The sequence below is a fragment of the Mesorhizobium sp. M00.F.Ca.ET.216.01.1.1 genome, assembly GCF_004010325.2.
Taxonomy (GTDB): domain Bacteria; phylum Pseudomonadota; class Alphaproteobacteria; order Rhizobiales; family Rhizobiaceae; genus Mesorhizobium.
Genome location: NZ_SADR02000033.1, coordinates 1 through 57,107 on the forward strand (window position 1 = coordinate 1; position 57,107 = coordinate 57,107).

Consider the following 57,107-nt stretch of genomic DNA (forward strand, 5'->3'; position numbering starts at 1 on the left):
ATGCCGAACAAGACGATCGCGTATGATCTGGGGATCAGTCCGCGCACGGTCGAGATCCACCGCGCCAATGTCATGAGTAAGATGGGCGCGAGCAGCCTGTCGCACCTCGTGCGTATGGCGTTGATCGTGGAATCCAACCCCAGCGCATGACCCGGAATCGGTTTTCGGAAGGGATCATGCGCAGATTCGGCCGCGCGGCGGCTCTAACCAGAGTCACGGAGGGGCGTACCGTTGTTTGCCGGCATCCTCTCCGACTTCCAGTCGCGCCAGTGGGTCGGGCGGATGTCGACGCGCGCGCCGGTCGCGGCATTCTTCCAGCCTTCCTTGCCCCTGGTGCAGGGAAATACAAGCGCATGTTCGCCGTCCTCGTCAAAGACGGCCAGTTCGAGGTCGCGACCAAACGGGGCGCTTGAGATTGGCTTCCACATCGTCTCATGATCGGCGGGATGGCCGGATCGCGCCTTGATTTGAATCATTTCCTAGATCGTTCTGCGCCATCGACCTGACCGGCGCGCACGTTGCCGCCTGCGACTGCCGAACCAAAACCCGCAGCTTTTAGTCGGTTTGGTTGCCGGTCGTACGACCGGCTCCTTGATCGTGATCAATGACCTTCCGGGCGGGAGGACTATGATCGCGGTCCGTGGACGAAGCTGTGAAGAGCGATCCTCTCCTACCCCCGCGCGGTCTCTCTCGCGAGGAAGCGGCCCGGTACGTTGGCGTGGGGATCACCAAGTTCGACCAAATCGTTGCGGACCGTTGCATGCCGAAGCCAAAGAAGGTCGACGGTCGAGTGATTTGGGATCGTATCAAACTTGAGGCTGCGTTTGCCGATCTGCCAGGCGACGATGAAGAGAATATCATCGACTTCCTGTTGCAGGGGAATCATAGAAAGGAATAGATTCGTTTCGCGATGACGGACAAATATCCCGGCCTCTCCTCCTATACCGATCGCCATGGCAAAGTTCGCTGGCGCTATCGAAACAAGGAGCGCGTGGTCAGCCTGCCTGCACCTGATCAGCCTGGATTCAAGGAGGCTTATCAAGCTGCTGTCGAAGGCCGAAAAGTCCCTAAGGCGCCCGTCGTCAGGATGCCGGGCGCTGCCTTGCCTGGCACGTTCGGCGCGGCAACCCAGAGGCTACAGGTATCGGTCAAATGGCTTGCCCACGCCGAAGCGACAAGGCGAAAGAACACTCGTCTGATCGATGAGTTCCTGGACCTGCGGGTTGTTCCTGACCATCCGCTTACCTGGCGCGACGTGCCGGTAAGAATCTTAGGCGTGCCCACATCGAAGAACTTCTGGGTCGATTCATCGCCACGCCTCACAAGGCCAAGCACCTGTTGGTCGCAATTCGCAAATTGGTCTATGTAGGGCTGCGCCAGGACTGGATCGAGATAGACCCTACAGCCTCGGTCGAATGGCGGCCTGCCTACACCGGCTGGAAGGCGTGGCCTAGCGAGGCAATGGAACAATTCGAACGGCACTGGCCCGTCGGCACTTCCGCGCGTACCTGTTATGGGCTTGCCCTTTGGCTAGGCAATCGTCGAGGTGACGTCGCAGGCCTGCGATGGGACCAGCGGGTAACCCATCGCGTCCTTATCGACGGTGTCGAGCGCCAATTCGACGGATTTGATATTGTCCAGGCCAAGAACAAGGAAAGGACCGGCGGAAAGCGGCTTTTCGTTCCGATAACTCCCATGCTCGCTGAGATCCTCGATGCCGCAGACCGGCGCGGCGAAACCGTCCTTGTAACCGGATATGGTCAGCCTTTCTCGGCGAAATCCCTGACCGGTGCCATGGCGCACTGGTGCAAGCTCGCCGGATTGCCGAAGGGCCTCACGCTTCACGGGCTGAGGAAGTCGCTTGGCGTCTATCCCGCCGAAGCGGAGGCATCCACCAGGCAGCTGATGGATGTCCTTGGCCACCACGCCGAGCTCAACTCCCGTGAAGCATCGCAGCTACGTTTGGCCGTGCAGGGCATGGACCGAGTGGTGCGGTTGGTAACGCGGAAGCCGCTGCTTGCGAACCGGTCAATAAATCATTGATAAATAACGACAATGGTGGCCCGGAGGATATCCCATAGATATTGATTTTATTGACTTTTTCGTGGCCAAAATCGTCAGTATTCCCGAATCGTTCCGTATGGTCCCGTGCCCACAACAACCGCGAAGCTGTTAGCGCAGTGGTCGCAGGTCCATGAGGCCCGCCTGACCAACTCAGGCCGGCTAACCTAGCGAAATGAACCAGCGTCGATTCCACTATCGCAGGCTGTTGGGCGTGTGATCTGATCCGGGTCATGACGCTGACGATGGGCCGACTCCCCCACGACGGACGATCCCGTCGTCTTTTCAACAAAAGATCACCCAAAGGCCTGGCTGGCCAATGCGTAGGTGACTGGCAGCTTGCCGGCATCCTGTTCGCCTGTGACAGCCCACGGCTGGCCAAGCCACATGCTGGTCACCGTATCATAGACCGGAAGGCCTGACCGCGCCACGAACGCCGGGAATGGGCCCGTCTCCTGCCGCGTGTCGAGGCGCAGAAACTGCCCGGCGTGCTCCGCGACATGCGGCGACGTGACGGCAATCGCATCGTCGTCCTTCCCAGCCACTACTGGCCCGACAACATGCCCGCGTCCGAAAGGACGGCAGAGGGCGAAAGCCTGGATACGGTCTTCGCGCAAGAGCGCTACCCCCTTCGAAACGTCCAGCAGCCGCGCCAGCAGCGCGGAACGGTCGACGCCGTAGGCGTTGCGGTCCAACTCCACAAGCCGGGCCAGATCGGCAGGCCCGATGTCGCGCAGGCTCGCTCCGGCCGGGAGCAATGTGGATGCGGGCATCGCCGCTTCGCCCTGGCATTGGTAAACGACCCGCGCGGGAGAAAAACCAAGGGACAGGTAGAGCCGGTGCGCGGCTCGGGTGGCGCTCAGCCCCAGGTTGCGCGAACCGACCCTCGCCAAGACATTGTTCATGATCCAGCGGCCAGCACCATGCGCCTGCAAGCGGGGCGAGGTGATGACCATGCCAACCGTGGCGAAGCTCGCTCCGAAGGGAAACCACATGGCGGTGACCAAGACCCGCCCGATTTCGTCCTGGGCCACAATTCCCTCGCCCATTTCCAACAGCAGCTGCCAGTCCTCGGCCCGATGCGGCCAGCCGACGCTGATCGAAAGCGCATGCAGCTTTTCAAGCTCAACGCCGGCGATGTCGCCGACCTTCAACTCGAAAGAACTGAGCCGAATGGATTTCGCTGCCTTCAACGACGCCTCTCGGGGCAAATTTGATGGACCTGACTTCATCTAGTCAAGCATAGCCATCTAAATCACAGAATCCGCTTCAGATGAGGCTGTAGTCGAAACTTTCCACTGTAGATCAACGGCTTTCCGCATCCCGAGTTTGGAATGCGCCCTATGCTGTTGCAGAAGGCTCCGAGAGATGTCGATGTCGCGTCGACCGGATTGCCGGCAGAGGATCCGCAATGTCCCCTCCAGTCCGAACTGCCGGCCGCCCCCTTTGCCGCCGCCGTGAGCAAGCAACATGACGGCCGAGCAAATCCTGGCCCAGCTTGTTGCCTTTGCCTCGGTCGTCGGCCAGCCGAACAAGGCGATCGTCGATTGGATCGCGAGGCATGCCGAAGGTTGCGGCGCCAAAATCACGATCCTCCCCGGACCGGAGGGCGACCGGGCGAACCTGTTCGCCACTTTAGGACCGTCAGACGTGCCGGGATTCATCCTGTCCGGCCACATGGATGTGGTCCCTGCTAGCGAGCCGGGCTGGACAACCGATCCGTTCACGCTGCGCGCCCGCGGCGAGCGGCTCTTTGGACGCGGCACCAGCGACATGAAAAGCTTTCTTGCCTGCGTCCTGGCCGCCCTGCCCGCGCTGGCTGCCCGACCTCTTGCCCGCCCCGTCCACCTCGCTTTTTCCTATGATGAGGAAGCAGGCTGTCGCGGCGTGCGCCATCTGATCGACCATCTGCCCCAGCTCTGCGCGAAGCCGCAAGGCTGCATCGTCGGCGAGCCGAGTGGGATGCGCGCAGTCCGCGCCCACAAAGGCAAAGCTGCCGCCCGGATCGAAATCCGCGGCCGCTCAGGCCACTCCTCGCGGCCCGACCAGGGGCTGAACGCGATCCATGCCATGGCCACGGTGCTGACCGAGGCGGTGCGGAGCGCGGAGGCGCTCAAGGCCGGACCTCTGGACGCGAGTTTCGCGCCGCCCTATTCCTCGCTCCAGATCGGTTTGATTGGCGGCGGTCAGGCGCTCAACATCATTCCGGATTTCTGCGGCGCCGAAATCGAGGCGCGTGCCATTGCCGGTGTTTCGCCCGCCGCATTGCTGGCTCCGGTGCAAGCCACAGCTGCAAGGCTGGGTGCACAGGGGTTCGACGTCGGCTGGGACCTTTTGAGCGAATATCCAGCGCTCTCGCTCGCCGCTGAGGCACCGCTCGCCAGCCTGCTACGCGACCTGACCGGGCAAGAGCCGCTTGCCGCGGTGAGTTACGGCACCGAGGCAGGGCTCTACCAGGCAGCCGGGATCGAGGCGATCATCTGCGGGCCGGGCGACATCGCGCGCGCACACCGGCCGGACGAATACATAGAGATCAGCGAGGTGGCCGCTTGCCAGCGGATGATCGAGGATTTGGGCGAGCGGCTCCGCTCCTGACACCTGCTGCTCGGCCGGCTTTGAATTTCGGCGTGATCTGCCGTCGGGCTCGGCCGCTTCAACGCATCCTGCGGCGGACCACCGGCCAAGCTCGACCATTCCTCGCCGAGGAGACCCCGATGGCCTTCCTGATCAATTCCGATCCCGAGCGGGTTCGGGTTTTTGCCGACGAATTCGCCCGCGAATTGCCGGACCTGCGCTTTGCCTCCGACCCCGCCGTAATCGACAGGGCTGAGGTGCGCTATCTCCTGACCTGGTCGGCACCCGAAGATCTCAGCAGTTTTTCCAATCTGGAAGTGCTGTTTTCGATCGGTGCCGGCGTCGACCAGTTCCGCACAGACCTGCTGCCCGAGAAGGTCAAGCTGGTGCGCATGGTCGAGGAGGGCATCATCCGCATGATGCAGGAGTACGCCACGCTCGCCGTGCTGGCGCTGCACCGCGACCTGCCGGGCTATCTTGCCCAGCAGGCACGCGGCGACTGGCGGGCCCGTCCGGTGCTGCAAGCGCCGGAGCGGCGTGTGGGCGTCCTCGGCCTTGGCATGCTGGGATCGGCGGTGCTCGATCGGCTGCGGCCGTTCGGTTTCGCCCTCTCGGGCTGGAGCCGGTCGGCACGTGACATCCCCGACGTCCGCTGCCACAGCGGCGAGGCGGGGCTGAAGGCCTTCCTCTCGCAGACAGACATACTGATCTGCCTCCTGCCGCTGACCGCAGAAACGCGCGGATTCCTCAATGCCGATGTGTTCGCAAGCCTGCCTGCCGGGGCGAGCCTGGTGCATGTCGGGCGCGCGCCTCAGCTCGACCACGCAGCGTTGCTTGCCGCGCTGGACAGTGATCACCTAGCCGGGGCGGTGATCGACGTGACCGATCCGGAGCCGCTGTCGGCGGACCATCCATTTTGGCGTCACCCCAAGATCCTGCTGACACCGCACGTAGCCAGCGTCACGCAGCCGGAGACGGGGGCTAAAGCCGTTGTCGCCAACATTCGCCGGCATGAAGCCGGACTCGATCCCGTCGGTCTCGTCGACCGCAACCGGGGTTATTGACCCTCGCTCCAGAAAGGAAATCCATGTCCCTGCTCAAGACAATCGATCCGAAGCCTCTCGACGCCCCCCGGGAATCGAAAGCACTGCCGGATCGCCTGGTCGCTGGCGATCCCAACTTCAAGACCTGGGCGCAGGATATGGCGCGCGGCGGCACGGTCCATACCGGCGTATGGGAGGCGACTCCGGGCGAGACCCGATCAATCAAGGGAACAACCTTCGAATTTTGCCATATCCTCGAAGGCGTAATCGAGCTGACGGAAGACGGCGGCAAGACCGCCACCTACCGTGGCGGCGACAGCTTCGTCATGAAACCGGGCTTCACCGGGACATGGCGAACGATCGAGACCGTGCGCAAGATCTACGTCACCGTCACGGACTGAATCTTTCGGATCGTCCTACGCCCTATCTGAAGAGCGGACCAAACCTCCGAAGATTGCGCTGAAAATCTGCATCAAACGGGATATTCCATTGCCGGCTTTGTTGCAGTCGATGCAAACTGCGGGTCGATGATGGCTAGAGTTGCCCCTGTCCTCAAGACAAGGCGCTACCATGTCCCTCAGCTTCGATCCCGACAGGCTTGCCCTCCCTCAGGGCCACTTCATCGGCGGACGGCTCATCCCCGCCGCCGGCGTGCTGCCGATGCATCGGCCGTCGGACGGCGCGCCCTATGCGGATTGTCCGGTGGCAGATGCCGGGTTGGTGGACCAGGCCGTCAGCGCGGCGAAGCAGGCCCTCAAGGACAGCGGCTGGGCAGGCCTGCGCCCGCGCGAACGCACACGTGTCCTGCAGTGCTGGGCCGACCTCATCGAGGCCGAGGCCGAGACGATGGCCCGGCTCGAGGCCGTCGCCTCCACCCGGCCCGTCGGCCAGCTGGTCGAAGGCGATATCGCGATCACGGCCGAGCAGATCCGTTTCTTTGCCGAGTTCGCCGACAAGGAAGGCGGCGATCTGGTGCCAACCGCCGACGCCAGCCTGGGAATGATCCTCAGCGAGCCCTACGGCATCGTCGGCGCGATCACACCGTGGAACTTCCCGCTCTCCATGGCTGGGTGGAAGCTGGGGCCGGCGCTGGCCGCGGGCAATGCCGTGGTGCTCAAGCCCTCGGAAATGACCCCCTTCTCGGCGCTCTACATAGCCGAGCTCTCGGTCCGGGCCGGCCTGCCCGCCGGGCTGATCAACATCGTTCTGGGTGACGGCCCGACCACCGGCAATGCGATCACCGGCCATCCGGAGATCGGCAAGATCAGCTTTACCGGATCGACCGCCGCCGGTGCTGCGATCATGCAGAACATCGCCCGCACCGGGATCAAGCCGATGACCCTGGAGCTGGGCGGCAAGAGCCCGCAGCTCGTCTTCGCCGATGCCGATCTTGATCTCGCGGCCAGGGCCATCGCGCAAGGCATTCTGTCGAATGCGGGCCAAGCCTGTGTCGCCGGCTCGCGGCTGATCGTGGCCGAAGCGATCGCGGAGCCGCTGGCCAAGGCCATTGCCGCTCATATGGCGGCAATCCGCCCCGGCCCAACCTGGGACGAGGCGACGCGCTATTCGGCCATCATCTCGGAACGCCAGCTCGGCCGGATCGACGCCATCGTCCGGTCGGCCGTCGATGCCGGCGCAGAATGCCTCGTCGGCGGCAAACGGCTCGACCGGGAGGGCTATTTCTACGCGCCGACGCTGATCAAGGGCGTCAGCCAGTCCTCGCCCGCGGTAACCGAAGAGATCTTCGGACCCGTCTTGACCCTGCAGACATTTGTTGAGGAGGAAGAGGCGCTGATGCTTGCCGATCATCCGACCTATGGGCTCGCCGCCGGTGTCTTTACCCGCGATCTTTCCCGCGCCATCCGGGTGACCAAGCGCCTCCAGGCAGGCACGGTCTGGGTCAACCGCTACAACCGCTCGCGTGACCACATCCTGCCGACAGGCGGCTACAAGCGCTCCGGCATCGGCAAGGATCTTGGCCGCGAGGCCTATCTGGCCAACCGCAAGAGCAAAAGTGTGCTGATCGATCTCTAGGCCGAGGACCGAACATGAAGAGCTATTCGATTGCATTGATCCCCGGCGACGGCATCGGCGAGAGCGTCACCGAAGCGGCCTGGCAGGTGCTGGAAGCCGTCGCGAAAGGCTCCGGCTTCGCGCTGCAGGGCCAGCGCTTTCCGTGGTCCTGCACTTACTACAAGCAGACCGGCAGGATGATGCCCGAAGACGCGATCGACACCTTGCGCGGCTTCGACGCGATCCTGCTCGGCGCCGTCGGCTGGCCGGCGGAAGTTCCGGACTCGGTGTCTCTGCATGGACTGCTTCTGCCGATCCGCAAGGCGTTCGTGCAATATGCCAACATCCGGCCGCACCGGCTGCTGGCCGGGGTCGAGGGCCCGCTGAAGGCCGCCAATTTCGACATCCTCTGCATCCGCGAAAATACCGAGGGCGAATATTCCGGCGCCGGTGGCCGCGTGCACCAGGGCACCGGTGACGAGGTGGCCGTGGAGGCCTCGATCTTCACCCGCAGGGGCGTCGAGCGGATCCTGCGCTTTGGCTTCGAACGGGCGCGGTCGAGGAAGCTAAAACTCGCTTCGGTCACCAAGTCGAATGCGCAGAAATATTCGATGGTGTTCTGGGACGAGGTCACGGCGCGCCTCGCCCCCGAATATCCGGATGTCCAGGTCACCAGCTACCACATCGACGCCATGGCGGCGCGGATGGTGATGGCGCCGGAAAGCCTCGATGTCGTCGTTGCCTCCAACCTGTTCGGCGACATCCTCACCGATCTGGGCGCGGCGATCCAGGGTGGCCTCGGCTTCGCCGCCTCCGCCAACATCAACCCGGATCGCAGCGCGCCTTCGATGTTCGAACCGGTGCACGGCTCTGCCCCCGACATCGCTCATCTCGGCATCGCCAACCCGATCGCCGCCATCTGGTCCGGGGCGATGATGCTCAGCCATTTGGGTGAGGAGGCCGCGGCGGCAAAGGTAATCGCGGCAATCGAAGCCGCGACCGCGCGCGGCATCGGCACGCAGCCCAGAAAGGACCGGACGGAGACGATTACCGCGGCCGTGCTGGAAACGCTTGCCTGAACCTTGGGGGATGAGATGAAGGATTTGAAGGATAGAGACCTGTTCCGGCAGCAATGCCTTATCGGCGGCCGATGGCAGGACGCGGTTTCCGGCGCCACTGTCGAGGTGATCGATCCCGCCACACAGGCGGCGATCGGCACCGTTCCGGACGCCGGCGGCGCCGAGACCCGTTTTGCGATCGAGGCGGCCGAAGCGGCCTTCCGGCCGTGGCGGGCGAAAACGCATGCCGAGCGCGCTGCGCTGCTCGCAGCATGGCACGGTCTGATGATCGAGCATCAGCAGGATCTGGCCCGCATCCTGACACTGGAGCAAGGCAAGCCGCTGGCCGAGGCGCTTGGCGAAATCCGCTACGGCGCCTCCTTCGTTAAATGGTTCGCGGAGGAGGCGCGGCGGATCGGCGGCACCACCATCCCCTCGCCGACGCCGGACCGGCGCATCGTGGTGCTGAAGGAGCCTGTCGGCGTCTGCGCCATTATCACGCCGTGGAACTTTCCCAATGCGATGATCACTAGGAAGGTGGCGCCGGCACTCGCGGCTGGCTGCACCGTGGTGGTGAAACCCTCGGAGCTCACCCCGTTCTCGGCGCTGGCGCTCGGCGTCCTGGCGGAGCGCGCCGGCATTCCCGCCGGGGTCATCAATATCCTCACCGGCATGCCCAGAGACATCGGCACCGAACTGATGGTCAACGAGACGGTGCGCAAGATCTCCTTCACCGGCTCGACGCGGGTGGGTGCGCTGCTGATGCGCGGCGCCGCCGACAGCATCAAGCGGCTCAGCCTAGAACTCGGCGGCAACGCGCCGTTCATCGTCTTCGACGACGCCGACCTCGACCTTGCCGTGGACGGCGCCATTGCCTCGAAGTTCCGCAATGGCGGGCAGACCTGCGTCTGCTCGAACCGTATCCTGGTGCAGGCGGGCGTCTACGACGCCTTCGCCGAAAAACTTTCGGCCCGGGTATCGGCGATGACGGTGGGGCGCGGCACCGACCCAGGCGTGGAGATCGGTCCGATGATCAACGCCGCCGCCATCGACAAGATCGACAGGCACGTCCAGGACGCGCTGGCCAAGGGCGCTCGCCTGCTGTCGAAAAGCCCGGCAATGCCGGAGGGCAAGCAATATGCGACGCCCATGGTTTTGGGCGACGCAACGCCTGATATGCTCTTGGCCGGCGAGGAGACCTTCGGTCCGGTCGCGCCGCTGTTCCGCTTCGAAACCGAGGCGGAGGCCGTCACGCTGGCCAACGCGACCCCCTATGGTCTGGCCGCCTATTTCTACACCGAGAGCCTGAAGCGCTCATGGCGGGTGGCGGAAGCGCTGGAATTCGGAATGGTAGGGTTGAACACAGGCGCGATTTCAACCGAGGTCGCACCCTTTGGCGGCGTCAAGCAATCAGGCCTCGGGCGCGAAGGCGCGCAATGCGGCATCGAGGAATATCTGGAGATGAAGAGCTTCCACATTGGCGGGCTGAGCTAGCCAGTCCGCCGATGGCGCTACTGAAAGCGGTCGAGCGTCTTGTAGTAGAGACCGACCATCGGCAGGAACCAGGGCTTGCCGAAGTGACCCGGCACAGCAGGCCAGCCAAGACCGGCGACCGGGTTGCGGTCGGGCTTGCCCAAAATGGCGTCGGCGATGATCATCCCCATATGGGTGGACATCTGCGCGCCGTGGCCGGAATAGCCCATGGCGAACCAGAGACCATCGGCAAATCCCGCGCGCGGGAACCGGTCCTTGGTCATGTCGACCAGCCCGCCCCAGCAATAGTCGATCTCGACCCCGGCCAGATGCGGGAAGATCTGCGCCAGGCTTGCGCGCAGGATCGCGCCGCTCTTTCCGTCCGAGCGTTGGTCGGAAGTTGCTGAAAATCGCGCCCTGCCGCCAAAGATCAGCCGGTTGTCCGGCGACAGGCGAAAGTAGTTGCCGACGTTCATCGAGGTAACAAAGGTCCTGTTGCCCGGCGCCGTTGCCGCGATCTCGACCGAGGAAAGCGGCCTCGTGGCGATGATGAAACTGCCGACCGGCACGATGCGGCGGCGGAAATAGCCAAAGGCACTGGTGGTGTAGGCGCCCGTCGCCAGCAGGACATTGTCGGCGGCAACAGTGCCTCTGGGCGTCGTCAGCTCGTGGCGCCCCGCGGCCGAGCGGCGCGCGGTCACCGGCGTGTCCTCGAAAATCGTTGCACCGTGCCGTACGGCGGCATCGGCGATGCCCGAGACGAACCGCCCCATATGCATCATCGCGCTCTTCTTCGAAAGCATCGCGCCGTGGAAAACGGACGAGCCGATCTCACTCTTCAGGTCGGCCGCCGTCAGCAGTTCGGTGTCGGAATCGACCTCTCGATTCACGGCCGCGAAATTGCGGGCGATCGCCTCGAAATGCGCCGGCTTGGAGGCAAGCTTCAGCTTGCCCGCACGGCGGAAGTCGCAATCGATCCCCTCCTCCGCCACGATGCGTTCGATCGTGTCGACGGAATCGTCGAAGGCGCGATAGAGCGCCACGGCGCGCTCGGTGCCTAGTTCAGACTTGGCGGCAAGGAAGCTATGGGCGAGGCCGTTGTTGAGGTGACCGCCATTGCGGCCCGAGGCGCCGCAGCCGACGCGGCCTGCCTCCATCACGACCACCTTGGCGCCGGCTGTAGCGAGATGCCGCGCCGCCGCCAGCCCGGTAAAGCCGCCGCCGATCACGGCCACGTCATAGCGGCTCTCGACCGGCCCTTTCGCCGCTCCCGCGAAGACCGGAGCTGTATCGTGCCAGTAGGACTCGAACTTCATCATGGAAACTCCGTCAGAGTCCGACAACCCCGGGCAAGCCCGAGATGTCCTTGATCTCGGTGTACTCATAGTAAGGGTTGGCGGGCTCGTGGCCGCGATTGACCCAGACCTTGTGCTTGATGCCAAGGTCATAGGCGGACATCAGATCGTAACGGAACGAAGACGAGCAGTGCAGCACGTCCTGCGGACCGCAGCCCAGCATGTCGAACATGTATTCGAAGGCCTTGAAGCGCGGCTTGTAGGCATTGGCCTGCTGGGCGGTGTAGACGGCGTGGAAGGGCGCGCCAAGCTTCTCAACATTCGACAGGATCTGCTCGTTCATGGCGTTGGAGAGGATGACCAGCGGGATCTCCCTGGCCACCTTTGCCAGACCGGCCGGCACGTCCGGATGCGGGCCCCAGCTCGGCACCGTGTCGTAGATGGTGCGTGCGTCCTCAGCGCGGAAGGTCACGCCATTCTTGCGGCAGGTGCGTTCGACGGCGTTGTGAATGACTTCGTTATAGGGCTTCCAGTCTCCCAGGATTTCGTCCAGCCGGTAGGCCGCGAAATTCTTGATGAACTGCGCCATGCCGGGCCCGTCGATCTGGGCCCCGTATAACTTCTGCGCGGCCTCGGCCATCTGGAAGTTGGTGAGCGTGCCGTAGCAGTCGAAGGTGATGTATTTGGGCCGGAACTGTGCCATGTCGCGAAAGTCCTCCAGGTTGCCGTGCGGGCCTGGGCTGCATCATAGGCAGACAGACCTCCGTTCGATCACCGCAATTGCGACGATTGAAAGCAGATTGTTTCGTATGATTGTCGTCGCGCCAGAGAGATGTGCCGTCTCCGCCCGCTTGCGTCGAGCGGACATTCGCCGCGATCACCAGCCGGCGGCAGAAGATGCGGCAAGCGCGGCGAGGGACGGCGGAAGATACCGCATCGCGCACGTCCTCGGGACGATCTTCTTTGTCTCCGGGTCTATCACAGGGTCGAGCAACCGCCGGACATAGGCCATGCATACAACCGAGATCACACTTGTGGATTTTGCCCCGGAGCACCTCGACGGCGCAGTGGCTCTGTCGTCGCAGGCCGGATGGCCGCACAGGCGGGAGGACTGGGCGATGATGCTGGCGCTCAGCACCGGCACCGTCGCGCTGGAGGGCGACCGCGTCGTCGGAACCACGTTGGTCACGCGCTACGGCAAAGCTGCCGCCACCATCAACATGGTGATCGTCGATGCCGTGATGCGGGGCCGCGGCATCGGCCGCAAGCTCATGGATCTGGCCTTGCAGGCGACCGAAGGCCGCGAATGCCGGCTTGTGGCGACAGGCGAAGGCCTGCCGCTTTATGAGAAGCTCGGCTTCCGGGCGACAGGCGAGATTTCGCAGCATCAGGGCATGCCCGTTGAGACTGGCTCCAGCGCGGATGTCGCGTGGGCTACCTCCGACGATATCGGCAGGCTCGTGGAGCTGGATCGTTCGGCCTGCGGCATGGACCGCTCCGGCTTGATCGGGCTGCTTTCCGAGCAGGCACGAATAGCGGTTCTGCGCCGACCGGAAGGACCGGCCGGCTTTGCCGCATTGCGCGTCTTCGGTCGGGGTAAGGTCGCGGGACCCGTCGTGGCAGAGACGGCAGACGACGCCCGCAACCTGCTCTCGTTCCTGTTTGCCGCCGGCCACGGCGGCCTTGTGCGCGTCGACACGCCGAACGGTTCGGGGCTGTCGCCATGGCTTGCCGAACTGGGTCTGGCCAAGGTCGGAGGCGGTATCGCCATGCGCCGGGACGGCGCCGCATCGCCCGCCACGTCTCGCGCCCAGACCTATGCCCTGGCCAGTCAGGCCCTTGGCTGAACCCGGAGGAAGACATGCTTAGCAATTCCCTGATCGAACTCGACCGCGCCCATCTGGTGCATCCGGTCGCCTCCTATCGCGGCCATGAAAGGACCGGAGTGCGTGTCATGAAATCCGCCACCGGCGCCACCGTCACCGATGCGACCGGCCATCAAATGATCGACGGTTTTGCCGGCCTGTGGTGCGTAAACGCCGGCTATGGCCAGGAAAGCATCGTCGAAGCCGCGACCCGGCAGCTGCGCGAACTGCCCTATGCCACCGGCTATTTCGGCCTCGGCTCCGAACCCGCCATCCGGCTCGCGGCCGAGCTCGCCGAACGCGCGCCCGGTGACCTCAACCACGTCTACTTCACGCTTGGCGGCTCCGATGCCGTCGATAGCACGGTCCGTTTCATCCACTACTACCAGAATGCCAGAGGCAGGCCGCAGAAGAACCAGTTCATATCGATCGAACAGGGCTATCACGGCTCCTCGACGGTGGGGGCCGGTCTCACCGCCCTGCCAGCCTTCCACGCCGGCTTCGACGTGCCGCTGCATTGGCAGCACAAGATTCCGTCGCACTACGCCTACCGCAACCCGGCGGGGAGCGATCCGCAGGCGATCATCGAGGCCTCGCTCGCGGCTCTGCGCCGCAAGGTGGAAGAACTCGGCCAGCATCGCGTGGCGGCCTTCTATGTCGAACCGATCCAGGGCTCCGGCGGCGTGCTGGTGCCGCCGTCGGGCTGGATGAAGTCCATGCGCGACCTGTGCACGGAGCTGGACATCCTCTTCGTCGCCGACGAGGTCATCACCGGCTTCGGACGCACCGGGCCGCTGTTTGCCTGTTCCGAAGACGATATCGTTCCGGATCTGATGACCACCGCCAAAGGCCTGACCTCAGGCTATGTGCCGATGGGGGCGGTTTTCATGTCCGACCATGTCTACGACACGATCGCCGATGGCGCGGGTGAAACAGCCGTCGGCCATGGCTATACCTATTCTGCCCATCCCGTCAGCGCCGCAGTCGGCCTCGAGGTCTTGCGGCTCTATGAAACCGGCCTTCTGGACAATGGCCGCAAGGCCGGGGCCCGGCTGATAGCTGGCCTCGAACGCCTCAGTGACCACCCGCTGGTGGGTGACGTGCGCGGCCGCGGCATGCTGGCCGCGATCGAGCTCGTCGTTGACAAGCAGCGCAAGACCCCGCTTCCGGCAGTGGCCAATCCGTCGCGGCGCATTTTCGACCGCGCCTGGGACAACGGCCTCATTATCCGGGCCTTCGGCAACGGCGTGCTGGGCTACGCGCCGCCGCTCTGCTGCACCGAGACCGAGATCGACGCCATCGTCGAGCGCACGCGCATGACCCTCGACCAGACTTTGGAAGACCCGGACGTCCGCGCCGCCCTTGCGTGAGTGCGCGAGCCGCTACAGCGGGAACAGGCTCTTCAGCGGCATGTAATTTTTTACGATCGGTGACTTCAGCACAACGAAGCTGAAATACTTGTCGATGCCGATGTCCATGTCGGTAAGCCGCTCCATGATCGCCTGGTATTCGGCGATCCCGGCCGTGACGAATTTCAGCAGATAGTCGTAGCCGCCGGAAACCAGGTGGCACTCCACGACCGAATCGACCTTTTCTACAGCAGCGAGGAAGCGCGCGAAGTCGATCTGTCGGTGGTTCTTCAGCGTGACCTCGGTAAAGACCGTGAGCGTCTGCCCCAGCTTGGCGATGTCGATCTGCGCCGAATAGCGGACGATATAGCCTTCAGCCTGCAGCTTCTTCACCCGCATCAGGCAGGGACTTGGCGACAGATTGACCAGCTCCGCCAGTTCCACATTGGTGATGCGGCCGTTCTTCTGCAGTTCGTAGAGGATCTTGATGTCGATCCGGTCGAGTTTCATGCACGGTCCAAGGCAACGGCTCGGCACAGCGCCGGCGGATCTGATCAAAGCATATTATGCTGAACCCGCGCGGGAGCAAGGACAAACACTCGCCGCCGGCTTTCGGCAATTCCGGGAAACCTGCATCCAAGCGCACGTTTGAACGGACTTATGCGGCGTCCCAGAGGTTTTCGTTCTATGCATTTCGTCGGCCCGCCGCGCGCTTTTGCGCGACATGCATCAGCAGAATCCCCCGCCGACCGTACGCTTGGCCAAAGAAAATGCTGCAGCCTGCCGATCTGTGGCAATCGTCCCCACGCCCGGAGCAGTAGAGTGGTCTCCGCTCCCGGAGATTTCGCATGTCCGCCCCGCTTTTGCATATCGAAACCACGCCCGCCTTGCCTGCGACGGCCGATGTGGTGGTGATCGGCGGTGGGATCGTCGGCACCTTCGCAGCATATTATCTCGCCCGCCGCGGCCTGCGGGTGGCCCTGCTGGAAAAGGGCCGGATCGGCGCCGAACAGTCCAGCCGCAACTGGGGCTGGTGCCGGCAGCAGAACCGCGATGCCCGGGAACTGCCGATTGCCACGGCAAGCCTCGATCTCTGGCAGCAGCTTGCCGGCGAGATCGGCCAGGATCCGGGCTTCCGGCGCTGCGGCCTGCTTTATCTCAGCAACAACGAGGCCGAGATTGCGGGCTGGGCCCGCTGGCGCGATTTCGCGCGCAGCGTCGGCGTGACCACGCATATGCTCAGCGCCGGCGAGGCGAGCGAGCATGGCAAGGCCACCGGCCAGCGCTGGAAGGGCGGTGTCTTTTCACCCTCCGACGGCACCGCCGACCCGTCCCGCGCGGCTCCCGTGGTGGCGCTGGGCATCCTGAAGGCCGGCGGAAGCGTCCATCAGATGTGCGCCGCGCGCGGCATCGAGACCGAAGCCGGCCGCGTCAGTGCCGTAGTCACCGAGGCAGGCACGATCCGTACCAGGACCGTGGTGCTGTCGGCGGGCGCTTGGGCTTCGTCCTTCTGTCGCCAGCTCGGCATACGCTTTCCGCAAGCCTCCGTGCGCTCTTCGATCCTTTCGCTGGCACCTGGACCTTCAGGGCTGCCGGATGCGCTGCACACCGGCGATGTCTCGGTCACCCGTCGCGGCGACGGCGGCCACACGCTGGCCATCAGCGGCCGTGCCAGCATCGATCCGACGCCGCAGCAGCTTCGTTTCGCCCGTGAATTTGTGCCGATGTTCGCCCGACGCTGGCGCAGCCTCGCGCCCGGTACCTTGCAAGGGTGGCAGTCGGGACACGAGACACTGACGCGCTGGCGACTCGATGCGCCAACGCCTATGGAGCGCAACCGCATTCTCGACCCGCGCCCGAACCAGCGGCTGATCCGAGAAACGCACCGACGCGCCTGCCAGCTGCTGCCGGCGCTGCAAAATGTGGCTATCGCGGCCAGTTGGGCAGGCTATATCGACAGCACGCCGGACGGCGTTCCCGCCATCGGCGAGGTAGAGGGGCTGCCAGGCTTCATCCTGGCAGCAGGCTTCAGCGGCCATGGCTTCGGCATTGGCCCCGGCGCCGGCCACATGATCGCCGATCTTGCAACCGGAGCTCCGCCTCTGGTCGATCCCATACCCTATCGCCCGGAACGTCTCGCCTCATCTGCCTGGGGCAAGGTGGCGGAGTTCTGAAACCTCTTCAGTCTTGATTGAAGTGTTCTGCCGGGGCGAGTTTTTGGGCTTTGGTGCAAGCTCCTAAATTAGGCACCCACGCCCAGCGCCAGCAATTCCCGCTCCTCCAGATGGCACAGGATGTCGCTTCCCTTCGACAAGTGGCGCACCGGGGGCTCCAGGACATCGCAGACGCCGGGCTTCCGCACCGGGCAGCGTGACACGAAGGGGCAACGGTCGGCGCGCGCCAGCACGGCAGCGATGCCGCCATCCGCCTCGGCGGCCTTCTTGTCTAGCCCATCCAGCCAGCCTGTCCGCAATTCGGGGATCGAGGACACCAGCAGGTCCGAATAGGGGTGCAACGGAGCGGCGCGCATTGAAGCGCCGCTGCCGGCTTCGACCTTGCGTCCGGCGTAGAGCACCATGACATCGTCGCAGATCGCGCGCACCGTCGACAGGTCATGGCTGATGAACAGATAGGAAAGCTTCAATTCCCTGCGTAACTCGGCCAGCAGGTCGAGGATCGCCGCGGCGACCACGGTGTCGAGGGCCGACGTCACCTCATCGCACAGAATCAGCGCCGGCTCGGCTGCTAGTGCGCGAGCAAGATTGACGCGCTGTTTCTGGCCACCGGAAAGCTCGCCCGGAAGGCGCTCGGCCATGTTGGCCGGTAGATGCACGAGATCGAGCAGCTGGCGCACCCTTCTGGTCCGCTCGGCACCCTTCACGTCATGATAGAAGGTCAGCGGCCGTCCCAGGATCTGCGCGACCGAGCGGGTCGGGTTGAGGGCCGTGTCGGCCATCTGGAAAACGATCTGGATGTTGCGCAGCTGATCCTTGGAGCGATCTGCCACCGATCCGGCCAGAGTTTCGCCGCGGAACTTCACCCTGCCGCCCGCCGCGGGAAGCAGCCCGGCGATGACGCGGGCCAGAGTGCTCTTGCCGCAGCCGGACTCGCCAATGACGCCGAGATTCGTCCCCGGCTGCAGGCTGAGGCCGACGTCGTTGAGCACGGTCACATTCGGCAAGCCGTCCGGGCCGGGCTTGCCGTAGCCCGCGACAAGGCCTTCGACCTCGAGCAAGGGCACGTCCTCAGCCTTTTCGGCAGGCGGAGCGGCCTGAGCATGCACGGCGGGATTGGCCGCGGCCAGCAGACTGCGGGTATAGGGGCTATGCGCATTCGCGAGGATCTGTTCGGTCGGAGCGCTTTCCTGAATGGAGCCGTTGCGCAGCACGATGATGTGGTCGGCGATCTGTGCGACGACCGCAAGATCGTGGGAGACATAGACGCCCGTGGTGTTGCGCTCACGGATCACCGACTTGAACGAGCGCAAAACCTCGATCTGGGTGGTAACGTCGAGCGCCGTCGTCGGTTCGTCGAAGATCACCAGCTCCGGTTCAGAGATCAGCGCCATTGCCGCAGCCAGGCGCTGCAGCTGGCCGCCCGATACCTGGTGCGGATAGCGCGATCCGACCCCTTCGGGATCGGGCAGCGCCAACGCGCGAAACAGCTCCACTGCCTTCGCTTCGGCCTCGGCCTTGGGCATCAGCTTGTGGATCATCGCGCTTTCAACAACCTGCGACATGATCGTCCTGGCCGGGTTGAAGGCGGCAGCCGCGCTTTGTGCGATGTAGCTGACATTGCGGCCGCGGATTTTGGCCTTTTCCGCTTCCGACAGCGACAGGATTTCACGCTCGCCGATCCTGACCGAGCCACTGGTGATGCGGCAGCCGCTGCGGGCATAGCCCATCAGCGAAAGCGCGATCGTGGTTTTGCCCGAACCGGATTCGCCGATCAGCGCGACGACTTTTCCTCGAGGGACGGTAAAGCGGATATCATGGACGATCGGCGTCTCGCGGCCACTGTCGCTGCGGGCGATGACGCGTAGGTTCTTGACTTCGACGAGCTCGGTCATGGCAGGCGATCCCGCAAACGACGCGGAAGATTGTCAATCGCCAGATTAACGCTGATCGTCAGCGAGGCGATGGCGAGCGACGGCATGATCACGGCGGGAGCGCCATAGGCCAGGCCGGACACGTTCTCGCGCACCAGCGCGCCCCAGTCGGCGTTGGGCGGCTGCACGCCCAGACCTAGGAAGCTGAGGCCGCTCAGCAGAAGCACGATGAACACGAAGCGCAGGCCGAAATCCGCCAGAACCGGCCCGATCATGTTGGGCAGGATCTCCTCACGAACCGTATAGAAGAAGCCTTCGCCGCGGGCCTTGGCGACCTGCACGAAATCGAGTTCGTTGATATTGACGGCGAGCGCACGCGCGATGCGGAAAGAGCCAGGGAAATAAAGAAAAGCGAGCGTCCCCACCAGCACCGGGAGCGAACTGCCGATCGCCGCGATGATGACGAGACCGAACATCAGATGCGGGATCGCAATCAGCGCATCAATGCCACGGCTGACGATGGTATCGAACCAGCCCCCCAGCACCGCGCTGATCATGCCGAGTGCGACGCCGATGGTGCAGGCGATGAAGGCGGCCGCGATCGAGACGCCGACCGTGTATCGCGCGCCGAGAATGATGCGGCTCAGCATGTCGCGACCCAGATAGTCGGTGCCGAGCAGATAGTCGCGGCTCGGCGAGGTGAACACGTCCATGCTGACGATCTTGCCGATCGGGTACGGCGCAAGCCAGGGACCGACGAGTGCAATGACGACCCAAAACAGTATGATGCAGAAGCAGATCGCACCGACCATGGAGATGGTCAGGCTGCCTGCGCCAAGCATCCTTCGTCGGGTCTCGGGAATGGTATCCGTGTGCTTGGTCATTTGTATCGCAGACGCGGGTTGGCGAGTATCGCGCATATGTCGGCTACCGTTACGAGCGCGAGATAGCCGAAGCAGAAGATCATCGCGCAGGTTTGAATGAGGGGCATGTCGCGGGTGGCAACCCCGTCCACCATGAGCTTGGCAATGCCCGGGTAGTTGAAGATGGTTTCGATGATGATGACGCCGCCAAGCAGGTAGGACAGGCTGAGCGCCACCGCATTGGCGATCGGTCCGATCGCGTTGGGCAGAGCGTGGGTCAGCACCGAACGAACCCGGCCGGCGCCCTTGAGCCTGGCCATCTCGACGAATGGCTGGCCGAGCGTGTCGATCAATGCAGCGCGGGTCATGCGGATCATCTGGGCCGATACGACGAAACTCAGACTGATGACCGGCATGGCGAAGACGCGCAACAATTCGCCCAGCGAGTGAACGTCGTTGGCGAAGGAAAGTGCCGGGAACCAGTGCAGGTGCACGGCAAAGATCAATACCGCAATGGTTGCGACCATGAATTCCGGCACCGACACCACCGCGATCGTGGCAAAACTGACGAGGCGGTCATAGAGCGTATTTCGCCACATTGCCGCGGTGATCCCCAAAGTAAGGGCAATCGGAACGGAAAAGGCGGCGGTGACGGCGGCAAGCAGCAGGGTATTGTGCAGGCGGCCGCCGATCAGCGTGACGATGGGAACATCGTTGACCAGGGAGGTGCCGGGATTGCCCGTCATCATCCCGCCCAGCCAGAAAATGTAGCGAAGCACCGCAGGCTGATCGAGATGCATGGCCTTGCGCAGGCCGGCCACCGCTTCAGGCGTGGCGGCTTGACCCAGGACGATCTGGGCCACATCGCCCGGCAGCATATTGGTTGCCACGAAGACAACCACCGAAACGATCAGCAGCGTCAGAACGGCCACGCCGAGACGGGCCATGATCATGCGCGTTATCATGCCATGCGACTCCAGCGGAATGCGGGCGAAGCGCGGGTGGCAATCCACCCGCGCCGGATCGGTTGCGTCAAGCTTCGAGCCAGACGTTTTCCGAGAACGCAAAGCCCATCATACCACCGGTGGCCATCGGCTTCAGCCCCTTGAGCTTGGAGCTATGAGCGTCAATGTTGCTGATGAAGACCGGGATCGCGACGCCGCTCTCCTCGTGCGCCATCTTCTGCAGCTCGCCGTACATCTCCTTGCGCTTGGCGTCGTCGCGTTCCTTTCGCGCCTCGACGAGGATCTTGTCGAAACGCTCGCTCTTCCAGTGAGATTCGTTCCAGGGCGCGCTCGACGTGTAGAGCAGCGAGAACAGGATATCGGCGGTCGGGCGAGGATTGATGTTGCCGAAACAGATGGGCGCCTTCAGCCAATAGTTCGACCAGTAGCCGTCCGCCGGGACCTTCTGGACGTCGATGTTCAAGCCGATTTCGCTGGCTGCTTGCTGGATGAGGACAGCCATGTCTACCGACTGCGACGCTGCGGTTGACGCGACGATCGGGATTTTGGCGCCGATGAGACCTGACTTGGCAAGCAGTGATTTTGCTTTGTCTGGATCGTATGGCCGTTGTGGCAATTCGGCGTTGTAGAAACGGTTGCTGGGAGGGACGGGCTGGTCGTTTGCCACCTCAGCATATCCGCGGAACACAGCCGTCTTGATCTGCTCGCGGTCGAGCAGCAACTTCATCGCCTCCACGAAATTCGGATCGCTGCCGGGCGCTGTGTCCAGCCGCATGTTCAAGTCGGTATAGTTGCCGGCCGTTGTCGTCAGGAGGTCGAAACTGCCGGCCTGCTTGACCAGTTGCGACGAGCGCGGATCGATCGAGCCGATGAGCGCGACATCCCCCGACAGCAAGGCATTCACGCGGGCGTTTTCGTCGGCGATGGCGAAGAATTCGACCTGGTCGAGATAGGGCCCGGTGCCTTTCCAGTAGTTCTCGTTGCGCACAGCGACCGAATGCACGCCCGGCTGAAACTCCTTGCACTTGAAGGCGCCGGTGCCGTTTGCCGTGGTGAAGTCGGTTGTGCCGGCCTTGACGATCAGGAAATGGAAGGTGCCGAGGATGACGGGAAGATCCGAATTCGGCCCGGTCAGAACGATGGTGACCTCATTGTCTGAGGTCTTCTTGACCTCGGCGATCTGGTCGGCAAGCGACTTGGCCTTCGAACCGATCGCGGGATCCTTGTGTCGGTTGAGCGAGTAGACAACGTCGTCCGGACCGAACGTAGAGCCATCGTGGAACGTCACGCCCTTGCGCAGCTTTACAGTCCACGTGACCGCATCATTCGTGTCGAAGCTCTCCGCCAGTTCCATTTGCGCCGAGAGCTTGTCGTCGAGGCTGGTGAGTCCGTTGTAGAAGCTGGTGCAGCGCACATAGTCGGTGGACAGCGACTGTTTGGCCGGGTCGAGCGTGTCGGTGGTGCCGCTGGAGTAGCCGGCAGCGCGGATGCTGCCGCCTTTCTTCGGCGTGTCGGCGTAGGCCTTGGTGGCGTGGCCAAGGACCGAGCCAGCCAACGCCGCTCCCATGCCGCCAGCCAAAAGCATGCCGAGAAGCTCGCGCCGCGTGGCGCCGCGGCGGATGGCGTTTTCAATGCGGTCGGTGTCGGTCGGACGCAGGATCTTGTCAAAGTCGGGTTTCATCGTGTCAGCCTTTCGTTGATCCGGCCGGCCAAAATTTGGCACGCGTACCGGAGGACCATTCTGGTTCATTTTTAAGCGCCGCAAGACGACGCAGGCGATGACATTCAGTGTGGCCGTGTTCCCATCATTCCCATTCCTTCTTTCCCCTGTTGGTTTTGTTCGGCGCTGTTGTTTTTATTGTTGCAGCGGCGGCAATTGTCCGCCCGCTGGGTAGGCTAGCATGCTGGGCGGACGACCTCAGGCGACCTGGGTCAGGTGCCTTCCGTCGACCGCATCGGCCAGTTCGGCAAGTGTCGAGTAATGGAAGTCGGGTGTGGTGAGCCTGGCAGGTTCGAGTGTGCCGCCAGACCCCTTCCGCCCCTTTCGCCGTTCGATCCAGCACACGGTGTAGCCGAGTTCGCGCGCCACGCCGATGTCGTGATACTGGCTCTGCGCCACATGCAGGATGTCCTTCAGGCCAAAGCCCCATGCGCTGATGCGGCCGCGGGCAAACGCGAAGAATTGCGGGTTCGGCTTTTCCAGGCCGACATCGTCGACGGTGACGGTGAGATCGAACGGGTTGCCGAGCGTTCGCGAAAAATGCGCCAGCGCCCAGTTCTGCGCGTTGGTCATGGCGACCAGCTTGTACCGCTTGCGCAGGCGGGCAAGCGCCTCGACCGAATCCGCAAAGGCTGGCCAATCCTTGACGGATTGGCGCAGGCCTTGCGCTGCCTCATCCGTTGCCGGCAAACCAAGCGCCCGAGCGATTTCGAGGTAGCAGCGGACGAGATCGTCCGGAAACAGGCCAGCTCCAGGCATGGCGCGCGCCTTGCGATAGGCGGTCAGCACCGTTTCACCGTCGACCGACAGACCTGCCCTTTCCACGACACCCTGCACGTAGCTGGCAATGCCCGTCTCGAAATCGATCAAGGTTCCAACGACGTCGAAGGTCAGCACTTTGAAGTCAGTTTTCACGTGCATGCGCCTTTCTTCCGAGGGGCTGCTATCTTTCGAGCTTATGGCATCCGGACGGCTTGAAAGGCTGAAGAGATGGCGTTTCACGGCAGAGAATTCTGAACTGACGGCGAAGTCGCAATATTGAGCGGCGCCTGCGTCCCCGGTTGTCGTCCAGCGATCTCGTGCGGAAGCCGCGGGACGATTTCGACCAAATGTCGCGGCCGATCGAGGTAGGATCGTTGGGATAACCCGATGATTTCGACACCCGTTTCTCCAATTTCACAGGCTGGTCAAAGAAATGTTGGAAGCGCGCAGGTGTCAAAGCCGCGAACACAATCGATATGCTTCATAAATCGACGAATATATATCTCTGCTGGAAACTGCATCACCGATACGGTGCAAACTGAATTTTCCAGAATTAGGACTCCCCACCGACAAGCTGTCGTGGCTACTATCTTGGAAAAATACGCCCGATAGCCCGCCGTTTGCCGAGCCGGCTCTCAAGTCCTGGAAAACTTCTTCTACGGGAATGGTTCCATTTTCGATGACCACCTGCGAGGTGACTAAGCTCGTTTCCGCGCCGGTCAGTTCGTTGCGGAAGATGGCTGTCAAGCCATTGCCCCGACGGGCAACCTTGGTCAGCTTGACATCAACCATGGTCCGAATGCCTAGCTCCGAGAGGAGCTTGCGGAAGCTCGCCCTTTCTGGATACGGCATCTCCACCGCCAGGGCGTCATCAGGGGTCACGATACAGACCCCCTTCCCTTGCCGTGCAAGGTGGAGCGCGCAGGATGGTGCCGCCTGGCGCCCGGTCCCATCATAGATGAGGATATCGTCCTTGCCGGGTAGCGCACCGGTCAGCAGATCCCAAACACTGTCGCAGAGTTCAGACCCCTCCAGCCAATCCATATCGGGAATGCCGCCAGTTGCGACCACAACGACGTCTGGGTCTTCAGCAAGCACTGTGTCAGCGTCGGCATAAGTGTTCAGGCGAACATCGACGCCGAGGCGCTCGAGCTCGTTCACCCGCCAGTCCACGATACCAAGCAGATCCCTTCGCTCCGCCGCGGACGCAGCGACCAGGATCTGCCCTCCAAGTTTCGCGCCCGCCTCGAACATGATGACAAAATGTCCCCGCTCGGCAGATACTCTGGCTGCTTCCAGACCTGCCGGCCCGCCGCCCACGACAACGACCCTTTTGGGGCTGGCGGCACGATCGATGGTGGAGCTCAGCGTCGTCTCTCGACCGCTCACCGGATTGTGGATGCAATTCACCTTCTTATAGAGACAGTAGGTAGCGCCAACGCATGGACGGATCCGCTCCTCCTCGCCTCGCAGGATCTTGTTGACGATCTCCGGGTCGGCGATGTGCGCCCGCGTCATGCCTATCAGGTCGACAATATTCTCCCGGATCGCATGGCGAGCGGTCGCCACATCCCTGATGCCTGCCGCATGAAGCAGGGGAAGTCTCGTCTCCTTCCTGAACTGTGCGACTTGCGGCAGGAACGGGGCACTGCGCTGAAACATGCCGGGCATGTTGTGCTCGGCCAGCACAAGGTCCGTATCCATGCGCCCGTAGATGCAGTTGAAGAAATCTACGTGCCCCTCCCTCTCGAACAGGCGGGCAAGCGCGAGACAGTCGTCAAAGTCCGAACCTTCGTCAGTGCCCTCGTCGATCGCGAAACGAATGCCGACAATCATGTCGTCACCGACAGCCTTGCGGATCGCCTCGTGAACCATCAGGCCAAACCGCGCCCTGTTTTCCACGGAGCCGCCATAGGAGTCGGAGCGCTTGTTGGTCCTCGGCGAGAGAAACTGACCGATCAGATGGCCACCCGTTACGGTTTCGACACCATCGAGGCCGCCTTCACGGCACCGGACAGCGGCAGAGGCGTAGTCCCTGGTGATGCGCCTGATATCCGCCTCATCCATTTCCTTCGGAAAGTTTCGGTTGCGCGTCTCGCGGATCCGTGACGGCGCAATCGCCGGCAACCAGTTCCCTGCATATGCCGTTGCCCGCCTGCCCAAATGTGAGACCTGGGACATCACGGCCACGCCATGTTGATGGATGCGTCGCGCCAAGGACTGCAGATGCGGGATGATCTCGTCGGTGGACAGGTTGAGCTGCCCGCCGCCCCAGCTAGAGTCGGGAGAGGTCATTGCCGAGCCGCCGATCATCGTCATGGCGAGGCCGCCACGCGCTTTCTCTTCGTGGTAGCGTTGATATCGCTCCAGCGGCATCCCGCTCTCATCCAGCATCGAGGCGTGGCTGGTGCTGATCACGCGGTTGCGGAACTCCAGCTTCTTAAGCCGGAACGGACTGAGAAGTGGGTCGACGCTTGTCCCCGAGGTCTGGCCTGCCGAGAGGTGGTTCATTGGCGTCTTCCTGCATTCAGGGCAACCCCGGGCCATCAGGGGGCACATCGCGCTTCGGGCTGTTCGAGCGCGCCCTGCGGGCCGCTCGAACAGCACCACTTCGGTCATGGTTGTACATTTCGGAGCAGTTCAGAAGCTTGAAAAAGCTCATGACGGTATATGCTGTGGTTATGACCACAGTTCTCCGGTCGCCTCTTGTGCGTCATGGTGTTTCGCAAACAGTGTCAGATTTCTGGGCCCAAAGCGCCGGGCTTGCCCTGTTCTGTTTCGCTTTTCGGTTATATGATTTTCGTCAGGGTGGATGAAAAACGTATGCCATCTGAAGAATGATGACGCGACGCGGGACGTGGTGGTCGAATGGTGGCATTGTCCAAGCTCATCCCCTCAGCGAGAGGCCTGTTTGTTTTCGAGGCCGCGGCACGAACCGGCAGCTTCACCGCCGCTGCCGGCGAGTTCAATGTGACCCAGCCTTCCATCAGCCGAACGATTGCCCAGTTCGAAGCCGAACTGGGGATGCGACTGTTCGATCGCGGCCCGACCGGGCTTGCTCTTACAGATGACGGCAGGGTCCTCTACGCGGCCGTCCGCGAGGGGCTCAGCCAGGTTCGCGACACCATTTTGATAATCCAAGACCAGAAGAAAGCCAGCAAACCACTGGTAACTTTGTCTCTCTCAAGTTCATTCGTCACGCATTGGCTGGTGTCGAGGTTGGGGGATTTCAACGCCACCTTTCGGAACGTTGATCTGCGCTTTGATTTGATAGCCGGCGTCATGCACGGGATGCCGGACAATGTCGACCTGGGAACGCGGATCGTTCCCGAGGACGATATTCAGTATCACCGGTGGGACTTTTCGCCGGAAATCATACTTCCAGTATGCAGTCCCTCCTACCTTCGCGCCCATGGCAAGCTTGATCATGATGGTGACGGTGACGGCCACATCTTCCTGCACCTTACCGATCATCGTTTGCGGCAATGGGCCGACGTTTGGGGAAACGTGGCGAACCGCAAGACTGCCAAGGGAACGTGGCTGGAGTTCTCCGACTACGCGGTCATCCTTCAGGCAGCTCTAAACGGCGAAGGTGTTGCGCTCGGTTGGCTCAGTGTCACCTCAACTGCGCTGCTGAAGGGGATATTGGTTCCGGCATCGGATCGCCTGATCGATACGGGGCGCCATCACCGTCTGATCGCTCCCCGTTCGAGGGCCCTTCGACCTGTTGTGGCGGAAATCGCCAACTGGTTGAGAACGCAAATGATGGACGATGTTCACGCGCTCCAACCCCTGCTTCAGTCGGCGGTCACGCGCAACTGACATTGCTCGCCGCTGCATCATGGCCGCCCGCGCAGGGAGGGTTGTCGATCATCCGCAGAAGTGGCGGAAGGTCTTCAGCCAGTTGCCGCCCATGATCGCCGCCGTCTGCTCGCGATCGTAGCCGCGGTCGAGAAGGCCCTGTGTCAGGTTCGGCAATTTGGTGACCGTCTCGATGCCGACGGGATAGGACTGCCGGCCAAAGCTCGACAGCGAGCCGAAAATGTCGGGACGGCGGGTGCGCCATATGACGACGCTCGGAGGTGCTACGACCGAGGCCTGCTCCTGATATTTCTCGACGTAGTCGACTCCGATGCCGACATGATCGGGACCGACCAGCCGCACCAGGTAATCGACGTGATCGAGGAAGTCGTCCAGCGTCGGGGTTCCGTCGGCCAGCGACTGCGGCAAGCCACAGACACCGATCATGCCGCCTTTCTCGGCCATCGCCTTGACGGTCGCGTCCTCAGTGTTGCGGCCGTTCGACCGCAACCCGTCGGCATTGGAATGGGTGCAGACCGGCGCGCGGGCCAATGCGGTGGTCTCGGCGCGCGTGCGATGGCCGCAATGCGACAGGTCGATCATCAGCGGCAGAGTGTTTGCCAACGCCACCAGTTCCTCGCCAAGATAGCTAAGGCCGGCATCGCGCCTTTCCCCGCATCCGTCGCCGAAGATATTGGCGGTCGTGTAGGCAAGGCCGAGCACGCGAAGCCCCATCCTGGTCAGCAGTTCCAGCCGCCAAAGCTGGTCATCCAGCATGGTCGCGCCCTGGGTGCCGAAAACGACGCCAAGCTTGCCGGTCTGCTTCGCCGCCAGCATATCGTCGGCCGTCAGACAGAGTTTCAGGTAAGCGCTCTTCTCGATCATCGAGAGATAGCGCTCCGAGTTGCGCATCACGACATCCCAATTCTCCTCCAAAGCGAAGGTGACATTGGTCGCATTGACCCCGCCGGCCAGGGTCCGTTCGGCATATTTGTCCTCGAGCACATAGGCGATGGACAGCGCATCGAAGACGAATATCTCGTCATGCAAGCGTCGCGTCTCTTCACTGGCTTGCCCTGTGGCCGGACGGACGGCGGGTACAACTGACATCTCTATCTTCTCCTTGGTCAATTCAGGCTGAAACCAGGCGCGCGGCCTCGGCCGTCGCGAACCGCTTGATGTGGAATGGTTCGATCAGCGTCGTCGTGGAACCACGGTCGATCAGTTCGGCCATCACGTCACCGACCCCCGGTCCGAGCTGGAAGCCGTGGCCGCAAAAACCGAAGGCGTAATAAAGGCCGGACAGACGCGCGCTCGGACCCATGATCGGAATATCGTCAGGCAGGTAGCTCTCGATGCCGCTCCAGGTGCGGATGACTCGCATGTTGGCGAGCGCCGGCACCAGACGGCGGATCTGCCGAACCTGGCCGGTGAGATTCCCAGGCACTGCATAGGCGCGCCTTGTGTCGGCAAATGCCGGCCCCCGCGCGCCGCCACCGAAAACGACATTGCCGCGCTCGACCTGACGTAGATACACGACTTCGGCCGGGATCACGGTCGACACGCCGATGACCGGCCGGATGCGGTAAGGCAAAGGTTCCGTCACTGCCATTTGCGGTCCGTGCACGGCAAGCGGAACTGGCTCCTCGAACTGCTGCGACAAGGCCCCACCCCAGGCTCCGGCTGTGACCAGCGCGATCGGCGCGCTGAACACGCTCCCATCGGCTGCGGTCGCCTGGAAATCATCGCCTGGCTTGGCGATCGAAACGATCTCGGTGTTCTCGAACACCTCGACGCCAGCCCGCGCCGCCGCGCGCGCGAAAGCGGGCGCCGCAAGCCTTGGATTGGCATGACCGTCATTCGGCGAATAGGAGCCGGCGATCGCCTCCGGCCCGAAGAAACCAAAACGCGCCTTCAGCGCATTTGCACTCAGCAATTCCAGGTCAAGGCCATAGTCGCGCGCCTTTTGCGCATAGGCCTCGATCACTCCGATCTGACTGGGGTCGTAGCAGACGCGGATATGGCCGGTTGCCAGGAACTCCGCGTCCTCACCAAGCAATTCCCTCAGCCTGCCCCAGATTTCACGCGAGCGGTTGGCCAGCGGCAGTTGCGGGAGGAAACGCCCTTGCCGGCGCACATTGCCGAAATTGACGCCGCTCGCCTGCTGGCCAACCAGCCCGCGTTCGAGCAGGATGACCGAACGCCCGCGCCGGCGCAGGAAAAACGCCGCGGCGGTTCCCATCAGGCCGCCGCCAATGACGATCACGTCGGCTTGCAGCGGTTTCACGCTCCCTCCTTCGCATCGCTCTCTGCACCGATGACGAACGGCTTGACCGGCGGCTGGCCACGGATGCGGCCCACCGTTTCAATCGAAACACCGGCACTAGCGGCGATTACCTCGGCCGCGGCATGTCCGCAATAGCGGCCCTGGCATCGGCCCATGCCGACACGGCTGAAGGCCTTGGCGTGGTTCAGTTCGACAGATCCCGTGGTGACGGCGGCACGCAGCTCACCCGCCGTGATGTTCTCGCAGCGGCACACCACCGTATCCTCGCTGAAAGCAGCGGCAGCGCTTGCCGGCCACGGAAAAGCATCGGCGATGCCGCGCCGAAACCGCTCGAAGGCACGCAGGCGGCGGCGGAGGCGACCGACGTCGCGTGTCGCGACCTGGCGCCCGAGATCGGTCAGCACCGCAAGCGCAGCCAAATGCCCTGAAGCCTCGGCAGCGTCGGCGCCGAGCGTCAGGGCGCCGTCGCCAGCCAGATAGATTCCGGCAACGCTGCTGCGGCCGTCCGTATCCTTTACCGGAAAGAATTGCCGGGTTTGCACATCGAAACGAAACTCGCAGCGCGCAAGGTCCGCCAGTTGAGCCTCCGGACGAAGATGATAGCCGAGCGCAACCGCGTCGCAGGCGACCGTCCTTTCTTGCCCTTTGTTGGTGCGGAAGCGGATGGTCTCGACACCGGTTTCCGGCTGGCCTTCGATCTCGACCGGCGTGATCCCGGTTTCGATCTCGGTTCGTGCGCGACGCAGTTTCCAGGTCAGCGCCAGCCCCTTCAGCAACACGTCCGGGCGGGCTATCAACCTGGGCAGAGCCTTGACCCGCAGCCAGAAGGAGGAGGTATCAAGCACCGCCGCAACCTTGGCGCCCGCCTTCGAATATTGCGCCGCCACGAGATAGAGCAGCGGGCCGCTTCCCATGAAGACGACGCGGCTGCCGATCGCGCTGGCCTGCGACTTCAACGCGAGCTGCGCGGCGCCGAGACTGTAGACACCGGCCCGGTTCCAGCCCCGAACCGGCATCAGGCGATCAGTCGCCCCCGAAGCGATGATCAATGCATCGAAATCGACCTCGCTGGTTCGAGACCCCTGAAGGAGATGCAACTGCTTTTCCCAAATCCCCCAGGCGAGGGTCTCGGGCCGATAATCGATGCGATCGCGCAGAGCCTCGAAACTGCGATGCAGATCCTCGGCACGGCCGGCTTCCGATCCGTAGAGCGAGGCGTAGGAGCGGCGAAAGCCTTCGGGCTGACGGCGGTAGATCTGGCCGCCGTCACGGCCGCCTTCGTCGATCACGATCGGCCGAACGCCTGCTGCAACCAGCGTCTCGGCGGCACGCACACCGGCCGGACCGGCGCCGACGATTACTATGCGGGGATCGGGCACTATGCGAGGGTCGGCCATGCCTGCTCCGGAGCTTTGGTGGCAATGCACATGCCCGCGGCAAGCGGCGTGGTGCAGGCGCGCAAGCGCTCGCCTGTGTCGGTCCACACCCAGCAATCCTGGCAGGCTCCCATCAGACAGAAGCCGGCACGATCGCCGTCGCCGAATTCGGAGCTCCTGAGATGACGGATTTGCGTGAGCATCGCCACCAGCAGCGTGTCGCCCTTGCAGCCTTCAGCCGGCTGGCCGTCGATCGAAAAGACGAGCCTCGGCCTGTCTTGCTCACCAACGCGCCGGAAACGGCCGCTTTCGCTTGAGGTCATGGGCGATCCTCCTTCGGATCTGGCTGTCTGCCACCCCACGATCTTTCCAGTCCGCCGCGCCTATCGCCAATACTAAGTGTTTTGCCATCCAGAACCTTAGGTTATGATTGGTCATGAACGCCAGGCATCTTGAAGTCTTCCGCGCCATCATGCGCCACAGTTCACTCACTGCGGCGGCGGAAGCCTTGCATGTTTCCCAGCCTGCGGTGAGCAAGGTGCTTAGGCACTTCGAAACCCTGATCGGCTACAAGCTGTTCGAACGCATAGGCGGCCGCCTCGTGGCCACGCCCGAGGCGCATCTGCTGTTTCGCGACGCCGACCGGATTTTCCGCGAGATCGAAGTGCTGAGGATCTATTCGAACCGGATCCGCGACAAGCAGCTGAGCCTGCTTCGCGTCGCAGCCAGCGCACCGCCTACCTTCGCACTGCTGCCGGCCGCCACCCGACGCTTCCGTCGGCGCAACCCTGGTGCTCGCCTGGTCCTTCAGACGCTCCCTGCGGAGGAGATTGCCGAGCGTGTCCTGATCGGCGACATCGACCTTGGTCTGACCATGACCACCCTGGCCGAGCCCCAGATCCGCAATGAGGTTATTGGCGCGGCGGACATCGTCGCACTGGTCCTGCCGGAATCGCCGCTGGCGATACTCAAGACCGTTACGCCAGCCGATCTGACGGAACAGGCTTTGATCAGCTACGGCACCAATACACCAGCCGGTCAGATGCTTGCGCGGGTGTTCCAGGAGCAGGGGGCATTCTACGATCCGCAGATCGAGATAAGCCTGTCGATCGCGGCCGCACCCCTGGTCTCGGCTGGACTGGGCATCGCACTGGTCGACGGACTGGTTCCCTGGGCCAACCTCGGCAACCTGAAAATGCTGCCGTTCCAGCCCCGCTCGGCGCTCGATATCGTGCTCGTGACCAGCACCTCCTTGCCGCAGTCGCGCTTCGGACGCGAATTCGCTCGCGACATACAGGCTGCGATTCATGACCTTGGCAGCGCCAAGCCCTCGCAGGGCAACTCTAACCCTTGAGCAAAGGCCGCAGTCGATGATCGTGCCAAGAGCGGACATCCGCGCCGCGGATACACCAAAGCTCAGCCTTCGGAGATTGCCAGCCCGTCGTCGAGGCCGAGCCATCGTGCAATACTCTCTCAGCCCTAGCCTCGACAGGTCCTCGCCTAAGCCAGGTTGATGGCGACGTTGCGCAGCAGCGCGACGGATTTGCGCATGCCTTCCATCGGCGACAGCATCAAGTCCTCGTGCTCGATGGATAGCACGTCATCGTAGCCGACCTGCTTCAGTGCGGTGCAGAACTGCCGCCACCAGGTCTCACCGTGGCCGTAGCCCAGCGTGATGTAATTCCAGGCGCGTTCCGCATAGTGGTTCGGCGGACGCGCATCGAGCACGCCGTCAATACCTGCGGGGATTGGTTCGACGCGAGTGTCCTTGGCGTGGACATAGTAGATCGCGGAGCCCAGCTTGCGCACGGCGGCGATGGGGTCGGCGCCCATCCAGAGCGGGTGGCTCGGGTCATAGTTGGCGCCGACCGTTTCGCCGACAGCGTCGCGCAGCCGGAACAGCGTCTGGACGTTGTACACGGCCTGATGGCCGTGCAGTTCCAGGCAGAGTTTATGGATGCCGAGATTGCTCGAGAATTTTACAAGATCGCGCCAGTAGGGAATGATGCAATCGTCCCACTGGTAGCGCTGGATATCGGCGCATTCGGGTGGCCAGTCGGTGATGATCCAGTTGGGGTTGGCATCGCCCGGCCCGCCAGGCAGGCCCGACATCATGACCACGCGTTCGATGCCCATCAGGCTCGCCAGCCGGATCGTATCCTGCGTCACCTCATGGTGCTTCTTGCCCTGCGGCCCCGGATGCAGCGGATTGCCCGAGCAGTTGAGCGCCGCGATCGTCAGCCCGTGATCCCTCACCTTGGCAACGAATTCGGTGCGGGTGGCCGCGCTGTCCAGCATCGCCCCGAGATCGATGTGCGGCGCCGACGACCAGTTGCCGCAGGCGAACTCCAGCGTCTCCAGCCCGAGTTCGGCCGAGGTGCGCAGCATCTCGTCGAAAGAGAGGTTGCCCAGGCTGTCGGTGATCATGCCAATCTTCATTTGGAGACTCCTGGCTTTGAATAGAAACTGTTCAGTCAGAGCTCGACAGGCTCGAACCTGCCGGATCTGGCGGAGGCAAGGGCTGCTTCGCAAAGGATCATCGCCTTGCGGCCATCGCTGGCCGTGACAGCGGGCCTCTTTCCCGTCTCCACGCATGTTATGAAGTGGTCTATCTCGGCGGCGTAGGACTCGGCGTAGCGCTCGACGAAGAAGTAATAGGGCTTGTCGCGCGAGATGCCGCTGCCGCCGGACATCTCGACCGAGGTCGGCAGCCGGTTGCCGGCCTGCAGCATGCCGTCGGCGCCATGCACCTCGATGCGCTGGTCGTAGCCATAGGCGGCCCTGACGCTGTTGTTGATGTGGCACTGCTGGCCCGATGCGGTGCGCAGGATGAACATCGCGGTGTCGTAGTCGCCGAGCTTCTTGTATTGCGGCGCCACCAGGGACGACCCGGTCGCGAAGAGCTCGACAGGTTCCTCGCCCAGCATGTTCCGCGCCATGTCGAAGTCGTGGATGGTCATTTCGCGAAAAACGCCCCCGCCCCCGGCCAGCGCCTCCTCGGTTTCGGGTTCGGGATCGCGGCTGGTGATGATAACCTGTTCGACGGCACCAATCTCGCCGGCGACAAGACGCTCCTTCAGCGCCCGGAAGCTCGGGTCGAAACGGCGGTTGAAGCCGATTTGGAACGGCACGCCGGCTTTCTCGACCGCGGCCAGGCACTGGTCGGTGCGCTTGATGTCGAGATCGATCGGCTTCTCGCAGAAGATCGCCTTGCCTTTCGCCGCCGCGGCAATGGCAAGCTCGGCATGCGTTCGCGTTGCCGAAGCGATGAACACCATCTTGACCGCTGGATCGTTCATCACGGTTTCGGTGTCGGCGATTTCGGCGCCGGTCATGGCGGCGATTTTCTCGGCAGCCTCGCGATTGGGATCGACGATGTAGCGCAACCGCACTCTTGGATGGCGCGCGAGGTTGCCCGCATGCACCCGGCCGATCAGCCCCACTCCGAACAGACAGACATCCATCATGCGTTCGACTTTCCTGTCAGGCCTTCGCTTTCGCGAGACGGCCGATTCATGTTCACTTGACGGCGCCCATGGTAAGCCCGCGAACCAGGTGGCGCTGCACCAGCAGCGCAAATAAGACGATCGGCAGTGCGCCGATGACGCCGGCGGCGGCCATCGAGGCCCAGTCGGTGTCGATGCGCCCGATCAGTGTGGCGGTGCCCCGCGGCATGGTCATCGCTCGGGGCGTCGCCGTCAGCGCTAGCGCGAAGAGAAATTCGTTGAAGGTGACCAGCACCGCGAAGATCGCGGTCGCCGCAAGCCCGGGTGCGGCAAGCGGCAGCGTGATGCGGCGGAAGGCGCCGAAGCGGGAATCGCCGTCGACCATTGCGGCTTCCTCGAGCTCGACCGGGATTTCGCGAAAGAAGCTCTCCATCATCCAGACGCAGAAGGTGACGTTGAAGGCTGTGTAGGTGGCGATCAGCCCGAGCCAGCTGTCGAGCAGGCCGAGGCTGAGCATCAAGAGATAGACCGGGATCAGGATGACGACCGGCGGGATGATGCGCAGCGTCAAAAGGAACAGGCCGACCTTGCGCTCCATGGCGAAAGGCAGGCGAAAGCGTGCGATCGCATAGGCGCCCATCGCGCCGACCACGAGCGCGATGGCTACGGAGAAGAACGTCACGACCAGCGAATTGGTGAGGTAGGAGCCGAACTGCTTTTCGGTGAACAGCCTGACGTAATTGTCGAGCGTCGGCACATGCGGGTAGAGCGTGCCTTCCTGCGTGATCTCGCGGTTGGACTTGAGCGACGTCGAGACCAACCAGTAGATCGGCAACAGCACGACGGCCAGCACGAAGCTCGTTGTCAGGATGCGCGCCAGACGGGTCCTCATGACGCGTCGATCCTGCGCAACAACCTGATGGCGCTGAAGGCGAGCGCCAGCACGACCAAGCCGATGGTCACGAACAGAGCGGCCGCATAGCCGGTCTGCTGGAACTTGAAGGCGGTGTCGTAGCCGTAAATCGAAACCAGCCTCGTCGCCTCGCCCGGTCCGCCGCGTGTCAGCACGAAGACCTGGTCGAAGGTTCCGAAGGCGTCGATGGTCCTGAGCACGATGGCCACCGCCAGCACCGGCCGCATCATTGGGAAGGTGAGATCGGCAAACACCCGCCAGGCGCCGGCGCCGTCGACGCGCGCCGCCTCGAATGGCTCGTGCGGCAGCGATTGCAGGCCGGCGAGCAGGATCAGGAACATCAGCGGCGTCCATTCCCAGACGTCGAGGACGACGAGACCGATGAAGGCGTTGAGCCGGTTGCCGAGGATCTGCACCGCGCCGCCGCCCATGGCTTCCGACAGCGCCGTCAGCATGCCGGCGTCGCTGGCGTAGATCAGCCTGAAGACGATAGCGACAACGACCGGTGTGATCACCATCGGAATGATCAGCACCGTCCGCAACAGGCGGATGCCGCGAAACTCGCGCAGGCAGAATAGCGCCAGCGCAAAGCCCAGAACCGCTTCCAACGACACCGACAGCGCGACGAACTTCACCGTGACCCAGAGCGCGTTCAGGAACTGTGCGTCGCTCCACAGATGCACATAGTTCTGCAGGCCGACATCGGAGATCGGCGAGCCGTAGCGATAGGCCCTGGTGCTGGCCCTGAGACCATCCCAGAGCGGATAGACCAGCACGCCGAGCACGATCATCAGGCCCGGCGCCAGCATGAGATATGGGAGGGCCAGGTCGAGCCCCGCCCCCTGCAGGCGATATTTGCGCGCCTGCGTGCCAATTTGCATCAGTAGTAGCCGGCTGTGGTCAGGTAGTCCTTGACCTGCTTTGCGGCAGTGTCCAGGGCCACACCGCCGCCGGACCCGGCTTGGAGTGCCTTGTTGAGCTCGATGCCGAGCAGTTCCTCGACCTTCGCCCAGTCCGGCGTGCGCGGCCGGGGCAGCGCGCCGGCGTCGAGCTGCTGCAGGGCGACCGGGATCAGCCGGTTGCCGGGCTTGGCGATGCCGAAGGCGCTGCGCTTAACCGGGATCGAGCCCGCTTCCGAGAGCTTGGCCTGGGTCTCGGCGCTGGTGTACCACTTCAGGAACTCGATCGCGTTCGCCTTGTTGGGCGCCGATTTCGGAACGCCGGCGATGAAGATGCCCATCTGCGCGATCGCCGACTGCTGCTTCGGCACCACGCCGAAATCAAGCTTGCCGGCGACCTTGGTCTGTGCGGGATCGTCGGCTTTCAGCGCATTGCCGGAATACTGGATGATCGCGCCGGCATCGCCGCCGAGTATCGCCGCCCCTTCCTGGTCGGAGTCGAACTCGACCACGCCGCTCGGCGCGTTCTGCTTCATCGTGCCAACGAAGAAATCGGCCGATGCCTTGCCTTCCGCCGAATTGAAGATCGGGTTCCATTTGTCGTCGAAGAAGGCGCCGCCGAATGACAGGAAGACCGGATACCAGCTGGTGACGATCGGATTGCCGGAGACGCCACGGAAGACGACCGGGTATTTGATCTTGCCGGCCGCGACCCCTTCCTTGCCCTTGGCGATCACCTCGTCCCAGGTCTTCGGCGCGCCACCGGTGAAGACATCGTTGCGGTAGGTCAGCGTCTGCAAATCGCCGACGAACGGCACGCAGATCAGCGTCGGCTTGGCGTCCTCGAAGCCCTTGACGCGCGGCCCCTTCTGCGGCGGCCAGTAGCCCATGTCCATCATCGGGCCGATCCAGTCCTTGTCGGCGCCGTCGATGCCGCCTGCGCCGAGATCCTCGAGCACATTGGCGGCGCCGAACTGCGGCACCCAGGGATCATCGAGTAGATAGAGGTCGTACTGGCCGGCGCCGCTTTGGGCGTCGGCGAACCACTTCTCCAGGGTCACGCCGTATTCGTCCTCGAGGAACTCGATGTCGAAGCCGGCCTCCTTCGCCTGCGGAACGATCTTCTGCTTGAACGGCGTCAGGCCACCATCGGCGAAAGCGCCGATGATGACCTTCTTGCCGGCGGCTCTCGCCGGCATTGGCAGGCCGAGCGTGGCGAGGGCCGTGGTGGCCAAAGCCAGGCCAAGGCCGCCCTTGATGACGGAGCGGCGAGTAAGTCTGCTTCTACTAGAATGCGTCATTTCTCTCTCCCGTTACTGTTGACCCTATGGACGGCGGTGATGCCGACCGAATTGAAGAAACAAGCGTTCGCCGCGTCGAAGGCGACGCCGATGTTTTCGCCCACCGCACCCCTGAAATCGCGGCCGGCCCGCACTTGGACGTTGCCGCCATCGACGCGGACATTGACCAGCGTCTCGTTGCCCATCGGCTCGACGACGTAGATTTCGCCGGGCAGCGCACATGGCGCGCCGGGTTGGGCGACGCTGCAGTCTTCCGGGCGCAGCCCGATCTCGACGATTTCGGCGAGGCGGCATGCGGTGAGCCGCGTTCGCTCCAGCGGCACGAGCTTTCCGCCGGCGATCACGCCTTGCTCGGCCAGCGCGACCGGCAGGATGTTCATCGGCGGATTGCCGACGAAGGTGGCGACGAAGCGGTTTGCCGGGCGGTCGTAAATGTCGATGGGCGGCGCCATCTGCTGCAGATCGCCACCATGCATGACGGCGACCAGATCGGCCATGGTCAAGGCCTCGACCTGGTCGTGGGTGACGTAGATGGTGGTGGCGCTGAGGCGCTGGCAGAGGCGCTTGATCTCGCCGCGCATCGTCAGCCGCAGCCGCGCGTCGAGATTGGACAGTGGCTCATCCATGAGAAAGGCCGCCGGATCCCTGACGATTGCCCGCGCCAGCGCCACGCGCTGTCGCTGCCCGCCCGAGAGCTGGCGCGGCCGGCGGTCGAGCAGATGGCCGATCTCGAGGATGGCGGCGACATCGCCGATCTTGGCCTTGCGCTCGGCGTCCGACGTACCGCGGATCCACAGCGGATAGCCGATGTTTTCGGCAATCGTCATCTGCGGATAGAGCGCGTAGCTCTGGAATACCATGGCGATGTCGCGGTCGCGCGGCTGCAGCCGCGTGACGTCGCGCTCGCCAATGAACACCTTGCCGGCGCTCGGCATGTCGAGGCCGGCCAGGATGCGGAGCGCCGTCGTCTTGCCACAGCCCGACGGGCCGAGGAGAGCGAGGAATTTGTGGTCCGGCACAGCGAGGTCGAGCGATCTCAGCACGTTTAGTGCGCCGAAATTCTTGACCACGCTCTTGTACAGGACCGAACTCATCGCCCTCCCTGGCGCCCCCTTGTGCCTCAGGCCGGCCGCTCGTCGACCGTAAACCCGGCCTTGCGCGCGAGATAGCATAGATTGCGATAGCCCATCGTCGCATAGGTGAGCGGATGCGCCTTGCTAGGATCCTGCTCGGCCTCGACGATCAGCCAGCCGGCATAGCCATGGTCGGCGAGCACTTTCAGCAAGGTCGGATAGTCGATCGCGCCATCGCCGGGCACGGTGAAGATGCCATCCATCACCGCCCCCATGAAGCTCATGTCGGCGGCCCGCGCCCGCTTCAGCACCTCAGGCCGCACATCCTTGCAATGCACGTGGACGACGCGACGGATGTGCCGCCTCAAGAGGCTTTCGGGATCGCCGCCGGAAAAGGCGCAATGGCCGGTGTCGTAGAGTAGGCCGACGGCCTCGCCCGAGCCCGCCATCAGCCTGCCGATCTCCTCGTCGGTCTCGATGATGGTGCCCATATGATGATGGAAGGCCATGCCGACGCCGAAATCGGCGAAGCGTTCGGCGAGCCGTGTGATCTTGGCGCCATAGGCCTTCCATTCATCGTCGGCCAGCTTCGGCCGCTGCGAGATCGGATCATGGATGGCGCCGTGGCGGCCGCGCGAGGTGTCGGCATAGACGACGTGTTTCGCGCCGAGGTCGCGCAAAAGTGTCAGATGCGGCAGGATCGCGTCGAATTCTTCCTCGACTTCCTTCTCGCAGATGCGGCCATCGTACCAGCCGGAGACGAGCGCCAGATTGTAAGGCTGAAGAACAGCCGCCAGCGCCTTGCTTTCCCTCGGGAATTTGCCACCGAGCTCGGTGCCGGCATAGCCGGCCTGGCGGGTCTCGGACAGGCAGGTTTCGAGTGGCGTGTCGCCGCCCAGCTCGGGCACGTCGTCATTCGTCCACGTGATCGGGTTGATGCCTATCCTGACAGCCATCCTGGCTCCCGCCTGCGCAGGCTTCCGTGGCGATGGCGCTCCACCCGCTCAGTGCGGGCAGTGGACGCTCTGCCTACGGCATGTCTGTCGCGCTGTTCCCATTTTTCTTTCAATCTAAGCGCCAATCTGTATCCATCGCGAGGGCCAGTTCGGGCCGAAGTGAAGGTGCCAGTTTCGCTTTCCGTCGAGGTCGGCTAAGTTTGCCCTTCCCTCTTGCCGCAGGGGTGTTCGATGCAGATTTCGAAGCGCAGGCGCCAAGCCTTTCCGATGGAAGCGCTGGCCATCGAGCGGACGGTGGCCGAGCCGATCCAGCGCCAGCTCTACCGGCAGATCGCCGCGATGATCCGCGACAAGCGGCTGGCGCCGGGCTTGGAGCTGCCCTCCACCCGCGCGCTGGCCGAGGATCTCGGCCTTGCCCGCAACACCATCGTCGGCGCCTACGACCAGCTGACGACCGAGGGCTATCTCACCAGCCGGCGGGGCGCGCGCGCCGTCGTCGTCGACCTGCCGGCCAATTCGCCCGGCAAGGACAAGCGCAGCGCTTCCGCGACCGCCATCCGCCATCCGTTGTCAAAGCGCGGCGAAAGCCTGATGCGGCAGCCCTTCCACCACGGCGCGCCCGGCCGCTTCGCCTTCCACCCCGGCATGCCCGACGCGCAGAATTTTCCGTTCGGGGTGTGGGGGCGGCTGCTCGCCCGCCGCGCCACGTTCGGCGCCGATATGCTGTTCGGCACCTATCACGTCACCGGCCTGCCGGCGCTGAAGGAGGCGATCGCAAGCTATCTGATGTCGGCGCGCGGCGTACGCTGTTCGCCGGAGCAGATCGTGGTGACGACGGGCGCCCAGGCCGCGTTCGACTTGCTGGCCCGCCTGCTGCTCGACCCCGGCGACCCGGTGTGGCTGGAGGAACCGGGCTACTACGCTGCGAGGGCGACCTTCACCGTGGCGGGCGCCACCATATTGCCGCTTGCCGTCGACCGCGACGGCTGGCAGATGAATCCGCCCGAGATCGCGCCGCGGCTGATCTATGTGACGCCGGCCTGCCAGCATCCGCTCGGCATCACCATGCGCATGGACCAGCGGCTGCGCCTGTTCGAGATCGCCGAGCGCCACAATTCCTGGATCATCGAGGACGATTTCGACGGCGAGTACCGCTTCCAGGGACGGCCTGTGCCGGCGATCCAGAGCATGGATTACGCCGACTGCGTCATCTATGTCGGCACCTTCGCCAAGCTCTTGTTCCCGGCGCTCAGGCTCGGCTTCATGGTGCTGCCGCCGGCGCTGTGCGAGGGCATCCCGCATGCGCTGAGCACCACCGGGCAGTTCGCGCCGCTGGTGCTTCAGGCCGCACTCGCCGACTTCATCGACGAAGGCCACATGAGCCGCCACCTGAAGCGCATGCGCCGCATCTATGCCGAGCGGCGCAAGCTGTTCCACGACCTTTTCGCCGCCGAATTGCCCGTCGACGTGACCCTTTCGCCGGCCGAAGCCGGTATCCAGCTCGTCGCGCATCTTCCCGACGATTGTGACGATCGCGCGGTGGTCGAAACCGCCGACAGGCTCGGCGTCAACACCTCGCCGCTGTCGAAATACCACTGGTCGACCTCCGGCAACGGCCTAGTGCTCGGCTACGCCGCCTGCAACAAGGCGCAGACGGAGGCAGGGATGCGACGGTTGCGGCAGGCGATCGAGCAGGCTCGGACACTGTGCTGACGCCCGGCCGCCCTAGCACGCTGCTGCGAACTCCGTTGCCGTGTATCCACCCGAAAATCGTTCTGGCGAAGGGTTCGGGGGGCTTGGCACGTCTCCTCTCTCATTCGCGAGATCTCCCATGATCAGGAGCGCGTAAGATTGATGGACACAACAGGCGGATACATGCTGACTTCGATTGTCAGGGCGGCCGAACAACCGGGTTGGATCGTGTCCCGTGGCGCGCTGATCAGCCCGGCCCATGCCGGAGAGCACGGCGACCAATGCCGCCAGCTACACCTGTATGGGGCGATGAGAGTCAAGCCTGCTCCTGCATTTCTCCATCTCCTAGTTCGGCCGATTGGCGACCATCTCCTCGTCCCGACCTAACTTCGCTCTGGCCGCCGCGCGCAGTGACGGTCAAGGCTGGGCCGCAGGCCCGATCGCGCAGCGACTTGCCCTTGACGGTCACGAGCACGGCGGCAGGCTTGCTCGGTCGGCTGGGGACCCGGCGAGGTGCCGACAATGGATTCCGAGGCGGAGTTCGCCATGAGCAGGCGCGGGCGGCCGCGCGGCAGACTTGTATTCGGTCGATCTCAGGGGATCTGAACCATGATGCAGCATGCGCATCGGTAGGCGAAGCTCCGGGGCGGCGGGCCCATTCTACGTCCGCGGTCTGAGGACCATGTGTAGCTTCGGGTTGCCGCCACCTCGGATCATCATCGGCAGACCCTCTGCGGGCCAGCCAATTGGGTGTGTGTTGCTCTCCTCTTCCCACGTGTCCCCATCACGCCGCACGCAAGCTGACGCCCGGTGGCGCCTCGCCCGTGGTGACGAGGCGCCACAGCGCAATCAGAAGCTTGCGCGCCAGCGCCACGATCATCGTCTTGCGCGTGGCCTTGCGGCCGTCGGCCGTGCGCGCCTGGAACCATCGGGCCAGCGCACTGTCCTTCTGGAAGAGGAGAAAGCGCCAGCCAGTTGGATCATGCCATGCCGCACGCGGGCACTGCCGGCGCGTGCCAGCCCCTTCTCGCGCCGGCGTTTGCCGCTCTCGTCGGGCGAACCCGTGAGCCCGGCATAGCGCGCCACCGCGCGGCGATCACGCAATCCGCGCGACAGGATCTCGTGGACCAGCATGTCCGCCGTCTCGACACCGACGCCGATGACCCGTGCGATGAGGCGCACCATCGCATGCGGGCCTTCTGGTGCAGCCGGAGCCGCGGCGAGCCTACGCAGGCGGTCGCCCTCGATGGTGCGGATCTGCGCACGCAGGAGGTCGAGCGCTCAAGCAAGCGGTGCAACTCGGGCGCGGGTGTTGTCCGGCAGCGGCGTTCCCTCCGCTATGCGGATGGCCATGAGCCAGTCGGCCGCATTGCGCAGGCTCAAGCGGAAGCTGCAAATGCCGAAGCGGGCGAGAATCGCCTTGATGCGGTTGACGAGCCGCGTCTGCTCACCGACCAAGGTCTGTCGCTCGCGGTTCGGCCGCCGCGCGTCCTCTTCTTCGAGCGTCGGAATCGCCGCCATACTGCAATGGCGCTTCTCGCCACGCAGCCAGCCGAGAAAGGCGCGCATCAAAAGCTCCGTGTCGAGCCGATCTGTCTTGGCACGCCGGTGCTCACGCGACACCGCAACGCTGGCAGGGTGGATGGCATAGGCCTCGATGTCGCGCGCCCGCAGCCAGCGCGCCAGCCAAAAGCCGTCGCCGGCCGCCTCATAGGCGACGGCGATCCGCTTGATCGTATGCCCGGCCTGGCCGGCTTCGTCGCGCCAGCGCTGCAGCAGCTTCAACCATGATGGCGCGTCGGCATCAATCTTCTTCAGCGGCTGGCGCTTGAATCCCGGAACAAGCGCGGCAATCAGCCACTTCGCGCCTTGCTCATTTCGATGACGGCGACGATCGTGTTATCCTGTTCGAGAGCGGTAAGGGACCGGCTTGCGTCAAAAGACTGCGGCATGGGGCGCCTCCTTCTGAAGAGTTGGTTCTAACAGCGCCGAAAGATGCCACACCCTCGCCGCTCGCCCCATAGCATCTACGCCGTGGGACACGATCTTCGCGACGACTGAAGAAGTGGCAAACATGGTCGTCTATGTCTGTTCGGAGCAAGCTTCAGCGACAAGCGGCGCTGGTCTGCGCGTCGACGGCGGCGTCCTTCGGTCGATCGTCTAAGCGGCGCTGTCGTCACACGCATTGGGCCGCCACGCGCTTCAACAATCTTCCTGCGCGGCGGCACTCGGCTCGGGTGGCATCGTCGCCGCCCTCCTGCGATCACCGCTCGTTGGAGAGGACCTCGACCTGACACGTGATCGTGCCCCTCCGCGCGATCTGGACCTGTAGATCCTGGCTGATCAGGCAGCCTTGCGATCTGCGGCGCGATAGACGCCATAGCCGACTTTTACCAGCAGCCCCTCTTCGCACATCCGGGCCAGATAGTGTCTTGGGATACCGATGGCGGTGAAATCGTAGGTCCTCACCGTGGCCCGTTCGCGGGCAAAAGCGTATGCTTTTTCTCGCAGTGAGGCCTTCGGGCCGCCGGTCAGCCGAATGCGCTCTCTTCACGGTCGCGGTCGCGTTTCCGTCGCTTTGGAAGCCGTAGCGAACGTTCGACGGTAATCGGCAGCACATATTTCGCGTTTTCGCGGCTTCTTCGGTCCCGGCGAGCAAAGATGTCGCATGACGGTGCTGCCGGCAGCAGCAAGAGTGCCCGATCGGGCGACAGCGGGTCGGGGTTGCGCAGCCCGATCGGGTGCGGCTTAGTAAAACGCCTCGGCTTTAGCTAGCGCCCGCACATAAACGTCAACCTGCTGATACCATTGAATTAATCTTGATTTTTGACGGGCGATCGAGAAAGCATATGCCGGCGTTAATTTGAAATCCGCTTTGCGCGCCCTGCACTCGGAAAACTTCGAGGTGAGGTAGAGATGCGGCACCTTCGCAATGCCGCATCTCGTTTTTCTCGTCAGGCGGGAACAGCCACGCGTTCAGATATCGGCTTCTGAACCGGCTCGGAAAAGTCGAGCACCATCCGTCCCTGAATTCTGCCGGCCTTGAGGTCGGCAAATATCGTATTGATGTCTTCGAGACGTGCCTTGGTGATTTCGGCCTTTACCTTGCCGTCCGCGGCGAAGGCGATGGCTTCGTCGAGATCGCGCCTCGTTCCCACGATCGAGCCACGCACCGTAATACGCTTCAACACGACGTCGAAGATCGGTGTCGGAAATTCCCCGGGCGGCAAGCCGACAAGACTGATCGTGCCCTTGCGGCGAACCATATGGAGCGCCTGGCTGAAGGCCGGCGTCGACACCGCCGTAACGAGGATGCCATGTGCGCCGCCGTCGGTGCCCTTGATGACCCTGGCCACCGCATCGGCCGAGCGCGCGTCGACGGCAAGATCCGCCCCGGCGGCTTTGGCCAGGGCGAGCTTTTCGGGCGCAACGTCCAAGGCAACCACCTTCAGTCCCATCGCCTTAGCATACTGGATTGCCACATGGCCGAGACCGCCGACGCCGGATATGGCCACCCATTCGCCGGGCCGCGCCTCCGTTTCCTTCAGGCCCTTGTATGTGGTCACGCCGGCGCACAGGATCGGCGCCATCTGCGCGAAATCGACGCCGGCCGGCAGCCGGGCGGCAAAGGGCGCCGACGCGATGACATATTCGGCGAAGCCGCCGTCGCAGCTGTAACCGGTATCGTGCTGGTGTTCGCACAGGGTCTCCCAACCGGTCTCGCAGTATTCGCAACGCATGCAGGCATCGTGCAGCCAGGCGACGCCGACTGGATCGCCCTTCTTGAAGTCCGTCACGCCGGGGCCGAGGGCCGCGACGACGCCCGCAACCTCATGTCCGGGAATGAACGGGGGTAAAGGCTTCACCGGCCAGTCGCCATCGGCGGCATGCAGATCGGTATGGCAGACGCCGCACGCGATCACCTTGACGAGGATTTCGCCCGGTCCAGGAACGGGAACCGCCACCTGTTCGATCGATAGTGGCCTGCCAAATTCACGGACCACGGCAGCCTTCATCAGCTTCACCACTGCGCATTCTCCTTACTTCTAGCGGCATCAGTTCTGGTTGCGTCGACCGACAATCTGCGGCTCGCCGGCCCCTTTCATTGATCCAGCGCAAATGGGGAAACCTTTCACGGTTGACCGAAATCAAAGCCTGCAAGATCGGGAAGCATAGGGTCATCGGAAGCAGCTACGAACCACGTACTGCTGAAAGGATGAGGTCATGTCACATCACGCGTTGGAACTTGTGCGCTCGAAGGGGAACCTTCCCGCACGCTACGGCAATTTCATCGGCGGTAAATGGCTCGCCCCGACTGACGGCCATTACTTCACCGACTACAGCCCCATTAATGGCCAGAGACTGGTGGAGGTCGCCAAATCGACTGAACGTGATGTCGAACTTGCACTCGACGCCGCCTACAAGGCCAAAGATTCCTGGGCGCGTATATCGCCGGCCGAACGGGCGAAGCTGCTCAATAAGGTCGCCGACCGCATGGAGGAGAATCTCGAACTGCTGGCGCTGGCCGAGACGCTCGACAACGGCAAGCCCATTCGCGAAACGCGCGGCGCTGACATACCGCTCGCCATCGACCACTTCCGCTATTTCGCCGGCTGCGTCCGCGCCGAGGAAGGAGGGATCTCGACGATCGACGCGGAGACGGTCGCATACCATTTCAAGGAGCCGCTGGGTGTCGTCGGTCAGATCATCCCATGGAACTTTCCGCTGCTGATGGCGGCGTGGAAGATCGCCCCGGCCCTTGCGGCAGGCAACTGCACGGTCATCAAGCCTGCCTCCAACACGCCGCTTACACTGCTGATGTTTGCCGGCCTCACGGCGGACATTCTCCCGGCAGGCGTTCTCAACGTGGTCACTGGGCCAGGCGGCAGCGTCGGCAAGGCCATCGCCGCCAACCCCCGCATCTCCAAAGTGTCCTTCACCGGTGAGACGACCACGGGAAGACAGATCATGGGATATGCGGCCGAGCACCTCATTCCCCAGACCATGGAGTTGGGTGGCAAGTCGCCGAACATCTTCATGGCCGACGTCATGGATGCCGACGACGAGTTCTTCGACAAGGCTCTCGAAGGCTTCGCTCTCTTCGCTTTCAACAAGGGCGAGGTCTGCACGTGCCCGTCCCGTGCTCTCGTTCAGGAATCGATCTTCGATAAATTCATGGAACGCGCCGTGGCCCGCGTCGCCAGGATCACGGTCGGCGATCCGCTCGATCCAACGACGCAGATGGGCGCGCAGGCTTCGCAGGATCAACTCGACAAGATCCTGGGTTACATCGAGATCGGCAAGCAAGAAGGCGCCCGATGTGTCGCTGGTGGCGAACGTGCCCATCTCGGCGGTGAGTTTGAGAAGGGCTACTTCGTCAAGCCAACCGTGTTCACCGGTGACAACTCGATGCGCATCTTTCAGGAAGAGATTTTCGGGCCGGTGCTGTCGGTCACCTCTTTCAAGACCATCGACGATGCGATCCGGATCGGGAACGATACAATCTACGGTCTGGGCGCTGGCGTGTGGTCGCGCAACGGCAACGACTGCTACCGCGTCGGGCGCTCGATCCGGGCCGGGCGGGTGTGGACCAACTGCTATCACGCCTATCCGGCCCATGCCGCTTTCGGCGGATACAAGGCCTCCGGTTTCGGCCGCGAGAACCACAAGATGATGCTCGATCACTACCAACAGACGAAGAATCTTCTCGTCAGCTACGGCACCAAGACTCTCGGCCTATTCTGACTTGCAGCTGAGGGATCTGGGAACAGGGCGACCGATCATGAACAGGCGATGGCATGCGGCAAACCCCATGCCTTCGAACCCAACCATGGACGATCGGATCGCATGGCACCTTAAACACGCCGTTCATTGCGGATGCCGGAATATTCCTTTGGGCATCCACAGTGAATTGGCACGGCGTGGGATATTCGCGACCGCAATCTCCTCACAGCTTCGTCCACAACGGCTGGCGCCAGGCTGCACAGGCGGAAAGGACAGGAATCGATGCTCGCGCCAAATCCCGGAGTACCAAATCCTGAGGGGACGGTTTTCCAGGCTGCGCCTCGCGCGAACCTCCTCGGGCGTCAGCCCGAGAAAATCGCGGAAAGCGCGGGTGAACGCTTCGTGCGAGCCGTGGCCGGCGCCAAGCGCCACCGACAGCGTATCGGGTGCGTCATCGACCAGCTCGCGGGCCGCTTGGTTGAGATGCCTGCCGCGCAAAACATACGAACACCGAATGGTCGGTCACTTCGCGAAACACGCGCGACATAGAAGCGCGACAGACCGCTTGCCTAGGCGACATTGCCGAGTGTGATCGGATCGGCCGAATGGCTACCAGAGCGCCCTTTTGCACTGCGTCCATGTGCGGCGAGTTGACGTTATTGCTTTGGAGCGTAACGTTCCTCCTCCGGCAACGAGTGCCAACGAAGAAAAAATCGATAGGTCGAGGGAATAGACCTGTCGCCGGCAAGGAGGAGTTGGTCGTGGCGAAGCATGTGCTCATTCTCATCGGCACCCGCAAAGGTGCTTTCATCCTGGAAACCGATTCCAAGCGCAAATCCTGGGGCCTCAAAGGTCCGTTCTGCGCGACATGGCCGATGAACCATGTTGTCGGCGACCCAGCGACGGGCGCGATCTATGGCGGCGGCGGCAATGAATGGTTCGGCCCCGCGGTCTGGAAATCGACCGATCTCGGCGAGAGCTGGACCCATTCGAGCGAGGGGCTCGCCTATGGGTCGGGCGCCGAGCCGATCACGGCCGTGTGGAGCGTCGCGCCGAAGAACGGCAGCCTTTATGCCGGCGTGCAGCCTGCCGGTCTGTTCCGTTCCGACGATCGCGGTGAGACCTGGCAGCATGTTGAAGGGCTGCAGCAACACCCGTCACGCCCGAAGTGGAGCCCCGGCGGCGCTGGCCTGATCCTTCATTCGCTCGTGCCTCACCCGAACGACGAGAACCAGCTGTGGATCGGCATCTCGGCGGCCGGCGTGTTCTATACGTCGGACCGCGGCAGGACATGGGAGCCCCGCAACAAAGGAACCCGCGCCGATTTCCTGCCGGAGGGTGAGAATTATCCAGAGTTCGGCCAGTGCGTGCACAACCTCGTCGTAGCTGCAGGGAAGCCTGACCGGCTCTACCAGCAGAACCATTGCGGCATGTACCGCTCGGACGACGGCGGCAAGAGCTGGCAGAGCATAGAGAAGGGCCTGCCGTCGAGCTTCGGCTTCCCGGTGGCGGCCCACTCGAGCGACCCCGACACGGCCTTCATGATCCCACTCAACGGCGACACCGCGGGCCGCTATGTGCCCGATGCGAAAGCCGCGGTGTGGCGCACGCGCGACGCGGGCGAGACCTGGCAGGCCTTACGCGAAGGCCTGCCGCAGCAAAACGCCTATTTCGGTGTGCTGAGGCAAGCGATGGCGACGGACCGGCTGGAGCCGGTCGGCGTCTATTTCGGCACATCGAGCGGTACGCTATTTGCCAGCGCCGACGAGGGCGACAGCTTTGCACCTATCGCCGAGCACCTGCCCGTCATCACCTCGGTCGAGACAATCGTGGTCGAGAGGTAAGGGCCGTGTCGAACGACACGCGTCACGCCCGACCCGCTCAGGCCGTTGCGATCACTGTGACGCTGCCCGGCGTGCTGGTCGACCTGTTCCCGGGCTCGACACGCTCGGTGGAGATGTCGGCATCAACAGTGGACGAGATGATCGACGAGCTCGACCGGCGCTGGCCGGGCATGCGCGACCGGCTATGCGACTCGACGCCGGCGATCAGGAAGCACATCAACGTCTTCATGGACGGCGAGCGCGCCAAGCTTGACACGCCGATCGAACCAGGGACGAAGGTGTTTGTCATCACCGCGATCAGCGGAGGGTAAATCCGCCACAGTCTACTTTTCGTCGCTTACGCCCCGCCCGAACGCAGCCTTTCTGCCGCAAAGCAGCAAAACGTTCGCAGCGCTCAGCCGCAGCAGCGAAGTCTAAACTGGCAGTTGGAAGAGTGTGGGGAAAAGGCGGTAGCGCTCTCCCGCTACCACTTAGTCAAGAAAATCAATCTGTTACGTAAGAAGCCGCTACCGTCAACCACACTGGGCACGCTCGCAGACGTCGACGTCGGGCCAGAAAGCAGACTTTACGTGCAGCAAGCTCAGCCTTGCTCATTAGCCGTTTGAAGTTCAGAAAGGCAGAAGCCGCACAGCTGGACGACACGGGCGAGGCGCCAGAGATGCGGGTCCCCGGCGCCTGCGTACAACCGACGATATCAGTTCGATCTGCGAAGAGTTTCGAACAGGAACCAGACCCGGTGCTCGGTCTCGTCGATCCAGTTCTCGAGGAGGCTCGCGGTGGCGACGTCGCCGTGCTCGTCGCAAAGGTCATGCAGGGCGCGCATGCGGGCGGCCAGCGTGCCGTTGTCCTCGCGCAGCTCCGCCAGCATCTCGTGCGGTTGGACGAAAGTGGCGTCGTTGTCCAAGAGGCGCTGGCGGCGGGAAATGTCGCCGATCGACCGAATGGCGGCGCCGCCTAGCTTGCGCACCCGTTCGGCCAGCGGATCGGTCATGGCAGGATCTGGTCTCCCTGGTCGTCGAGCAGCAGGTGATAGTCGCGGAAATGCGGTCCCGACATGTGCCAGTGGAAATTCTTGGTCTTAAGATAAAGGGCAAAGACGTCGGCCAGCAGAACCGTCGCTGCGGCAGAAATGTCGTGCACTGCTTCGTCGGAAAGACCTGACCTGGTGTGCAGGGCCGCACTCATGCGGGATTTGGCACTGTCTTCCATGATCCATACTCCTCGGTTGGGACCAAGCCGAAAGGAGGCTCCGCGGATTGGGATTGGTTTCGGGCCTACTCGAACTGGCCAGAACTCAGCGGATCGCTGGCGGAAAGGTCTCGCGAAGCGCCTCGTCCAGATTTTCATCGTTATGCTGTTTCCAGTCGGCACCAGGCTGATCGCATTCCAGAGGATCAGGCGGGGTCTCCTGTTCGGCCGCGAAGGCTCTGGACCTCTGCGGTTCGTTCGGTCGCATCATTTTCTCCTTCACTGGTTCCGCTCTGTCATTCCGGGTGGGCGACGTGCGCGGGCGTCGCTGGGCCAGCCTCTTCGGGCTGGCCGACAGGTGCAAAGAAACTGAATGCGACCAGAACGGCTGGGACGGCGAAGCACACATCGATCACCTCATCCCTTCAGTCTCGCGAATAGCATTGGCGGGTTAAAAAAATTTGGTTAACAGCGCAAGCGCGTCAATGTCGTGTCGGTCGATCCGCCAGAGGCATTCTTGAGCGTCGAGAAGACAAACCATCTTCGACGGCGACTTCCCCGAAAAGCGGTTGGTTAGCCAGACGGTGTTATTTTAATTAAATACACTTTTTTACAATAATGAGCATTAGGAACCGTTAATATACTGAGCTCCTTGCGATCATTTTCTGATTAGGAGGGCTTAACTGTGCGCTCCTGCAAAGGAGAGGCCGCACTGAATCTTTTTACTTCCACTTCGTCACAAAAGCGGACAAAATCGACGATCGCAAAGGCGTTGATCTGGAAGAACCTCATGCGGCGCATAGGCACGCGTTGGAGCTCATCAGGAAAACGGTCCTGTCTATCGGCGGGAGCCTTAGCGGGACTGGGTCATCGAAATCACCGACGCTGATGCGCAAAGCGTCATCACGGTCACTTTTCACCCAGACATCGCACCTCGCGATGTTTTCAAAAGCAGAACGCATGATGGTTTTTGCTGCGAGAAGAGGCAACGGCTGATGGGTGATGTGCCAATGTTCCGGGAGGAGAATGGTGATGAACAAGATCTCTCGTGTTGCTCTGATTGCCGATGACGACGAGTTTTTCCGGATTGCACTGCGCACGATCTTGGCAACCGAGCTTGAATTCTCGGTAGTGATCGAGACGGCGTCTCTTGACGACGCAATCGAACAGCTCTCCGAGCGGAGCGACATTTCCCTGGCCTTGTTCGATCTGGCCATGCCCGGCATGGAAAGCCCAGCAAGCCTCAAGGCGGTGCGCGATTTTCACAATGAGATGAAGATTGCGGTCGTGTCCGCCTCGGCGAGCCGGTTCGACATTCTGTCGGCGCTCGAGGCGGGCGTGCATGGTTATGTGCCGAAGGGTTTGGGCGCTGCGGAACTTACGGCAGCGCTTCGGCTGATCATAGCTGGCGTGATCTATGTGCCTCCCGCAATCGCTGACCGAACCATGCTTTCGGACGAACCCGTTACAGCGCAAGCCAGTGCTGCCCGTCTCCAGAAACCAGTCATCGATGCCCTGACGCCTCGGCAGCGGAACGTTCTTGAACTTATCGTCGAGGGCCATTCCAACAAGCAAATCGCCCGGAAGCTCGGCCTTGGCGAGGGAACGATAAAGATCCACTTGGCTGCTCTATTCAGAAATCTTGGCGTTAGAAATCGTGCCGCGGCGGCAGTGGCCGGATCGCGAATGATGTCAGGCGATGGACATGGAGCAAATCCAAATTGACATCGCTGGAGCTTGTCCCGGCAAGAAAAGTCGGGGAGCCACGAGCAGCCGCCCACAGAGTCGGTTCAGATGGTCGGGCCTGCGAGGACCACGACCAAGAGGATTAAGCCATTCCACAGCTGCACGGCCGCCGGCCTAGCCCATCCGACCGGATAGCCTAAATGGATCAAAGGGTCGAAAAGCGGATGTGTACCAAGGAAACCATACAAAGATGAGGCCGGCGGAAATTCAGGAGAATGGCGATATCCTTGCATTTGAGGTGGCGGGGCAGCGCTATGGAGTGCTGCTGGCGCAGGTTGTAGAAGTGCTCCGGGCCGTGACTGTCGCAAAGCTCCTGAAGGCGCCGCCTGCCATCGAGGGCATCGTAAACCTCAGAGGCACGATAGTTCCCGTGCTAGACATCCGGACGCGATTCGGCTTGCCCCGAAAGGATGTGGAACCAGCCGATCGAATGATAGTGGTCCGAGCCGGTCGGCGTCACGCCATCCTCCGGGTTGATCGAACGGTCAGCATCATCGCGGTTGGAGCGGACATTTTCGATAACGGCAAGGCTGCTTCGTCCAGGTCTGGCCATATCAAAGGTACGATGAAGCTGCCCGACGGGCTCCTCGTTGTCTACGACCTCGACACCTTCTTGTCCGTGATCGACGCCGAAATGTTCGATTGGGCTTCGGCGGAGGCGAAAGCATGACAGATTGCCGCCAAGCCCCTCCGGACATTAAACCGCTGCTCGCGCATATCGGCAGGAAAGCAGGGCTAAGTTTTCCAGCGATCAGACGCCACGAGATTGCTGCTGGCATCTGCCGTCTGATGCAAAAGCACGCCATCGGCGGCGTCGGTGAGCTGATCGAGCGGCTGGACACTGACGTTGATATCTTCGACGCCGTCATAGCTGAGACCACCACAGGTGAGACCTATTTTTTTCGCGATCCCGCTCAGCTTGAGGCTATTCGCACAATCGTGCTGCCGTCGCTGCTTAGCAACCGGCCTTCCTTTTCTCCTCTACGGATTTGGAGCGCCGGCTGCTCGACTGGCGAGGAAGCCTATTCGCTCTCAATTCTAATGGAAGAAGAAGGACTTGGCGAGCGAGCTCACATTTTGGCCACCGACATCTCCCGGTCGGCGCTGAGAAAAGCGCGGAAGGCAAAGTTCGGCCCGCGGTCGCTGCGCAACGATGACCTCAAAATTCCTGAGCGGTTTCTTTACCATCATGGCGAGCGATTTCAATTGGTCGAGCGTATTCGCAAGCGTGTCCGTTTCGAATTCCTCAATCTCGCCTCAGATTCCTATCCCTCCGTTGCAAACGGCACCGCTGGCGTGGATCTAATTGTTTGCCGAAATGTCCTTATCTACTTTGACGGCACCTCAATAGAGCGCGTTGCGAATCGTTTCTTTGAGAGCCTCGGCGTTGGCGGCTGGCTTGTCATCGGGCCATCCGATCCGCCTTTGTGGGACTACGCCCCCTTCAAAACCGTGATCACCCCCGGTGGCGTGCTGTATCGGCGTGAGGATAGCCCCGCTATTTCAGAACGGCAGAATAGCACAGAGCGCAAACCTCAAGTTGTGCAATCGCCTACGCGGTTGCGCCCGAAGCTCCGTTCGCAAATTGGCGCTGAGTTTGCACGAGACCCGCTTGCCGAAGCTGAAGCAGCCTACGCAGCTGGAAATCACTCTCGCGTTATCCAACTAACCAAGCACATCGATGAAACCCGCGGATATGCTCCCCGAATTCGTTCATTGTACGATACCGGCAATCTCGCCGATGCAGAGGGAGCCGCGGAGGAGGCAGCTGCAAAGCAGGCGGACTCGCCTGACTTCATCGCCAATTGGGAGGATGAGGCAATCGACGTATTGCGGCGGGCGGTCTATCTCGACCTAACCCTTGCTGCCGCCTTTCTTGCGTTAGGCTCAATTTTGCAACGCACCAACAAGCCCGCAGCCAAGCGGGCCCTCGCCCATGCCCGCGCACTCTGCGTCGCCCGTCCGGTCGATGATGCCATGCCCTTGACGGGGGGCGACACGGCTGAACGCCTCGCAGAAAGTGCGCAGGAACATATCGACGGCTTGTCTGCGTTATCGTCGGGGGGATCCTGATGGCGAGCTCTACGAAAATCCTCGAGCCGATCGACTGGGTGTCCGTCAGGGAAAGGATGGCAAGAGCCATACGATCTACGGAGGCGGCAATGACGCTGTCACCAGAGCGTGCCCGGCAGGTGCTGGACGACCGCGCCCGCGCCTTGGCTGTCCCTGTCCAGCGCGAATCGCCAGCCGGTGAACGTGTCGACGCGCTGACATTCCAGCTGTCCTGCGAGAGGTTCGCCATCGAAACCCGCTGCGTGCGCGAGGTGGTTCCGCTGCAGAAGATCACGCCGCTTCCGCGGACGGCCGATTTCGTGGCTGGTATCATCAATCTGCGGGGGGATCTGATTCCGGTTTTCGATCTCCGGAGACTTCTCGGTCTCGCCGCCGATGCTTCGGGAATACCTTCGCACATCATCGTAGTGGGCGAGGGTCAGGCGGAGTTCGGCATGACCGTCGACGAGCTACCACGGGTGGGTGGCATCTCCATTGGGACCCTAACGGCTGTTGCCGATCCGGGAACGGGTGACAGCCGACCTTGGCTCCGAGGTGTGACGGGAGACGCGGTGATGGTCATTGAAGGTTCCGCGTTGATCGCCGATCACAGGCTTTTTCTTGAATGAAAGATGAAAGGCCATCCGACCATGAATTATTCGCCCCACAAAAGCCTATACGGAAAGCTCGGCGGCAGCATGGTGCTCCTCTTTCTTGCCTCAGCCGTACTTGTCGGATCGAATATTGTCGCCTTCAACAGGATCCGATCGGATGTTGTTTCGACCAGTTATGTCGGACAGAACCGTTTGGGATACGAAATTTTATATTTGATCGGACGTCTGCTCGACGAGACGACCCAGAACCGAGCGCAAGTTGCTTCCCAACTGCGTGAACTCATGGAGCAAAGCGAAACGATGCTGGCTACGCTGAAGGATGGAGATCCAGTGCGAGGCATAGCGGCTGAGACTGATGCGCGGTTGGTGACCCATCTCACCGAAGACCGGCAGTTCTGGGTCGCTGAAATAAGGCCAATTCTTCAGCGGGTAACGGAGATGGCCCCCGCTGGCACCTCCCCCGCCGCACTCGGCGAACTCGAGGCTCCGATACGAAGCTACGCAGACAAGCTCGACGCAACCATCGAGCTTAAGGAACGCGCCGCGGGCGAAAGGCTTGAATGGTCCTATTTGCTGCAGCTTGTCTTCTCCGTTGTCTTGCTAATCATCCTGCTCCTGGTCCTGTGGCTCGCCAGGGACATCGCGCGCCGTACGCGTGCTCTGGCCGCGACGGCAGAGCAAATCAGCGCCGGTGACCTATCGCAAACCGCCCCGGTGCGCGGCGGCGACGAACTGGCCCGCCTCGGTAATTCGTTCAATGCGATGACGGCAAAATTGACAGGCATGATTGAAGGCGAGCGCGAGGGGCGGACGAAGTTGGAAGAGCTTCTTACGACGATCGCGGATACAGCCCAGCACCTATCATCGTCTGCTGCCGAGATCCTTGCCGCCACGACGCAGCAGGCGGCGGGGATGCGCGAGCAATCGTCCGCCGTAGCAGACACGGTGACCAGCGTGGACGAGGTCCTGCAGACCGCTGACCAGGCGGCCCAGCGAGCCGCGGCGGTGGCGGAGTCGTCCGAGAATGCGGTTGAGGTGAGCCGGGCCGGCCGACAGGCGGTCGATGAGACGGTTACCGTCATGAACAAAGTCAAGGAAAAGAGCGAGACGATTGCCGGGGGCATACTTTTGTTGGCCGAACATGGCCAGGCGATCGGCGAGATCGTAACGGCAGTAACCGAGATCGCCGACCAGACCAACCTCCTTGCCCTGAACGCAGCAATCGAGGCGTCGCGGGCAGGCGAGCACGGGAGGGGCTTCACTGTTGTCTCAAATGAGATCAGGACACTCGCTGACCAGTCGAAAAAGGCGACGGCGCAAGTGCGCACGATTCTCGGCGAGATACAGAAGGCGACGAACTCGGCGGTTATGGTGACAGAGGAAGGCACCAGGAGCGTCAACCGGGCTCTCGAAGCGGTGAACGAAGCAGGCGAGACTATCAGAATGCTTGAGGAGGTCATCGCCGACGCCGCGCGGTCGGCCGCGCAAATTGCCGCCTCGGCCGGGCAGCAAACGACCGGCATGACACAGATCCAGCAGGCGATGAACCACATCAACCAAGCAAGCAACCAGAATCTCTCTGCGACGAGGCAATCGGAGCAAGCGGCCCAAAACCTCCACGAGTGGGGTACCAGACTGAAGGATCTGCTGGCTGGGTATGGACGCTGATATGCACGCTGAAGATAGCAAGCGGCAGTTGATGGGTTTGTTCCTCGGCGAGATTCAGGAGCGCACTCGCGATCTGGAACGAAATCTCCTCGCGATAGAACCTACGACCAACGCAGCGGCCAGACTCGAGCTGCTGAAAGCGCTCCTAAGGACGACCCACAGTCTGAAGGGAGCGGCGGGTCTCATGGAGGTCCGCCCGATTGAGACGGCCTGCCACTGGATGGAAGAGTTGTTTTCCTCCGCACTGCGCGATGGCCGACGCCTCGATCGAAGACAAATTGGAATGCTCCTAGAGACAATCGATGCGTTGGCAGAATACGGCCGCGTGTTGGACCGGGGCGAGAAGGATTCGTGCGATGCCCCTGAAGAGCGATTGCACCGTCTGGCGGAATCAATCAGGACCAATGTGGACGTTGCTTTCAAATCGCGAAAAGACGGCTCGACAGGGCATCCGCCTGCGCTACGGGCCGGCGACGATGCGGGTCCTTCTCCCCCGGGGTACAATGTTGCCGACGCGACGACCCAGAGGCGGGTTGTGCGCTCTACCGATCTTGACGGCTCGGTCCAGGTGGCTGCCGAAAAGCTCGATTCGCTCCTTTTCCGAAGCGGGGAACTTTTGATTTCGCGTTCCCTCGGCCGCACAAGGGTTGATCAGACCGCGTCGCTCCAGGAACTGACCAAATCCCTTCGCCGGCAGGCATCCAATGCATTCGGCAATCGACCTCCCGTTCTTCCTCGAACGCAGCTGCCGAACCTGCGGCAAAAGGACGAAATACTGGTCGATCTGGAGAACGGGCTTCGAAAGCTTAAGCAGGACCTGGCTGATGACAGCCGCATTCTCGAACGCGCAGCCGCGTCGCTGGCCGATGGACTTCACCGGGCACGGATGCAACCGTTTGCGCAGGCGTGTCGGGGATTGGCCCGGATTGTACGCGATATGAGCGCCGACCAGGGGAAATTGGCTGAGCTCGCGGTCGAAGGGGGCGGAATTGAGATCGACCGTTCCATACTGGGTGGATTGCAGGACTCACTTCGTCACCTGGTGCGCAATGCCGTGGACCATGGTCTCGAAACGCCGGAGGATCGTGCGGCGCGCAACAAGCCGGCTGCCGGTCGGATCGTCATTGCGGCGGTGCTGCGGGGCGACCAGTTACAGGTCCGGGTAGAGGATGATGGCGGTGGAATAGATGTCGTCTCGCTTCGCGAACACGCACCGGACAAGGACGGTCCCGGTGCGCAGGACGAGGAAGAACTTCTCCGCCGGGTTTTTCTGCCCGGGGTTTCGACGTCGCCCACCGTCACGCGCCTGTCCGGTCGCGGAATGGGTTTGGACATCGTAAAGAACGCGGTCGAAAAGCTGCGAGGCACCGTCCAGGTGGCCCACACACCGGGCAAAGGCACAGCGTTCACCTTGACGCTGCCTCTGACCGTGACGACG

General features: G+C 62.7%; 53 protein-coding genes and 1 pseudogene (1 of these 54 running past the window's edge). 26 read left to right on the top strand and 28 right to left on the bottom strand.

The genetic code is table 11. The annotated features are described in order from the left end of the window. Positions 1-150 (top strand): LuxR C-terminal-related transcriptional regulator (locus EN859_RS30590; RefSeq protein WP_245525795.1); only part of this gene is annotated, 150 nt, incomplete at its 5' end. 53 nt (positions 151-203) lie between these two features. Here EN859_RS30590 and EN859_RS30595 read toward each other — a convergent pair. Next, positions 204-476 (bottom strand): hypothetical protein, encoded by a 273-nt coding sequence (locus EN859_RS30595; protein ID WP_245525787.1) that lies wholly within the window; start codon positions 474-476, stop codon positions 204-206. Between the two features lie 176 nt (positions 477-652). On the opposite strand from EN859_RS30595, the gene EN859_RS30600 reads away from it, so the two are divergent. The 3 genes from EN859_RS30600 to EN859_RS39745 all read left to right on the top strand — a co-directional run bounded on the left by EN859_RS30600 (position 653) and on the right by EN859_RS39745 (position 2,043). Further along, complete coding sequence (locus EN859_RS30600) at positions 653-898, top strand: hypothetical protein (RefSeq protein WP_127856342.1); 246 nt, start codon at positions 653-655, stop codon at positions 896-898. 12 nt (positions 899-910) lie between these two features. Beyond that, entirely contained in the window at positions 911-1,369 is a 459-nt protein-coding gene (locus tag EN859_RS39740; RefSeq protein ID WP_245525788.1) for a hypothetical protein, read from the top strand. A gap of 92 nt (positions 1,370-1,461) precedes the next feature. After that, complete coding sequence (locus EN859_RS39745; protein ID WP_245525796.1) at positions 1,462-2,043, top strand: tyrosine-type recombinase/integrase; 582 nt, start codon at positions 1,462-1,464, stop codon at positions 2,041-2,043. 314 nt (positions 2,044-2,357) lie between these two features. On the opposite strand, the gene EN859_RS30610 is transcribed toward EN859_RS39745, so the two are convergent. Further along, positions 2,358-3,254, bottom strand: a complete 897-nt coding sequence (locus EN859_RS30610) for a GNAT family N-acetyltransferase (protein ID WP_127856332.1) — start codon at positions 3,252-3,254, stop codon at positions 2,358-2,360. Between the two features lie 277 nt (positions 3,255-3,531). Between EN859_RS30610 and argE the strand changes: the two genes are divergently transcribed. The 6 genes from argE to EN859_RS30640 all read left to right on the top strand — a co-directional run bounded on the left by argE (position 3,532) and on the right by EN859_RS30640 (position 10,243). After that, positions 3,532-4,656 carry an acetylornithine deacetylase gene (argE, locus tag EN859_RS30615; protein WP_127856331.1) on the top strand — a complete coding sequence of 375 codons (1,125 nt, stop codon included), beginning with the start codon at positions 3,532-3,534 and terminating at the stop codon, positions 4,654-4,656. Positions 4,657-4,775: 119 nt separating this feature from the next. Then, positions 4,776-5,699, top strand: a complete 924-nt coding sequence (locus EN859_RS30620) for a glyoxylate/hydroxypyruvate reductase A (RefSeq protein WP_127856330.1) — start codon at positions 4,776-4,778, stop codon at positions 5,697-5,699. Positions 5,700-5,722: 23 nt separating this feature from the next. Further along, positions 5,723-6,079, top strand: coding sequence for a cupin domain-containing protein (locus EN859_RS30625; protein WP_127856329.1), 357 nt, complete (start codon positions 5,723-5,725; stop codon positions 6,077-6,079). Positions 6,080-6,248: 169 nt separating this feature from the next. Next, positions 6,249-7,712 carry an aldehyde dehydrogenase family protein gene (locus EN859_RS30630; protein ID WP_127856328.1) on the top strand — a complete coding sequence of 488 codons (1,464 nt, stop codon included), beginning with the start codon at positions 6,249-6,251 and terminating at the stop codon, positions 7,710-7,712. A 14-nt stretch (positions 7,713-7,726) separates the two neighbouring features. Further along, complete coding sequence (locus EN859_RS30635; RefSeq protein ID WP_127856327.1) at positions 7,727-8,770, top strand: tartrate dehydrogenase; 1,044 nt, start codon at positions 7,727-7,729, stop codon at positions 8,768-8,770. A gap of 15 nt (positions 8,771-8,785) precedes the next feature. Further along, positions 8,786-10,243, top strand: a complete 1,458-nt coding sequence (locus EN859_RS30640) for an NAD-dependent succinate-semialdehyde dehydrogenase (RefSeq protein WP_127856326.1) — start codon at positions 8,786-8,788, stop codon at positions 10,241-10,243. A 17-nt stretch (positions 10,244-10,260) separates the two neighbouring features. Here EN859_RS30640 and EN859_RS30645 read toward each other — a convergent pair whose 3' ends face one another. After that, positions 10,261-11,538 (bottom strand): FAD-binding oxidoreductase, encoded by a 1,278-nt coding sequence (locus EN859_RS30645; protein WP_127856341.1) that lies wholly within the window; start codon positions 11,536-11,538, stop codon positions 10,261-10,263. A 13-nt stretch (positions 11,539-11,551) separates the two neighbouring features. Continuing rightward, complete coding sequence (locus EN859_RS30650; protein WP_127856325.1) at positions 11,552-12,220, bottom strand: haloacid dehalogenase type II; 669 nt, start codon at positions 12,218-12,220, stop codon at positions 11,552-11,554. A 307-nt stretch (positions 12,221-12,527) separates the two neighbouring features. Between EN859_RS30650 and EN859_RS30655 the strand changes: the two genes are divergently transcribed. Beyond that, on the top strand, positions 12,528-13,364 hold the full coding sequence (locus EN859_RS30655) for a GNAT family N-acetyltransferase (RefSeq protein WP_127856324.1): 837 nt from the start codon (positions 12,528-12,530) through the stop codon (positions 13,362-13,364). Between the two features lie 14 nt (positions 13,365-13,378). Beyond that, entirely contained in the window at positions 13,379-14,752 is a 1,374-nt protein-coding gene (locus EN859_RS30660) for an aspartate aminotransferase family protein (protein ID WP_127856323.1), read from the top strand. 12 nt (positions 14,753-14,764) lie between these two features. Here EN859_RS30660 and EN859_RS30665 read toward each other — a convergent pair whose 3' ends face one another. After that, positions 14,765-15,241 carry an Lrp/AsnC family transcriptional regulator gene (locus tag EN859_RS30665; protein WP_127856322.1) on the bottom strand — a complete coding sequence of 159 codons (477 nt, stop codon included), beginning with the start codon at positions 15,239-15,241 and terminating at the stop codon, positions 14,765-14,767. Positions 15,242-15,579: 338 nt separating this feature from the next. Here EN859_RS30665 and EN859_RS30670 point away from each other — a divergent pair, with 338 nt between their 5' ends. Beyond that, complete coding sequence (locus EN859_RS30670) at positions 15,580-16,905, top strand: FAD-binding oxidoreductase (RefSeq protein WP_127856321.1); 1,326 nt, start codon at positions 15,580-15,582, stop codon at positions 16,903-16,905. Between the two features lie 68 nt (positions 16,906-16,973). Here the strand turns inward: EN859_RS30670 and EN859_RS30675 are convergent, their stop codons facing one another. From EN859_RS30675 to EN859_RS30700, 6 genes are all read right to left on the bottom strand, one after another. Further along, the gene (locus tag EN859_RS30675; RefSeq protein WP_127856320.1) at positions 16,974-18,800 is read right to left on the bottom strand and encodes an ABC transporter ATP-binding protein; all 1,827 of its coding nucleotides are present in this window, start codon (positions 18,798-18,800) and stop codon (positions 16,974-16,976) included. Continuing rightward, the gene (locus EN859_RS30680; protein ID WP_127856340.1) at positions 18,797-19,621 is read right to left on the bottom strand and encodes an ABC transporter permease; all 825 of its coding nucleotides are present in this window, start codon (positions 19,619-19,621) and stop codon (positions 18,797-18,799) included. The genes EN859_RS30675 and EN859_RS30680 overlap by 4 nt, the downstream gene beginning before the upstream one ends. Before the next feature lie 38 nt (positions 19,622-19,659). Further along, the gene (locus EN859_RS30685) at positions 19,660-20,607 is read right to left on the bottom strand and encodes an ABC transporter permease (protein ID WP_127856319.1); all 948 of its coding nucleotides are present in this window, start codon (positions 20,605-20,607) and stop codon (positions 19,660-19,662) included. Positions 20,608-20,674: 67 nt separating this feature from the next. Then, complete coding sequence (locus EN859_RS30690; protein ID WP_127856318.1) at positions 20,675-22,288, bottom strand: ABC transporter substrate-binding protein; 1,614 nt, start codon at positions 22,286-22,288, stop codon at positions 20,675-20,677. A gap of 237 nt (positions 22,289-22,525) precedes the next feature. Continuing rightward, positions 22,526-23,248, bottom strand: a complete 723-nt coding sequence (locus EN859_RS30695) for an HAD-IA family hydrolase (RefSeq protein ID WP_127856317.1) — start codon at positions 23,246-23,248, stop codon at positions 22,526-22,528. Between the two features lie 294 nt (positions 23,249-23,542). Then, positions 23,543-25,600, bottom strand: a complete 2,058-nt coding sequence (locus EN859_RS30700; RefSeq protein ID WP_127856316.1) for an NADH:flavin oxidoreductase — start codon at positions 25,598-25,600, stop codon at positions 23,543-23,545. 357 nt (positions 25,601-25,957) lie between these two features. On the opposite strand from EN859_RS30700, the gene EN859_RS30705 reads away from it, so the two are divergent. Next, positions 25,958-26,911, top strand: coding sequence for a LysR family transcriptional regulator (locus EN859_RS30705; protein ID WP_127856315.1), 954 nt, complete (start codon positions 25,958-25,960; stop codon positions 26,909-26,911). Between the two features lie 48 nt (positions 26,912-26,959). Here EN859_RS30705 and EN859_RS30710 read toward each other — a convergent pair whose 3' ends face one another. Genes EN859_RS30710 through EN859_RS30725 form a run of 4 tightly spaced genes read right to left on the bottom strand, consistent with a single transcriptional unit; the run spans position 26,960 to position 30,876 of the window. Beyond that, positions 26,960-28,000: a membrane dipeptidase gene (locus EN859_RS30710; protein WP_127856314.1), complete on the bottom strand. Its 1,041-nt coding sequence runs from the start codon at positions 27,998-28,000 to the stop codon at positions 26,960-26,962. Positions 28,001-28,022: 22 nt separating this feature from the next. Beyond that, positions 28,023-29,177: an FAD-binding oxidoreductase gene (locus EN859_RS30715; RefSeq protein ID WP_127856313.1), complete on the bottom strand. Its 1,155-nt coding sequence runs from the start codon at positions 29,175-29,177 to the stop codon at positions 28,023-28,025. Then, complete coding sequence (locus EN859_RS30720) at positions 29,174-30,574, bottom strand: FAD/NAD(P)-binding oxidoreductase (protein ID WP_245525789.1); 1,401 nt, start codon at positions 30,572-30,574, stop codon at positions 29,174-29,176. The genes EN859_RS30715 and EN859_RS30720 overlap by 4 nt, the downstream gene beginning before the upstream one ends. Then, positions 30,556-30,876, bottom strand: coding sequence for a (2Fe-2S)-binding protein (locus tag EN859_RS30725; protein ID WP_127856312.1), 321 nt, complete (start codon positions 30,874-30,876; stop codon positions 30,556-30,558). The genes EN859_RS30720 and EN859_RS30725 overlap by 19 nt, the downstream gene beginning before the upstream one ends. 113 nt (positions 30,877-30,989) lie before the next feature. Here EN859_RS30725 and EN859_RS30730 point away from each other — a divergent pair, with 113 nt between their 5' ends. Continuing rightward, positions 30,990-31,907: a LysR family transcriptional regulator gene (locus EN859_RS30730; RefSeq protein ID WP_245525797.1), complete on the top strand. Its 918-nt coding sequence runs from the start codon at positions 30,990-30,992 to the stop codon at positions 31,905-31,907. Positions 31,908-32,053: 146 nt separating this feature from the next. On the opposite strand, the gene EN859_RS30735 is transcribed toward EN859_RS30730, so the two are convergent. Genes EN859_RS30735 through iolE form a run of 7 tightly spaced genes read right to left on the bottom strand, consistent with a single transcriptional unit; the run spans position 32,054 to position 39,141 of the window. Continuing rightward, the gene (locus tag EN859_RS30735) at positions 32,054-32,992 is read right to left on the bottom strand and encodes a sugar phosphate isomerase/epimerase (protein ID WP_127856310.1); all 939 of its coding nucleotides are present in this window, start codon (positions 32,990-32,992) and stop codon (positions 32,054-32,056) included. A 35-nt stretch (positions 32,993-33,027) separates the two neighbouring features. Continuing rightward, positions 33,028-34,020, bottom strand: coding sequence for an inositol 2-dehydrogenase (gene iolG, locus EN859_RS30740; protein WP_127856309.1), 993 nt, complete (start codon positions 34,018-34,020; stop codon positions 33,028-33,030). 52 nt (positions 34,021-34,072) lie between these two features. Continuing rightward, positions 34,073-34,891, bottom strand: coding sequence for a carbohydrate ABC transporter permease (locus EN859_RS30745; protein ID WP_127856308.1), 819 nt, complete (start codon positions 34,889-34,891; stop codon positions 34,073-34,075). Continuing rightward, entirely contained in the window at positions 34,888-35,793 is a 906-nt protein-coding gene (locus tag EN859_RS30750) for a sugar ABC transporter permease (RefSeq protein ID WP_127856307.1), read from the bottom strand. Before EN859_RS30750 ends, EN859_RS30745 begins: the two co-directional genes overlap by 4 nt. Beyond that, entirely contained in the window at positions 35,793-37,112 is a 1,320-nt protein-coding gene (locus EN859_RS30755) for an extracellular solute-binding protein (protein ID WP_127856306.1), read from the bottom strand. The genes EN859_RS30750 and EN859_RS30755 overlap by 1 nt, the downstream gene beginning before the upstream one ends. Next, positions 37,109-38,206, bottom strand: a complete 1,098-nt coding sequence (locus tag EN859_RS30760) for an ABC transporter ATP-binding protein (RefSeq protein ID WP_127856305.1) — start codon at positions 38,204-38,206, stop codon at positions 37,109-37,111. The genes EN859_RS30755 and EN859_RS30760 overlap by 4 nt, the downstream gene beginning before the upstream one ends. A gap of 26 nt (positions 38,207-38,232) precedes the next feature. Beyond that, a complete protein-coding gene (gene iolE, locus EN859_RS30765) occupies positions 38,233-39,141 on the bottom strand; it encodes a myo-inosose-2 dehydratase (RefSeq protein ID WP_127856304.1) in 909 nt (302 codons plus the stop codon). Positions 39,142-39,372: 231 nt separating this feature from the next. Between iolE and EN859_RS30770 the strand changes: the two genes are divergently transcribed. Further along, complete coding sequence (locus EN859_RS30770) at positions 39,373-40,854, top strand: PLP-dependent aminotransferase family protein (RefSeq protein ID WP_127856303.1); 1,482 nt, start codon at positions 39,373-39,375, stop codon at positions 40,852-40,854. Positions 40,855-41,709: 855 nt separating this feature from the next. Here EN859_RS30770 and EN859_RS39750 read toward each other — a convergent pair. Next, complete coding sequence (locus tag EN859_RS39750) at positions 41,710-42,018, bottom strand: IS110 family transposase (RefSeq protein ID WP_245525790.1); 309 nt, start codon at positions 42,016-42,018, stop codon at positions 41,710-41,712. Between the two features lie 96 nt (positions 42,019-42,114). Beyond that, the gene (locus tag EN859_RS39755; RefSeq protein ID WP_245525791.1) at positions 42,115-42,618 is read right to left on the bottom strand and encodes a transposase; all 504 of its coding nucleotides are present in this window, start codon (positions 42,616-42,618) and stop codon (positions 42,115-42,117) included. 235 nt (positions 42,619-42,853) lie between these two features. On the opposite strand from EN859_RS39755, the gene EN859_RS30780 reads away from it, so the two are divergent. Beyond that, positions 42,854-42,997 (top strand): SDR family oxidoreductase, encoded by a 144-nt coding sequence (locus tag EN859_RS30780; RefSeq protein WP_281015644.1) that lies wholly within the window; start codon positions 42,854-42,856, stop codon positions 42,995-42,997. A 179-nt stretch (positions 42,998-43,176) separates the two neighbouring features. Here the strand turns inward: EN859_RS30780 and EN859_RS39760 are convergent, their stop codons facing one another. Together EN859_RS39760 and adhP are read right to left on the bottom strand one after the other, a co-directional pair. Next, entirely contained in the window at positions 43,177-43,302 is a 126-nt protein-coding gene (locus EN859_RS39760; RefSeq protein WP_245525792.1) for a type IV toxin-antitoxin system AbiEi family antitoxin domain-containing protein, read from the bottom strand. A gap of 485 nt (positions 43,303-43,787) precedes the next feature. After that, positions 43,788-44,849, bottom strand: a complete 1,062-nt coding sequence (gene adhP / locus EN859_RS30790; protein WP_127856338.1) for an alcohol dehydrogenase AdhP — start codon at positions 44,847-44,849, stop codon at positions 43,788-43,790. A gap of 208 nt (positions 44,850-45,057) precedes the next feature. Here adhP and EN859_RS30795 point away from each other — a divergent pair, with 208 nt between their 5' ends. From EN859_RS30795 to EN859_RS30810, 3 genes are all read left to right on the top strand, one after another. Then, positions 45,058-46,578 carry an aldehyde dehydrogenase family protein gene (locus tag EN859_RS30795; protein ID WP_127856302.1) on the top strand — a complete coding sequence of 507 codons (1,521 nt, stop codon included), beginning with the start codon at positions 45,058-45,060 and terminating at the stop codon, positions 46,576-46,578. A 740-nt stretch (positions 46,579-47,318) separates the two neighbouring features. Further along, positions 47,319-48,401 (top strand): exo-alpha-sialidase, encoded by a 1,083-nt coding sequence (locus tag EN859_RS30805; RefSeq protein WP_127856301.1) that lies wholly within the window; start codon positions 47,319-47,321, stop codon positions 48,399-48,401. A 5-nt stretch (positions 48,402-48,406) separates the two neighbouring features. After that, positions 48,407-48,712: a MoaD/ThiS family protein gene (locus EN859_RS30810; protein WP_127856300.1), complete on the top strand. Its 306-nt coding sequence runs from the start codon at positions 48,407-48,409 to the stop codon at positions 48,710-48,712. 383 nt (positions 48,713-49,095) lie between these two features. Here EN859_RS30810 and EN859_RS30815 read toward each other — a convergent pair. After that, positions 49,096-49,610 (bottom strand): annotated as a pseudogene (locus EN859_RS30815) (DNA starvation/stationary phase protection protein). A 767-nt stretch (positions 49,611-50,377) separates the two neighbouring features. Next, a complete protein-coding gene (locus EN859_RS30820; RefSeq protein WP_127856299.1) occupies positions 50,378-50,629 on the bottom strand; it encodes a hypothetical protein in 252 nt (83 codons plus the stop codon). Between EN859_RS30820 and EN859_RS30825 the strand changes: the two genes are divergently transcribed. The 6 genes from EN859_RS30825 to EN859_RS30850 form a co-directional block, all read left to right on the top strand. Then, positions 50,622-51,314 carry a response regulator transcription factor gene (locus EN859_RS30825; RefSeq protein ID WP_127856336.1) on the top strand — a complete coding sequence of 231 codons (693 nt, stop codon included), beginning with the start codon at positions 50,622-50,624 and terminating at the stop codon, positions 51,312-51,314. The two genes, EN859_RS30820 and EN859_RS30825, sit on opposite strands and share 8 nt — an antisense overlap. A gap of 211 nt (positions 51,315-51,525) precedes the next feature. Continuing rightward, the gene (locus tag EN859_RS30830) at positions 51,526-52,005 is read left to right on the top strand and encodes a chemotaxis protein CheW (RefSeq protein WP_127856298.1); all 480 of its coding nucleotides are present in this window, start codon (positions 51,526-51,528) and stop codon (positions 52,003-52,005) included. Beyond that, positions 52,002-53,408: a protein-glutamate O-methyltransferase CheR gene (locus tag EN859_RS30835; RefSeq protein WP_127856297.1), complete on the top strand. Its 1,407-nt coding sequence runs from the start codon at positions 52,002-52,004 to the stop codon at positions 53,406-53,408. Before EN859_RS30830 ends, EN859_RS30835 begins: the two co-directional genes overlap by 4 nt. A gap of 89 nt (positions 53,409-53,497) precedes the next feature. Next, positions 53,498-54,016, top strand: a complete 519-nt coding sequence (locus tag EN859_RS30840) for a chemotaxis protein CheW (RefSeq protein ID WP_189502349.1) — start codon at positions 53,498-53,500, stop codon at positions 54,014-54,016. Between the two features lie 21 nt (positions 54,017-54,037). Then, on the top strand, positions 54,038-55,669 hold the full coding sequence (locus EN859_RS30845) for a methyl-accepting chemotaxis protein (protein WP_127856335.1): 1,632 nt from the start codon (positions 54,038-54,040) through the stop codon (positions 55,667-55,669). A 1-nt stretch (position 55,670) separates the two neighbouring features. Next, positions 55,671-57,107, top strand: partial view of a response regulator gene (locus EN859_RS30850; RefSeq protein ID WP_189502351.1) — the 5' portion only. The gene runs 825 nt beyond the window's last position; only the first 1,437 of its 2,262 coding nucleotides appear in the window; its start codon is at positions 55,671-55,673; its stop codon lies off the right edge, out of view.

What these genes read in the sequence shown, in the direction of transcription:
- EN859_RS39750 (WP_245525790.1), bottom strand. Translation starts at nt 42,018, where the DNA reads ATGGTGCGCCTCATCGCACGGGTCATCGGCGTCGGTGTCGAGACGGCG.
- EN859_RS30635 (WP_127856327.1), top strand. Translation starts at nt 7,727, where the DNA reads ATGAAGAGCTATTCGATTGCATTGATCCCCGGCGACGGCATCGGCGAG.
- EN859_RS30685 (WP_127856319.1), bottom strand. Translation starts at nt 20,607, where the DNA reads ATGATAACGCGCATGATCATGGCCCGTCTCGGCGTGGCCGTTCTGACG.
- EN859_RS30730 (WP_245525797.1), top strand. Translation starts at nt 30,990, where the DNA reads ATGAACGCCAGGCATCTTGAAGTCTTCCGCGCCATCATGCGCCACAGT.
- EN859_RS30625 (WP_127856329.1), top strand. Translation starts at nt 5,723, where the DNA reads ATGTCCCTGCTCAAGACAATCGATCCGAAGCCTCTCGACGCCCCCCGG.
- EN859_RS30830 (WP_127856298.1), top strand. Translation starts at nt 51,526, where the DNA reads ATGAGGCCGGCGGAAATTCAGGAGAATGGCGATATCCTTGCATTTGAG.
- EN859_RS30655 (WP_127856324.1), top strand. Translation starts at nt 12,528, where the DNA reads ATGCATACAACCGAGATCACACTTGTGGATTTTGCCCCGGAGCACCTC.
- iolG (WP_127856309.1), bottom strand. Translation starts at nt 34,020, where the DNA reads ATGATGGATGTCTGTCTGTTCGGAGTGGGGCTGATCGGCCGGGTGCAT.
- EN859_RS30745 (WP_127856308.1), bottom strand. Translation starts at nt 34,891, where the DNA reads ATGAGGACCCGTCTGGCGCGCATCCTGACAACGAGCTTCGTGCTGGCC.
- EN859_RS30760 (WP_127856305.1), bottom strand. Translation starts at nt 38,206, where the DNA reads ATGAGTTCGGTCCTGTACAAGAGCGTGGTCAAGAATTTCGGCGCACTA.
- EN859_RS30670 (WP_127856321.1), top strand. Translation starts at nt 15,580, where the DNA reads ATGTCCGCCCCGCTTTTGCATATCGAAACCACGCCCGCCTTGCCTGCG.
- EN859_RS39740 (WP_245525788.1), top strand. Translation starts at nt 911, where the DNA reads ATGACGGACAAATATCCCGGCCTCTCCTCCTATACCGATCGCCATGGC.
- argE (WP_127856331.1), top strand. Translation starts at nt 3,532, where the DNA reads ATGACGGCCGAGCAAATCCTGGCCCAGCTTGTTGCCTTTGCCTCGGTC.
- EN859_RS30750 (WP_127856307.1), bottom strand. Translation starts at nt 35,793, where the DNA reads ATGCAAATTGGCACGCAGGCGCGCAAATATCGCCTGCAGGGGGCGGGG.
- EN859_RS39745 (WP_245525796.1), top strand. Translation starts at nt 1,462, where the DNA reads ATGGAACAATTCGAACGGCACTGGCCCGTCGGCACTTCCGCGCGTACC.
- EN859_RS30595 (WP_245525787.1), bottom strand. Translation starts at nt 476, where the DNA reads ATGATTCAAATCAAGGCGCGATCCGGCCATCCCGCCGATCATGAGACG.
- EN859_RS30705 (WP_127856315.1), top strand. Translation starts at nt 25,958, where the DNA reads ATGGTGGCATTGTCCAAGCTCATCCCCTCAGCGAGAGGCCTGTTTGTT.
- EN859_RS30675 (WP_127856320.1), bottom strand. Translation starts at nt 18,800, where the DNA reads ATGACCGAGCTCGTCGAAGTCAAGAACCTACGCGTCATCGCCCGCAGC.
- EN859_RS30630 (WP_127856328.1), top strand. Translation starts at nt 6,249, where the DNA reads ATGTCCCTCAGCTTCGATCCCGACAGGCTTGCCCTCCCTCAGGGCCAC.
- EN859_RS30690 (WP_127856318.1), bottom strand. Translation starts at nt 22,288, where the DNA reads ATGAAACCCGACTTTGACAAGATCCTGCGTCCGACCGACACCGACCGC.
- EN859_RS30645 (WP_127856341.1), bottom strand. Translation starts at nt 11,538, where the DNA reads ATGAAGTTCGAGTCCTACTGGCACGATACAGCTCCGGTCTTCGCGGGA.
- EN859_RS30695 (WP_127856317.1), bottom strand. Translation starts at nt 23,248, where the DNA reads ATGCACGTGAAAACTGACTTCAAAGTGCTGACCTTCGACGTCGTTGGA.
- EN859_RS30650 (WP_127856325.1), bottom strand. Translation starts at nt 12,220, where the DNA reads ATGGCACAGTTCCGGCCCAAATACATCACCTTCGACTGCTACGGCACG.
- EN859_RS30720 (WP_245525789.1), bottom strand. Translation starts at nt 30,574, where the DNA reads ATGGCCGACCCTCGCATAGTGCCCGATCCCCGCATAGTAATCGTCGGC.
- EN859_RS30665 (WP_127856322.1), bottom strand. Translation starts at nt 15,241, where the DNA reads ATGAAACTCGACCGGATCGACATCAAGATCCTCTACGAACTGCAGAAG.
- EN859_RS30710 (WP_127856314.1), bottom strand. Translation starts at nt 28,000, where the DNA reads ATGTCAGTTGTACCCGCCGTCCGTCCGGCCACAGGGCAAGCCAGTGAA.
- adhP (WP_127856338.1), bottom strand. Translation starts at nt 44,849, where the DNA reads ATGAAGGCTGCCGTGGTCCGTGAATTTGGCAGGCCACTATCGATCGAA.
- EN859_RS30725 (WP_127856312.1), bottom strand. Translation starts at nt 30,876, where the DNA reads ATGACCTCAAGCGAAAGCGGCCGTTTCCGGCGCGTTGGTGAGCAAGAC.
- EN859_RS30735 (WP_127856310.1), bottom strand. Translation starts at nt 32,992, where the DNA reads ATGAAGATTGGCATGATCACCGACAGCCTGGGCAACCTCTCTTTCGAC.
- EN859_RS30755 (WP_127856306.1), bottom strand. Translation starts at nt 37,112, where the DNA reads ATGACGCATTCTAGTAGAAGCAGACTTACTCGCCGCTCCGTCATCAAG.
- EN859_RS30795 (WP_127856302.1), top strand. Translation starts at nt 45,058, where the DNA reads ATGTCACATCACGCGTTGGAACTTGTGCGCTCGAAGGGGAACCTTCCC.
- EN859_RS30620 (WP_127856330.1), top strand. Translation starts at nt 4,776, where the DNA reads ATGGCCTTCCTGATCAATTCCGATCCCGAGCGGGTTCGGGTTTTTGCC.
- EN859_RS30680 (WP_127856340.1), bottom strand. Translation starts at nt 19,621, where the DNA reads ATGCTTGGCGCAGGCAGCCTGACCATCTCCATGGTCGGTGCGATCTGC.
- iolE (WP_127856304.1), bottom strand. Translation starts at nt 39,141, where the DNA reads ATGGCTGTCAGGATAGGCATCAACCCGATCACGTGGACGAATGACGAC.
- EN859_RS30835 (WP_127856297.1), top strand. Translation starts at nt 52,002, where the DNA reads ATGACAGATTGCCGCCAAGCCCCTCCGGACATTAAACCGCTGCTCGCG.
- EN859_RS30640 (WP_127856326.1), top strand. Translation starts at nt 8,786, where the DNA reads ATGAAGGATTTGAAGGATAGAGACCTGTTCCGGCAGCAATGCCTTATC.
- EN859_RS30825 (WP_127856336.1), top strand. Translation starts at nt 50,622, where the DNA reads ATGAACAAGATCTCTCGTGTTGCTCTGATTGCCGATGACGACGAGTTT.
- EN859_RS30840 (WP_189502349.1), top strand. Translation starts at nt 53,498, where the DNA reads ATGACGCTGTCACCAGAGCGTGCCCGGCAGGTGCTGGACGACCGCGCC.
- EN859_RS30845 (WP_127856335.1), top strand. Translation starts at nt 54,038, where the DNA reads ATGAATTATTCGCCCCACAAAAGCCTATACGGAAAGCTCGGCGGCAGC.
- EN859_RS30770 (WP_127856303.1), top strand. Translation starts at nt 39,373, where the DNA reads ATGCAGATTTCGAAGCGCAGGCGCCAAGCCTTTCCGATGGAAGCGCTG.
- EN859_RS30700 (WP_127856316.1), bottom strand. Translation starts at nt 25,600, where the DNA reads ATGAACCACCTCTCGGCAGGCCAGACCTCGGGGACAAGCGTCGACCCA.
- EN859_RS30660 (WP_127856323.1), top strand. Translation starts at nt 13,379, where the DNA reads ATGCTTAGCAATTCCCTGATCGAACTCGACCGCGCCCATCTGGTGCAT.